This is a genomic window from Polaromonas sp. OV174 (assembly GCF_900112285.1).
Lineage (GTDB): Bacteria > Pseudomonadota > Gammaproteobacteria > Burkholderiales > Burkholderiaceae_C > Polaromonas.
Genome location: NZ_FOKZ01000015.1, coordinates 57,672 through 113,876, shown reverse-complemented (window position 1 = coordinate 113,876; position 56,205 = coordinate 57,672). Strand labels below are relative to the sequence as shown.

Annotated in this window: 55 protein-coding genes and 1 tRNA gene (1 of these 56 cut by a window edge); 26 read left to right on the top strand and 30 right to left on the bottom strand. The window is 59.4% G+C overall.

The genetic code is table 11. The features are described from left to right. Positions 1 to 128 precede the first annotated feature (128 nt). From BM160_RS14510 to BM160_RS14475, 8 genes are all read right to left on the bottom strand, one after another. Positions 129 to 204, bottom strand: a tRNA-Lys gene (locus tag BM160_RS14510). Positions 205 to 281: 77 nt separating this feature from the next. After that, on the bottom strand, positions 282 to 1,127 hold the full coding sequence (locus BM160_RS14505) for a tRNA threonylcarbamoyladenosine dehydratase (protein WP_092006841.1): 846 nt from the start codon (positions 1,125 to 1,127) through the stop codon (positions 282 to 284). A gap of 20 nt (positions 1,128 to 1,147) precedes the next feature. Beyond that, on the bottom strand, positions 1,148 to 2,263 hold the full coding sequence (locus tag BM160_RS14500; RefSeq protein ID WP_092006839.1) for a YeeE/YedE family protein: 1,116 nt from the start codon (positions 2,261 to 2,263) through the stop codon (positions 1,148 to 1,150). 39 nt (positions 2,264 to 2,302) lie between these two features. After that, entirely contained in the window at positions 2,303 to 3,064 is a 762-nt protein-coding gene (gene ybgF / locus BM160_RS14495) for a tol-pal system protein YbgF (RefSeq protein WP_092006837.1), read from the bottom strand. Between the two features lie 15 nt (positions 3,065 to 3,079). Next, positions 3,080 to 3,616: a peptidoglycan-associated lipoprotein Pal gene (pal, locus tag BM160_RS14490; protein ID WP_092006835.1), complete on the bottom strand. Its 537-nt coding sequence runs from the start codon at positions 3,614 to 3,616 to the stop codon at positions 3,080 to 3,082. 51 nt (positions 3,617 to 3,667) lie between these two features. Continuing rightward, a complete protein-coding gene (tolB, locus tag BM160_RS14485; protein WP_092006833.1) occupies positions 3,668 to 4,948 on the bottom strand; it encodes a Tol-Pal system beta propeller repeat protein TolB in 1,281 nt (426 codons plus the stop codon). Positions 4,949 to 4,959: 11 nt separating this feature from the next. Further along, positions 4,960 to 5,802: a glycosyltransferase family 2 protein gene (locus BM160_RS14480; protein ID WP_092006831.1), complete on the bottom strand. Its 843-nt coding sequence runs from the start codon at positions 5,800 to 5,802 to the stop codon at positions 4,960 to 4,962. Continuing rightward, positions 5,799 to 6,569: a glycosyltransferase family 2 protein gene (locus tag BM160_RS14475; RefSeq protein WP_092006829.1), complete on the bottom strand. Its 771-nt coding sequence runs from the start codon at positions 6,567 to 6,569 to the stop codon at positions 5,799 to 5,801. The genes BM160_RS14480 and BM160_RS14475 overlap by 4 nt, the downstream gene beginning before the upstream one ends. A 123-nt stretch (positions 6,570 to 6,692) precedes the next feature. Here BM160_RS14475 and BM160_RS14470 point away from each other — a divergent pair, with 123 nt between their 5' ends. From BM160_RS14470 to BM160_RS14460, 3 genes are all read left to right on the top strand, one after another. Continuing rightward, positions 6,693 to 7,988: an O-antigen ligase family protein gene (locus BM160_RS14470; protein WP_255368907.1), complete on the top strand. Its 1,296-nt coding sequence runs from the start codon at positions 6,693 to 6,695 to the stop codon at positions 7,986 to 7,988. Next, complete coding sequence (gene msbA, locus BM160_RS14465; RefSeq protein WP_092006827.1) at positions 7,985 to 9,754, top strand: lipid A export permease/ATP-binding protein MsbA; 1,770 nt, start codon at positions 7,985 to 7,987, stop codon at positions 9,752 to 9,754. The genes BM160_RS14470 and msbA overlap by 4 nt, the downstream gene beginning before the upstream one ends. A 77-nt stretch (positions 9,755 to 9,831) precedes the next feature. Further along, entirely contained in the window at positions 9,832 to 10,704 is an 873-nt protein-coding gene (locus tag BM160_RS14460; protein WP_092006825.1) for a glycosyltransferase family protein, read from the top strand. A 12-nt stretch (positions 10,705 to 10,716) separates the two neighbouring features. Here BM160_RS14460 and BM160_RS14455 read toward each other — a convergent pair whose 3' ends face one another. The 11 genes from BM160_RS14455 to BM160_RS14405 all read right to left on the bottom strand — a co-directional run bounded on the left by BM160_RS14455 (position 10,717) and on the right by BM160_RS14405 (position 20,402). Continuing rightward, positions 10,717 to 11,928 (bottom strand): glycosyltransferase family 4 protein, encoded by a 1,212-nt coding sequence (locus tag BM160_RS14455; RefSeq protein ID WP_092006823.1) that lies wholly within the window; start codon positions 11,926 to 11,928, stop codon positions 10,717 to 10,719. Beyond that, positions 11,925 to 12,572: a polysaccharide deacetylase family protein gene (locus tag BM160_RS14450; protein ID WP_255368904.1), complete on the bottom strand. Its 648-nt coding sequence runs from the start codon at positions 12,570 to 12,572 to the stop codon at positions 11,925 to 11,927. The genes BM160_RS14455 and BM160_RS14450 overlap by 4 nt, the downstream gene beginning before the upstream one ends. 130 nt (positions 12,573 to 12,702) lie before the next feature. Continuing rightward, positions 12,703 to 14,202, bottom strand: a complete 1,500-nt coding sequence (gene rng, locus BM160_RS14445; protein ID WP_092006819.1) for a ribonuclease G — start codon at positions 14,200 to 14,202, stop codon at positions 12,703 to 12,705. Positions 14,203 to 14,223: 21 nt separating this feature from the next. Beyond that, positions 14,224 to 14,826 (bottom strand): Maf family protein, encoded by a 603-nt coding sequence (locus BM160_RS14440; protein WP_092006817.1) that lies wholly within the window; start codon positions 14,824 to 14,826, stop codon positions 14,224 to 14,226. 41 nt (positions 14,827 to 14,867) lie between these two features. Beyond that, on the bottom strand, positions 14,868 to 15,335 hold the full coding sequence (gene rlmH / locus BM160_RS14435; RefSeq protein WP_092006816.1) for a 23S rRNA (pseudouridine(1915)-N(3))-methyltransferase RlmH: 468 nt from the start codon (positions 15,333 to 15,335) through the stop codon (positions 14,868 to 14,870). After that, on the bottom strand, positions 15,332 to 16,132 hold the full coding sequence (gene rsfS, locus BM160_RS14430) for a ribosome silencing factor (RefSeq protein ID WP_092006814.1): 801 nt from the start codon (positions 16,130 to 16,132) through the stop codon (positions 15,332 to 15,334). The genes rlmH and rsfS overlap by 4 nt, the downstream gene beginning before the upstream one ends. A 27-nt stretch (positions 16,133 to 16,159) precedes the next feature. Next, positions 16,160 to 16,792, bottom strand: coding sequence for a nicotinate (nicotinamide) nucleotide adenylyltransferase (nadD, locus tag BM160_RS14425; protein ID WP_255368903.1), 633 nt, complete (start codon positions 16,790 to 16,792; stop codon positions 16,160 to 16,162). After that, the gene (gene hemF / locus BM160_RS14420) at positions 16,789 to 17,709 is read right to left on the bottom strand and encodes an oxygen-dependent coproporphyrinogen oxidase (protein WP_092006812.1); all 921 of its coding nucleotides are present in this window, start codon (positions 17,707 to 17,709) and stop codon (positions 16,789 to 16,791) included. Before hemF ends, nadD begins: the two co-directional genes overlap by 4 nt. Next, positions 17,709 to 18,350 carry a 1-acyl-sn-glycerol-3-phosphate acyltransferase gene (locus BM160_RS14415; protein ID WP_092006810.1) on the bottom strand — a complete coding sequence of 214 codons (642 nt, stop codon included), beginning with the start codon at positions 18,348 to 18,350 and terminating at the stop codon, positions 17,709 to 17,711. Before BM160_RS14415 ends, hemF begins: the two co-directional genes overlap by 1 nt. A 7-nt stretch (positions 18,351 to 18,357) precedes the next feature. Further along, positions 18,358 to 19,650 (bottom strand): phosphoribosylamine--glycine ligase, encoded by a 1,293-nt coding sequence (purD, locus tag BM160_RS14410; RefSeq protein WP_092006808.1) that lies wholly within the window; start codon positions 19,648 to 19,650, stop codon positions 18,358 to 18,360. Positions 19,651 to 19,676: 26 nt separating this feature from the next. Then, positions 19,677 to 20,402 carry a YebC/PmpR family DNA-binding transcriptional regulator gene (locus BM160_RS14405; RefSeq protein ID WP_092006806.1) on the bottom strand — a complete coding sequence of 242 codons (726 nt, stop codon included), beginning with the start codon at positions 20,400 to 20,402 and terminating at the stop codon, positions 19,677 to 19,679. 90 nt (positions 20,403 to 20,492) lie between these two features. Between BM160_RS14405 and BM160_RS14400 the strand changes: the two genes are divergently transcribed. The 5 genes from BM160_RS14400 (at position 20,493) to BM160_RS14380 (ending at position 25,150) form a co-directional block, all read left to right on the top strand. Further along, positions 20,493 to 22,010, top strand: coding sequence for a helicase HerA-like C-terminal domain-containing protein (locus tag BM160_RS14400; RefSeq protein ID WP_092006804.1), 1,518 nt, complete (start codon positions 20,493 to 20,495; stop codon positions 22,008 to 22,010). A gap of 36 nt (positions 22,011 to 22,046) precedes the next feature. After that, the gene (gene upp / locus BM160_RS14395; protein WP_092006802.1) at positions 22,047 to 22,676 is read left to right on the top strand and encodes a uracil phosphoribosyltransferase; all 630 of its coding nucleotides are present in this window, start codon (positions 22,047 to 22,049) and stop codon (positions 22,674 to 22,676) included. Between the two features lie 104 nt (positions 22,677 to 22,780). Further along, positions 22,781 to 23,563: a leucyl/phenylalanyl-tRNA--protein transferase gene (gene aat, locus BM160_RS14390; protein ID WP_092006800.1), complete on the top strand. Its 783-nt coding sequence runs from the start codon at positions 22,781 to 22,783 to the stop codon at positions 23,561 to 23,563. Then, positions 23,560 to 24,342 (top strand): arginyltransferase, encoded by a 783-nt coding sequence (locus BM160_RS14385; protein WP_092006799.1) that lies wholly within the window; start codon positions 23,560 to 23,562, stop codon positions 24,340 to 24,342. Before aat ends, BM160_RS14385 begins: the two co-directional genes overlap by 4 nt. 16 nt (positions 24,343 to 24,358) lie before the next feature. Next, positions 24,359 to 25,150 (top strand): IclR family transcriptional regulator, encoded by a 792-nt coding sequence (locus BM160_RS14380; protein ID WP_092006798.1) that lies wholly within the window; start codon positions 24,359 to 24,361, stop codon positions 25,148 to 25,150. 108 nt (positions 25,151 to 25,258) lie between these two features. Here the strand turns inward: BM160_RS14380 and pbpG are convergent, their stop codons facing one another. The 7 genes from pbpG to BM160_RS14345 form a co-directional block, all read right to left on the bottom strand. Next, positions 25,259 to 26,320 (bottom strand): D-alanyl-D-alanine endopeptidase, encoded by a 1,062-nt coding sequence (gene pbpG, locus BM160_RS14375; RefSeq protein ID WP_092006796.1) that lies wholly within the window; start codon positions 26,318 to 26,320, stop codon positions 25,259 to 25,261. Positions 26,321 to 26,524: 204 nt separating this feature from the next. Then, positions 26,525 to 28,063 (bottom strand): 2-isopropylmalate synthase, encoded by a 1,539-nt coding sequence (locus BM160_RS14370; protein ID WP_092006794.1) that lies wholly within the window; start codon positions 28,061 to 28,063, stop codon positions 26,525 to 26,527. Between the two features lie 27 nt (positions 28,064 to 28,090). Next, complete coding sequence (leuA, locus tag BM160_RS14365; RefSeq protein ID WP_092006792.1) at positions 28,091 to 29,782, bottom strand: 2-isopropylmalate synthase; 1,692 nt, start codon at positions 29,780 to 29,782, stop codon at positions 28,091 to 28,093. A gap of 170 nt (positions 29,783 to 29,952) precedes the next feature. Then, entirely contained in the window at positions 29,953 to 30,765 is an 813-nt protein-coding gene (gene pssA, locus BM160_RS14360) for a CDP-diacylglycerol--serine O-phosphatidyltransferase (protein ID WP_092006789.1), read from the bottom strand. Between the two features lie 218 nt (positions 30,766 to 30,983). Further along, positions 30,984 to 32,000: a ketol-acid reductoisomerase gene (gene ilvC / locus BM160_RS14355; protein WP_092006787.1), complete on the bottom strand. Its 1,017-nt coding sequence runs from the start codon at positions 31,998 to 32,000 to the stop codon at positions 30,984 to 30,986. A 77-nt stretch (positions 32,001 to 32,077) separates the two neighbouring features. Further along, on the bottom strand, positions 32,078 to 32,569 hold the full coding sequence (gene ilvN / locus BM160_RS14350; protein ID WP_092006785.1) for an acetolactate synthase small subunit: 492 nt from the start codon (positions 32,567 to 32,569) through the stop codon (positions 32,078 to 32,080). Between the two features lie 102 nt (positions 32,570 to 32,671). After that, a complete protein-coding gene (locus tag BM160_RS14345) occupies positions 32,672 to 34,450 on the bottom strand; it encodes an acetolactate synthase 3 catalytic subunit (RefSeq protein WP_092006782.1) in 1,779 nt (592 codons plus the stop codon). Between the two features lie 325 nt (positions 34,451 to 34,775). Between BM160_RS14345 and BM160_RS14340 the strand changes: the two genes are divergently transcribed. The 6 genes from BM160_RS14340 to BM160_RS14315 all read left to right on the top strand — a co-directional run bounded on the left by BM160_RS14340 (position 34,776) and on the right by BM160_RS14315 (position 38,246). After that, positions 34,776 to 35,342 carry an RNA polymerase sigma factor gene (locus BM160_RS14340; protein ID WP_092006779.1) on the top strand — a complete coding sequence of 189 codons (567 nt, stop codon included), beginning with the start codon at positions 34,776 to 34,778 and terminating at the stop codon, positions 35,340 to 35,342. Continuing rightward, positions 35,339 to 35,785 (top strand): DUF3619 family protein, encoded by a 447-nt coding sequence (locus tag BM160_RS14335; RefSeq protein WP_092006776.1) that lies wholly within the window; start codon positions 35,339 to 35,341, stop codon positions 35,783 to 35,785. Before BM160_RS14340 ends, BM160_RS14335 begins: the two co-directional genes overlap by 4 nt. Before the next feature lie 95 nt (positions 35,786 to 35,880). Beyond that, complete coding sequence (locus BM160_RS14330) at positions 35,881 to 36,543, top strand: DUF3106 domain-containing protein (protein WP_255368901.1); 663 nt, start codon at positions 35,881 to 35,883, stop codon at positions 36,541 to 36,543. Positions 36,544 to 36,660: 117 nt separating this feature from the next. Continuing rightward, positions 36,661 to 37,134: an RDD family protein gene (locus BM160_RS14325; RefSeq protein ID WP_092006857.1), complete on the top strand. Its 474-nt coding sequence runs from the start codon at positions 36,661 to 36,663 to the stop codon at positions 37,132 to 37,134. Between the two features lie 60 nt (positions 37,135 to 37,194). Beyond that, positions 37,195 to 37,632, top strand: coding sequence for a diacylglycerol kinase (locus tag BM160_RS14320; protein ID WP_092006770.1), 438 nt, complete (start codon positions 37,195 to 37,197; stop codon positions 37,630 to 37,632). After that, the gene (locus tag BM160_RS14315) at positions 37,629 to 38,246 is read left to right on the top strand and encodes an LOG family protein (protein ID WP_092006767.1); all 618 of its coding nucleotides are present in this window, start codon (positions 37,629 to 37,631) and stop codon (positions 38,244 to 38,246) included. The genes BM160_RS14320 and BM160_RS14315 overlap by 4 nt, the downstream gene beginning before the upstream one ends. Positions 38,247 to 38,412: 166 nt before the next feature. Here the strand turns inward: BM160_RS14315 and BM160_RS14310 are convergent, their stop codons facing one another. Then, positions 38,413 to 38,751: a P-II family nitrogen regulator gene (locus BM160_RS14310; RefSeq protein ID WP_092006764.1), complete on the bottom strand. Its 339-nt coding sequence runs from the start codon at positions 38,749 to 38,751 to the stop codon at positions 38,413 to 38,415. A gap of 78 nt (positions 38,752 to 38,829) precedes the next feature. Beyond that, the gene (locus BM160_RS14305; RefSeq protein WP_092006761.1) at positions 38,830 to 40,536 is read right to left on the bottom strand and encodes an NAD+ synthase; all 1,707 of its coding nucleotides are present in this window, start codon (positions 40,534 to 40,536) and stop codon (positions 38,830 to 38,832) included. A 44-nt stretch (positions 40,537 to 40,580) separates the two neighbouring features. Here BM160_RS14305 and BM160_RS14300 point away from each other — a divergent pair, with 44 nt between their 5' ends. Continuing rightward, positions 40,581 to 41,945 carry a GNAT family N-acetyltransferase gene (locus BM160_RS14300; protein ID WP_092006758.1) on the top strand — a complete coding sequence of 455 codons (1,365 nt, stop codon included), beginning with the start codon at positions 40,581 to 40,583 and terminating at the stop codon, positions 41,943 to 41,945. Then, on the top strand, positions 41,938 to 42,267 hold the full coding sequence (locus BM160_RS14295; RefSeq protein WP_092006755.1) for a hypothetical protein: 330 nt from the start codon (positions 41,938 to 41,940) through the stop codon (positions 42,265 to 42,267). Before BM160_RS14300 ends, BM160_RS14295 begins: the two co-directional genes overlap by 8 nt. A gap of 265 nt (positions 42,268 to 42,532) precedes the next feature. On the opposite strand, the gene BM160_RS14290 is transcribed toward BM160_RS14295, so the two are convergent. Beyond that, a complete protein-coding gene (locus tag BM160_RS14290; protein WP_092006752.1) occupies positions 42,533 to 42,937 on the bottom strand; it encodes a hypothetical protein in 405 nt (134 codons plus the stop codon). Between the two features lie 223 nt (positions 42,938 to 43,160). Here BM160_RS14290 and BM160_RS14285 point away from each other — a divergent pair, with 223 nt between their 5' ends. The 4 genes from BM160_RS14285 (at position 43,161) to BM160_RS14270 (ending at position 47,333) form a co-directional block, all read left to right on the top strand. Next, complete coding sequence (locus BM160_RS14285; protein WP_092006748.1) at positions 43,161 to 44,963, top strand: wax ester/triacylglycerol synthase family O-acyltransferase; 1,803 nt, start codon at positions 43,161 to 43,163, stop codon at positions 44,961 to 44,963. Beyond that, positions 44,869 to 45,717: a lipase family protein gene (locus BM160_RS14280; protein WP_177219032.1), complete on the top strand. Its 849-nt coding sequence runs from the start codon at positions 44,869 to 44,871 to the stop codon at positions 45,715 to 45,717. The genes BM160_RS14285 and BM160_RS14280 overlap by 95 nt, the downstream gene beginning before the upstream one ends. A gap of 128 nt (positions 45,718 to 45,845) precedes the next feature. Further along, entirely contained in the window at positions 45,846 to 46,181 is a 336-nt protein-coding gene (locus BM160_RS14275) for a four-helix bundle copper-binding protein (protein WP_092006745.1), read from the top strand. 69 nt (positions 46,182 to 46,250) lie between these two features. Then, the gene (locus BM160_RS14270; RefSeq protein ID WP_092006743.1) at positions 46,251 to 47,333 is read left to right on the top strand and encodes a DmpA family aminopeptidase; all 1,083 of its coding nucleotides are present in this window, start codon (positions 46,251 to 46,253) and stop codon (positions 47,331 to 47,333) included. A 122-nt stretch (positions 47,334 to 47,455) separates the two neighbouring features. On the opposite strand, the gene ppa is transcribed toward BM160_RS14270, so the two are convergent. Then, complete coding sequence (gene ppa, locus BM160_RS14265; protein WP_092006740.1) at positions 47,456 to 47,995, bottom strand: inorganic diphosphatase; 540 nt, start codon at positions 47,993 to 47,995, stop codon at positions 47,456 to 47,458. Positions 47,996 to 48,265: 270 nt separating this feature from the next. Between ppa and BM160_RS14260 the strand changes: the two genes are divergently transcribed. From BM160_RS14260 to glp, 6 genes are all read left to right on the top strand, one after another. Beyond that, positions 48,266 to 50,752: a sodium-translocating pyrophosphatase gene (locus BM160_RS14260; protein ID WP_092006737.1), complete on the top strand. Its 2,487-nt coding sequence runs from the start codon at positions 48,266 to 48,268 to the stop codon at positions 50,750 to 50,752. Positions 50,753 to 51,026: 274 nt separating this feature from the next. Next, positions 51,027 to 52,460 carry an aldehyde dehydrogenase family protein gene (locus BM160_RS14255; protein ID WP_092006734.1) on the top strand — a complete coding sequence of 478 codons (1,434 nt, stop codon included), beginning with the start codon at positions 51,027 to 51,029 and terminating at the stop codon, positions 52,458 to 52,460. Positions 52,461 to 52,528: 68 nt separating this feature from the next. Next, the gene (locus tag BM160_RS14250) at positions 52,529 to 53,290 is read left to right on the top strand and encodes an SDR family oxidoreductase (protein ID WP_092006731.1); all 762 of its coding nucleotides are present in this window, start codon (positions 52,529 to 52,531) and stop codon (positions 53,288 to 53,290) included. Positions 53,291 to 53,509: 219 nt separating this feature from the next. After that, positions 53,510 to 54,634, top strand: coding sequence for a GTP 3',8-cyclase MoaA (gene moaA / locus BM160_RS14245; protein WP_092006728.1), 1,125 nt, complete (start codon positions 53,510 to 53,512; stop codon positions 54,632 to 54,634). Between the two features lie 150 nt (positions 54,635 to 54,784). Beyond that, positions 54,785 to 55,420 (top strand): molybdenum cofactor guanylyltransferase MobA, encoded by a 636-nt coding sequence (gene mobA / locus BM160_RS14240; protein WP_092006725.1) that lies wholly within the window; start codon positions 54,785 to 54,787, stop codon positions 55,418 to 55,420. A gap of 8 nt (positions 55,421 to 55,428) precedes the next feature. Beyond that, a protein-coding gene (gene glp / locus BM160_RS14235) for a molybdopterin molybdotransferase MoeA (protein WP_092006722.1) crosses the window boundary here: on the top strand, positions 55,429 to 56,205 show its 5' portion. It continues 582 nt past the right edge of the window; only the first 777 of its 1,359 coding nucleotides appear in the window; the start codon lies at positions 55,429 to 55,431; its stop codon lies beyond the right edge, outside the window.

Sequence of the window (56,205 nt, the reverse complement as noted above, 5' to 3'; positions counted from 1 at the left end):
CACGCAGTTGCGCTTCACTTCATTCACTGTGACCAGCTCCTGGCGGGACTTGCACCCGCAGGTGTGCGCCCATGCTGGGCGCACCAAAGAAAAAGCGCCTGCAATTTCTTGCAGGCGCTTTCAATATCTGGTGGGACGTGCGGGGGTCGAACCCACGACAAACGGATTAAAAGTCCGCTGCTCTACCAACTGAGCTAACGTCCCAGGATTTCTCCTAGTCTGCACTACATTGTCTGCAACACAGCCTCAAATTATAGCGTCACTTTTTGGCGCTTTTGAAATTAAGCTGCAATTTTATTTAATATCCAACCGGTAGCGCACAAACCAAAGGTCGATGTGACGCTGACAACCGATCCATAACCATGGCAATTGAGGCTGCCATCAGTTTGTGCCACGACAGGCGAGGCCGGGTCCGCAATAGCTTCTTCAGTGCTGCTCACCGACTCTTCCAGAGCACATACGGCGGACGGCTGCTGCACAGGCTCCCGACTGAATACGCAAGCCACACCAATCTTCCCCTGGCGGGCCGCCCCTTGTTCTTTTCGCAGGCGGTAGCGCAACTGCGCCAACAAGGGGTCGTGGGTAACCAGTGACAGATCATCGATATCAACGCGATGAGCGAGTCGCTTGCCGCCTGCAGCGCCCACGCTGATCAGCATGGCCTTGTTCTTGATGGCCCAGGCAGCCATGGCTGTTTTGGCCCTCACCTGATCACAAGCGTCTATCACGGCCAACTGCTTGCGATCAAAGTCACGCGGGAGCGAGAGAACATGCGGCCAGTTGGCCGCATCGACAAACTCTTCGATGCAGTCCACCCGGCAATCCGGATTGATATGGGCAATGCGTTCACGCATGGCTTGCACCTTGGCTTGTCCCAGGGTGTTGTCGAGCGCGTGAACCTGCCGATTGATATTGGACTCGGCAATGTGGTCGAGGTCGATCAAGGTCAGGCGGGCCACGCCACTGCGCGCGGCGGCCTCCGCAGCCCATGAGCCGACGCCGCCCAAACCAACAACGACAATGTGCGCGGCGCGAATCCGCTGCGCGCCTGCAGCACCGTAAAGCCGCGCAAGGCCGCCGAAACGTCGCTCCAGATCCGCAGGCATCAACTCTGTATCAACTGTCATGTCTTGCTCGGGCAAAGGCCTCAGAGAGAGCTCTCAAGCCGCCACACCTGGTATTTCAGACCAGCGACACAGCCGGCCAGGATCGCAGCAAGCGCAACAAAGCTGGTCACGCTCAGGGTCGAGATGCCAGACAAGCCTTGCCCCACGGTACAGCCCATGGCGCATACACCACCCACGCCCATCAAGGCCGCACCTATCAGATGATTGGCGGTATCCTGGGCATCACGAAAACCTTCCCAGCGAAAGCTGCGCGAGCACAGCGAATAGACAGCCGAGCCCGCGACCACGCCGAAGACCGAAACGATGCCCAGCGTCAGGACCTTGCTCTTGTCGCTAAAAAACATGAGCCAGTCCAGGGTGTAAGCCACGGGAGACACAAAACTCAAAGCCTCGGAACGGCCGGAGTTGGTGGCAACGAAGGCCTCCTGCAAGGTTTCCGGATGCTCGAGCACATAACCCATGCGGCCGCTTACCCACCACATGGCAGCAACCACAGCACCCACACCCAAGCCGGCCAGCAGGTTGTCAATGCGGCGAAAATCCTGGCCGCACAGGGCCCACACGATCAAGCCCAAGCCAATCAACAAGGCCAGCCCTAGTCCAGCAGTAGCAGGCGCAATGCCCAACGCACCGGCGAGCCAGTTCGGCAGCGTGGCGTTGGTGGTGAAGTCAATGGCGACCTTGTCCACCGTGGCCACACGAACCACCGCAGTGATGCCTTTCAGCGTGGCAAATGCTGCAATACCCATGACCGCAAAGACGACCAGGGACTTGAGACTGCCCCCGCCTATGCGTACCAAGGTCTTGCTGCCGCAACCCGACGCCAGCACCATGCCGAAACCAAACATGGCGCCGCCAACCAGCGCAGAGAGCCAGATAAAACGGCTGGAGGCATACAGGGTTTTGGACGGATCAATCAGGCCCGCAGCGGCCATGCCGAAAAAACCAATCATGGCGACACCAATCGCCATGCCCCACATGCGCATGCGGGTCCAGTCGCCCATGTTCACGATATCGCTGACCGCCCCCATGGTACAAAAATGGGTGCGTTGCGTAATCGCGCCAAAAATCATTGAAAGAATGAAGCCGACCCAGAGAACCTGGGTGGTGAGAGTGTTGAGTCCGGAGATTTCCATTCCCCAATTTTAGGTGGGAATGCAAGCCTCCGAATCCGGCTACTTCAGTTTGCTGAGTCGCTCTTTGGCGACGGAGGCCGCTTCGGACTGCGGATAGGCCTTCACTAGCTCCTCAAGCGTTTTACGAGCCGCCTTGACGTCTTTGAGCTCTATCTGGCAATTGGCCGTCGACAAGAGCGCTTCGGGTGCGCGCAAATGATCGGGCTCGGCTGCCACCAGGGCACGGAAATTCGTCACCGCAGACTTGTAGTCACGCAAGGCGTACTGGGCATTGGCCAGCCAGAACAGCGCGGAAGACTTGTAGCCGCTTTGCGGATAGCGCTTCATGAAGCCCAGAAAGCTGGTTTGCGCTGCCGCAAAATCTCCTTTGCGCAGCGTGGCAAGTGCTCCTTCGAAGTCCTGCTTTTCTGCCGGCTCCGCCGCAAACTCCTTGCCATCAACCGCAACCTTGCTAGGTTCGAACTTTCTCAAACGCTCATCAACACCTTGCGCCAAGTCTTTCTGGACGCGCTGGGTGTCGGCAACGCTCTTGGCGAACTGCTCGTTTTGCCCGCGTATGGTCGCCATTTCGCGACGAAGCACCTCAATTTGATTGGACAAATCCAGTAGACTGCGGCGCAACTGCGCGTTGTCGTCATTGGCTTTTCTCAAGTCGTCTGTCATACGCTGCTGCGAAGCGTCAACCTTTTGCCTCAAGTCGATGATGGCTCTGCGAGCCTCATCGTCTTCAAACAGCGCAGCATTTGCATTGAACGCCAACAGGCAGGCCACAACCGTGGCGGCAACTCTGAACGTCTTCACAGTTCCAGCCTCAACTTAACGGTAGCTGATTTCAGCGCGACGATTTTTCGCCATAGAGGCTTCGTCCGAACCTTGAACGGCGGGCTTTTCCTTGCCAAAGCTCACAGCCTCGACCTGAGCATCAGCGACGCCCAACAACCCCAGTGCGCGACGCACTGCTTCAGAACGCTTTTGTCCCAAAGCCAGGTTGTACTCACGACCGCCGCGCTCATCGGTATGTCCTTCGATCGCCATCTTGCGGGATTTGTTGGCAGCCAGATATTTGGCATGAGCGTCGATGACACTCTGAAATTCCGGCTTGACCACATAGCTGTCAAAGTCAAAGTAAATGATCTTGGCCGTATTGGCCGGCCCCGCGGTCGATGCATCCGCACCGCTGATCTGCACCGGAGCCACACCTCGGCTCGCGGCTCCTGCCGCATCGTCCGCCTGCTTTGTACTGGCCGTCCGGTCTTCTACGGGGGCATCATCAAGTTTGACGTTGGATCCGCAGGCTGCCAGCGTGGCAGCAAGAAACAAGGAAGCAAAGATGGAAGAAAAAATGCGTTTCATTAAAGTACCTCAGATAAATCAAAAAAAGATAACGAATTCAAGAAAAAATGATTAGCGCTGGAATGGCCCCCAATCAGGCTCGCGTATATCCCCATTGGCGCCCGACAATCTGGCCTTGATCTTGCCATCCAGCGTCGTGGTCATCAGGGCTTCTCTCCCCTGCTGCTGAGTGGCATACACAATCAGACGACTATTTGGCGCAAAGCTCGGGCTTTCATCGGCCGAAGTGTCGGTGATGGAAGTAACCGTGCCACTGGCAAGCTCCATGATCTGCAGCTTGAATGCACCGCCCACTCTTGAAACATAAGCCAGCCAACGTCCATCCGGGCTCACGGCCGGAGAGATGTTGTAACTCCCGGTAAACGTCACCCGCTCGGCATTCCCGCCTGTGGGGCTCATGCGATAGATCTGCGGCGCACCGCCGCGATCGCTCACGAAATAAATAGCTCTTCCATCCGATGAATAGGCCGGTTCGGTATCAATGCTGGAGGATTGCGTCAGCCTCTTGGGCTCACCGCCATTCAGACCTATGGCGTAAATTTGCGAACCGCCATCACGGCTCAATGTTGCGACCAACTGCTTGCCATCGGGTGACCAGGCAGGCGCGCTGTTGGAGCCCTTGAAATTGGCCAGCAACCGGCGCTTGCCAGTGGCGACATCATGCGAATAAATCACCGGCTTGCGGGACTCAAAAGAGACATAAGCCAACTGGTTGCCATTGGGCGACCATGCTGGTGAAATGATGGGCTCCGGGCTTGCCAGGGCAGACTGGGCGCCCTCTCCATCCGAGTCAGCCACCCAAAGGGTATAACGCTGGGCAGCCTTGGTCACATAAGCAATGCGGGTGGAGAAAATACCTTTTTCACCGGTCAGCTTTTCGTAGACAAAATCGGAAATCCGGTGCGCAGACAAGCGCAAATCGGCCTGTGACACGGTATAGCTCTGACCGCCCAGATCCTGCCCTCGCACGATATCCCACAAGCGAAGTCGGACATCAAAGCGTCCATCAGCAAGAGGCGAAACACTTCCCGTCACCAGCGAATCCGCGCCTTTTTGCCGCCAGATTGCCAGATCTGGCCGGCTGTTTTCATCTGCCACGAGGCCAGCAGCATCAACGGAGCGAAACATGCCGCTGCGCTCAAGATCTGCCTTGACGATGCTGCCAATTTTTTGCGGTGCCTGTGCCTCACCCCGAAATGCAGCGATGGCGATAGGCAATTGCGTCAGCCCCACGCCAGACACCTCTACGCGAAATTGCGCAAAAGCTGGCGATGCGCCAACGGCCAGCAGACTGATAAGAGTACGACGATTCAAATGTGATGTGATGCTCATAAAAATTTTGATCAATGCAACTGGGTTAGTTTGACGGGCGATCCCGGGTCAATCTCTCGAAGCCCTTTATCCGCCAGGATTAAATCCGTTTCCATGCGCTGCAGTACCTTGCTCTTGTTCACCGACTCTTGATCGCGCTTGTGTTCCCGGTGCCAAAGGTGAAAAACCTCGGTCGCCATAAACCCGTTTTTCCGCAGCACGCCCAGATGACTGAGTCGCAGAACCAGGTCGGCATCTTCGTGCCCCCATCCCTGGAAGGTTTCATCGAACCCATTGACTTTGAAAAAATCAAGCTGCCAGACAGCGAAATTGCAACTTCGAATCCCATGCCACTGGAAACCCTGTTTTACCCTGAATAGCCGCCACGGCCAGGTCAGCAGATGCAACAGCTTGTTGCAATCGCCTCGCAGGCGGGCACCTAACCAGAACGACACCGGTCGAGTAGGCAAATCTATTGTGCCATCGAGCACTTGAGTGGTAAGTCTCTCGCTCAATAAAACCCGGCTTCCATTGACAAAACAACCTGTCTCGGCAAGACCGCTGTGCTGAGCCACAAAATTTTTCCCGGGGACGCAATCACCATCAAGAAAAACCAGATAGTCACCGCTGGCCAGGCTGGCCGCCAAATTGCGAGCCTGGGCCGCGGTGAAGCCGACATCGGGGTGCCAGATATGGCGCACCGGGCATTTAAATACAGGGCATCGCTCAAAAAGCATTTGTACCTGATCGGCCCGCGAGCCGTCATCGGCGATCAACACCTCATGCCGCTCATCACATTGTTGTGACAAGGAACGCAGCACCGCCAACAAGGCGTCGGTCCGGTTGTAGGTAAGGACAATAAAACTGATCTTCATGACTCAGGTGACAGCCGGCGGGCATCCCGCTGTAACAGCCATAACTTCAAATACCTGTAATAAGTACCCTCGGCATTAGATATGGCCAAAACAAGGCCCATACGGCCATCGAGAAATCCAAGCCGCAAAAAATAGGTTCGAATAAAGGCCCAAAAACCGTGGCCAAGCGCCTTGCCCAGCGATGCTTTTTTGCCTTTTTTCAGCAGACCCTGAGCCCCTGCACTTGAGTAACGATTGACCTTATCGAGGACTGCCTCAAAGCTTTTAAAACTTTCATGCAGCAACTGCGAACCAAGCAACCCGACCTGGCAGGAAGTCAGAACTTTTTCATGCACCAGATCATCTGAAAACTGTGCCGATTGGCGGCGAAAAAGACGCGTCACCCGGTCGGGGTACCAGCCCGAATGGCGCATGTATTGCCCGCAGTAACTTGAAAGCCGAGGAAAGGCGTACACATCGAAGGCCGGAGCCTCGAGGACGGCCAGAATTTCAGCCTGCAATTCAGGGGTGACCCGCTCATCGGCATCAAGTGACAGTACCCAGTCAGAACTGGCTAGCGCAAGCGCCCGGTTTTTTTGTTTACCAAACCCTAGCCAATCCGAGCTGACACTGACTTCGGCACCCAGAGAACGGGCTATTTCAACCGTCTCATCGGTGCTACCGGAGTCAAGAACCACGAGCTGGTTCGCAAACATCACCGAGCGAAGACAGGCTTCAATGTTATGAGCCTCATTTTTGGTGATTACCGTAACGGACAAGCTTGCCAACGAATGCCTTTGCAATTATTTCTGGTCAGATTTTTCAGCAAATTTACCTTGCCTGAAGCGTGCACAGCATAGCAGAGCGCCCTCTGCGCCTTGACGCCTGGCAAGGGATGGGAATCACCGATAATGCCAACAATTCATCAGCAGCTCCTTGCCTCTACTTTGCAAAACAAGACGATCAATTTCCGGCTCATCATTATCTGCATGGCAGGAGCGGCTGTGGGGCTGTCAATGGCGATCGTCAGCATTACCAAACTCTTGCTGCTGATGTGCGGCTTGGCTACCTTGCTATTGACCCGGCGAGCGCCTGGAGAAAAAAACCTTCTCGCGGGAACCTTCACACCGATTGCCGTGCTGCTCGCCCTTTCTGCGTTTGCACTCAGCCTGCTATGGACAGTGGCACCACAAGCCGACGCCTTGGGCTCTTTGGCGAAGTACGGCAAGCTCATCGTGATTGTCTTGATGATGCAGCTGATTCGCGATAGGCGCGAAGCCATGTATGCACTGGGGGCGTTTATTCTGGCGCAACTATTTCTTATGACCAGCTCCTGGATGCTGTTTGTTCAGCTGCCCGTTCCCTGGGCGACGTCCAATATGGCCTTGACAAAATACGCAGTATTTTCCAGCTACCTGGACCAGGGCATCATGAGCGCTGTACTGGCAGCGGTTTGCTGGCATCTGCGGGAACTGGCGCCAGGCAGATTTGGCAAGCCACTTGCGCTATTGGTGGCCACTGCGTCCTTGTGCAATGTGTTCTTTGTCCTGAGTGGACGCAGTGGCCACGTCGTTGCCATTGCACTGTTGTCCATGGCCATCATGTGGGAACTGCCAAAGCGATACCGCCCGGTCGTCATCTTGCTCCCCTTTTTGCTCACTTTAGCCTTGTTTTTCAGCTCCACTAAGGTGCGGGATCGTTTGTCTCAAGTTCAGTCCGAGGTGCAGTCCTACTCAAGCACGGTACAGCCAGATACTTCATCAGGCATCCGGCTTAATCTTTGGAGCCGGGCGGTCCAGGCCATCAGCCAACACCCTCTTGTCGGGTCAGGCGTGGGCAGCTGGAGTACCGAATACAACCGCCTGCAACGCGAACAAAATCCGGCGCATCAAGATATAGCCGGCAATGGCAACCCACATCAGGAATATCTGATGTGGGGCGTACAACTCGGCCTGCCAGGTCTCGTCATGATTTGCGCCCTCATGCTTGCGATACTGCGGGACACACTGAAAATGGAACAACCCTATGCGCGAGCCGCTCAGTCCGTATTGCTGGCATTGGCTGTTGCCTGCCTGTTTAATACGAGCCTCTATGACGCGCTCATCGGTGATTTCTTCTGCATACTCATCGGTTTGCTGCTCGCCCTGGGCCTAAGAACAGCGCCAGACCACGCCTTGGCCACGCGCCAATCCGAGCCGTCAGCATGACCCAGCCCTCCGAAGCTGGTGCCACTGGCTCAGCTGAAAAACTGACGATGTTGCGCAGAATTGCGCGAGTCTGGCCTTATTTCAGTGGCTCCAGGGCTGGCTGGGCCTTAGCCATAGGCGCGACTATCGTGGCTTCGGCCACCGAGCCCTTTGTCCCCGCCCTGCTCAAGCCTTTGCTGGACCGCGGCTTCCAGAGGGACGCCTTCAACCTCTGGTTGGTCCCTCTCACGCTGATGCTGCTCTTCACCATTCGGGGGTTGTCCGGATTTCTGGCTCAATTTGCCCTGGCCAAAGTCACCAATGATGGACTGCTGCGACTGCGAAAAGCCATGTTCGGCAAGCTATTGACAGCACGCCTTACGCTATTTGCGGACCAAAGCTCCAGCGCCATCGCCAATACCGTGGTCTACGAGGTGTTCAACGGCTCGTCCTTGCTGATGAATGCCATCATCAAGCTGGCCCGCGATGTGCTGACGCTGCTGGCATTGATCGGCTATCTGGTTTATCTGAACTGGAAACTTACGCTGATCGTCGCGCTGTTGTTTCCAGCCGTGGCGTTTGTAATTCAGGTTCTGTCAAAGCGCCTTTACCGGCTGACCAAAGAAAGCCAAACGGCCACCGACGACCTGGCTTATGTGGTGGAAGAAAATGTCATGGCCCATCGCGATGTACGACTGCATGGCGCACAAGCCAGCCAGGCCAGTCGCTTTGACATTTTGAGCCATTCGCTGCGCAGCCTCTCCATGAAGTCCACCGCAGCCTATGCCGGCATGAGCGCGATCACACAAGTGCTGGCGGCCGTGGCTCTGTCAGCCGTCATCTCGATTGCGCTGCTGCAAAGTGCCGAGAACACGACCACCGTGGGCGGTTTTGTGGCTTTTGTTACGGCCATGCTGCTGCTGATTTCTCCCGTCAAAAGCCTGTCGGATGCCGCCACACCGGTGACCCGGGGCTTGGCTGCACTAGAGCGTGGCTTGGACCTCATGGGCCTGATCGATGACGAAAGCGGCGGCTCTTTTGTCAAAACCAGAGCGCATGGCGATATTGAATTCTCCGGCGTCAGCGTAGCCTACAAAACCGATGGTGCGCCAGCACTCAATCAGTTCACGCTTTCCATCAAAGCCGGAGAAACGCTGGCAATTGTGGGGGCCTCGGGTTCGGGAAAAACAACGCTGGTGAATTTGCTACCCCGATTTGTTGAGATGACCTCAGGCACTATTTGCCTGGATGCTCAGGATATCCGCACATGGGACCTGGCCTGCCTGCGCTCGCAATTTGCATTTGTAAGCCAGCATGTCGTCATGCTCAATGACAGCATCGCCGAGAACGTGGCACTGGGCCAGCCCGTCGATCGCGCCCGGGTCAAGGAGTGTCTTGCTGCAGCCAATCTGACGGCATTGCTGGCCGATCTGCCAGGAGGCCTGGACACTGTCCTGGGTCACAACGCCATGCAACTGTCGGGCGGTCAACGCCAGCGACTTGCCATTGCACGAGCCTTGTACAAGGACGCTCCGATTCTGGTTCTGGATGAAGCCACATCGGCGCTCGATACAGAATCGGAGCTGGCTGTGCAAGAGGCCATCAAACGGCTCACCTCGAACCGCACCTCGCTGGTGATCGCCCACCGACTGTCTACCGTGCAGCATGCAGACCGAATCATCATGATGGATGCCGGCCGGATTGTGGAATCAGGTTCGCACGCTGAATTGCTGGCAAAAAATGGTGCTTACGCCCACCTTTACCGTCTTGGTTTCCAGTCTGCCTGAGGCTTGGTATTCTGGCTCGCTTCGCTTTTTCGCATGATTTCCGTTATCAAACCAAATACCTGAAGGCCTAAATTCAGATGAGTGTTTCAATCAGTGGCTTTACCTTCATCCGCAATGGCGTAGACCTTGGCTTCCCGTTTGAAGCCTCCATACGCTCTCTGTTGCCGCTGGTCGATGAATTCGTGGTGGCCGTCGGCCAAGGTTCAGACGAGACGCTTGAGCGGGTTCGTGCCATCGCCGACCCAAAGATCAAGATCATTGAGACCAAGTGGAATGAGCGCATGGCCGATCGTGGCTTTGTCTATGCGCAGCAAAAAATGATTGCCCAGTACTCCTGTACGGGTGACTGGGCCTTTTATCTGGAAGGCGATGAGGTCGTGCATGAGGCCGAGCTTGCAGCCATACGCGCCAGTGTCGATCGTCATCATGCCAACCCTGCTGTCGAAGCGCTGGTCTTTGACTACTTGCATTTTTATGGCTCACCGCAATGGATTTCCATCAGCCCGGGTTGGTACCGCCGCGAATGCCGCCTGATCCGCAACACCATTCGCAGCTACGCGCCAGATGGACAGTACTGGCTGGTCACCAGCGAACACAAACGAGGACGTAACCCAAAAGCCGCGCTGGCCAATGCGCGCATCTACCACTATGGATGGATACGCCGCAACGAAGAGATGCAAAAAAAACTGGACCAGGTCAGCAAATACTGGGGCGAGGCATCTGCGGCACAAATCACCTACAGCCAGTTCGATCGCCGGGCTCTCGCACCTTTTACGGGCACCCATCCGCAGGCTGTACAAGAATGGCTAGCCCTGGAGGCAGAGCAGGTTCTGAACCTAGATCCGGCCTACCGGCCAACGCCCAAAGAAAACAAATACCACTTCATGCGGCAAGTGGAAACACTGACCGGGCTGGATTTCAGTCGCAAGCACTTCAAGCTCGTGGCCTGAGCCCGCCCGAACTCATCGCCCGCTGGCGGCCAGCTTCTCCGCTAGCGCGCAGAAGTACACAGCCTCCTGCTGCAAGGCAATTTCACGCCACTGGTAGTGCCGAGCAAAATCCGCCGCTCCCCGCGCCAACCGCTGTTGAAGCTCGGGCTGCCCCAGCAGCGCCTGAAGAAGCTGCGCCAAGTTGGAGGCATTTCTGGGATCGTCCAGAATAATGGCATTGGTATCCGGCTGCAGCAACGCTGAAATTCCGCAGTATTTCGGCCCGCTGACCAGCACCGGCAAGCCATGCGCCATCGCCTCCAGCACCACCATGGCAAAGGTGTCCTCCAGCGTGGGGTGAACCAGGCAGTCGGCGGCCTCGTAGGCTATTGCAACACTCTTGAGCGAGCCCAGGAAATAGACTCGCGATCCCAGTTTCAAAGCCTCGGCCTGCTCGCGAAACACCGGAATATGTGCCGGATTCCCCACCACCGCCAACACCACATCGGCCGGCAATTGCACCAGGGCCTCCAGCAGGGTTGACAGACCTTTCTTGCGGTAATCGTTACCGACAAACAGCAGGCAGCGCCCCGTAGCCGGCAAACCCAATAGCGCTCTGGCCTCGCTCTTGCGCGCTGGCGTCACCGGCAATTCCGGGAGCACAATTCCGGGCGTAATGACCGAGACACGGTCACGACAAGACGGATAGCTGAGCGCCATGATGGACTGCAAGCTAGCAGAGGTCACCACGACCTGGCGCCCGGTGCGCCCGGCATAGCGCAGACGCTCCAGTCCCAGGTAGGTCAATAAGCGCGGGCTGCTCACCACCTTGAGCCAACGCAAAGCCCGGCGCCAACCTGTGCGTGCATGAAACAGGTTGTATTTGACCGGCAAAACATGAACCGTCTGCACCTCTCCATGCCAGGTGTTTTCGTGGGAGTGAACCACATCAAATCCCTGACGAGTTGCCCACCAAGTGGCGGCGGAAAACCACAGCTGATTGACCCAGCGCGGCTTGCGCAAAGGGGCCGAAACCTGGTGGTAAATCACGCCCGGCCAGGAATGGTCGACTTCCTGTGCAAACACATGAATTTCATGCCGTGCAGCCAACTGCTCTACCAACGCGATTGAGTAGCGCTCTGCTCCGCCACCTGTCGGCGAGAACGTTCGATTGAGAACTGCGACGCGAAGTTTTTTAGCTACAGATACGGCATGCTCATCCGAGCCTGAAGAGGGCATGCTCATTTTTTCCGTCTATCCTCGTAAGCGGTGGCAATCTTGAGCCAGAAAACCGGCAGACTGGTGGATCTAAGCACGGGAACTCGCGGAATCTGCAGCAGATCGGTATGCGCATGACAGCGGCTGCGTTGGGTGGTGGTGGCGGTGACAAACCCCAATTCAGCCGCCATCGTCACATGCTTGGGCTCGTAATGCCCATAGGGGTAACAAAAATGCTGAACAGGCTGACCAACAACAGACTCCAACTCAGTTTTTCCCGTCATCATTTCCTGATGGCTGATGCGGTCTGCCGACGTGGGCAGGTTCACATGCTGATGCGTATGAGAGCCAATTTCCTGGCCGCCCGAGACCCACTGACGAAGCTCTTCCCCGGTCATCAAGGGCGTCTGCGCGATGCCCAACGGCTTATCCCACACATTAGTCTGGCCAAGCAATCCACTGACTGCATAACAGGTGGACGAAAACCCATGCTTGATCAACACAGGCAAAGCGTGGGTCAGGTTGTTTTGGTAACCATCGTCAAAGGTGATCCCAACCACCTTGCCCGATCGCTCACCGCGCAGATAAGGCGCCAGCTCACTCATGGACAGCCCCTGGTAGCCCAGCAGCTTGAGCCAGGCTATCTGCCGCGCGAAGGTTTTCGGTGCCACATACAGGCTGCGAAAAGGGCTGCCCTTGGCCGGGGCCTCAGATATCTGGTGATACACCAGAACGGGAATGGGCCGACGGTTGGCGCTGAAAGTGCTCACCTTACGCTCGATTGCACTGAAAGTCATGACGTCAAAGGAGAACGATGTCGTATTGCTCCTGCGCCATGGCGGCTTCTGCCTGCAGGGAAATCGGCTTGCCGATAAAGTCACTCAGGCTTGCCAGGTGCTGGCTTTCCTCATCCAGGAAAAGCTCCACCACTTTGGGCGAGGCGACAACACGAAACTCGCGCGGATTGAACTGCCGGGCTTCGCGCAAAATTTCACGCAGGATGTCATAGCTCACGCTTCGCGCGGTCTTGACCACCCCTTTGCCCGTGCAGGCGCTACAGGGCTCGCACAACTGGTGGGACAAAGACTCACGGGTTCTCTTGCGCGTCATTTCCAACAAGCCCAGCGCAGAAAATCCATTGACCGAGGTCTTGATACGATCACGCGCCAACTGTTTCTGAAACTCAGCCAGCACCGAGTCGCGGTGGTTTTCCTTGATCATGTCGATGAAGTCGACAATCACAATGCCACCGAGATTACGCAAACGAAGCTGCCGGGCAATGGCCTGTGCGGCCTCCAGATTGGTTTTGAAGATGGTGTCGTCAAAATTACGGGCACCGACAAAGCCGCCGGTGTTCACATCAATGACCGTCAGGGCTTCCGCCTGGTCAATCACCAAATAACCACCTGATTTGAGCTCCACCCTACGGCCCAGAGCCTTGGCAATATCTTCGTCAATATTGAACAGGTCAAAAATCGGTCGCTCGCCGCTGTAATGCTGAAGCTTTGGCAGCATCGCAGGCATGAACTCCAGCGCAAAGACTTTGAGCTTTTCAAATTGCTCACGGGAGTCTATGCGTATGGTTTGCGTGCCCTCCACTACCATGTCGCGCAACACGCGCTGCAGCAGGCTCAGATCCTGATGCAGCACAGAGGCTGGAGGCAGGCGCAGTGCAGCCTCTTTGATGCGCGACCAGGTTTTGCGCAGATAAGCGATATCTTCGCCCAGCTCAGCATCGGTGGCATCTTCTCCATTGGTGCGCAAAATGAAGCCACCACCCATGTCGCCGGTCAGCGCCTGCACACGCTGTCGCAAATCCTCGCGCTGCCGTGGCGGTATTTTTTGCGACACGCCGATGTGATTGTCCTGGGGCAAAAAAACCAGCAAGCGACCAGCAATGCTGATTTGTGCTGTCAGCCGCGCGCCCTTGCTGCCAATCGGGTCCTTGAGCACCTGCACCATCAGGGCCTGGCCCTCGAACAACTGCTTTTCGATGGGCTGAAGCGATGCCATTGCCGGCGCTGTCAAAGCCCCGGACACTTGTGCCTCGGGCTCGGCGTGCCGGCTGTTGATGCTGCTCATCAAATCGGCAACATGTAGAAAAGCGGCCCTGTCCAGGCCAATATCTATAAAAGCCGACTGCATGCCTGGCAACACCCGTGCCACCTTGCCCAAATACACATTGCCAACCAGGCCACGTTCCAGCGTGCGCTCAACCTGCAACTCCTGCACTGCACCGTGCTCAACCACGGCCACCCGGGTTTCCTGTGGCGACCAATTAATCAGGATATCTTGTTGCATTGTTTGTCAGAAAGTTAGGCTTTAGAGCTTGAGACCGGCAGCTTGCAGCAGCAAGGCCGTTTCCCGCAGGGGCAGCCCCATGATGCCACTGTAGCTGCCACTGATGCGGGTGATATGCATGGCCACCTTGCCCTGAATGGCGTAGGAGCCAGCCTTGCCCATGGGCTCGCCAGTGGCCACATAGGCGCGGATTTGCGCCGGAGTCAAGGTGTCAAAGCTCACGCGTGAGGCACTGAGCGCCTCAAAGCGCCGCCGACCTCGCTGTATCGCCACGGCAGTCAGGACGCGGTGCGTTCCGGCCGACAACTCGCTCAACATACGCGCGGCATCCTTGGCATCATCAGGCTTGCCATAAATCGTGCGCCCCAGCGCCACGGTGGTGTCAGAGCACAGGACCGGCGCCGGCGGCAGCTTACGGCGCTTCAACCGCGCCGCGGCCGCATCCAGTTTGAGCCCCGTAACCCGCTGGACGTAGGTGCTGGGGGCCTCATTTTTGAGCACAGCCTCCAGCGCTTCAGCGTCTTCATCCGAGTCAGGCAGCAGCAACTCATAGCGCACGCCGAGCTGCTCAAGCAATTGCCGGCGCCTGGGGCTTTGTGAGGCGAGGTAGATGAAGTCAGTCATGCGTGCTCGAACAACGGCTTGGCCACAAGCAGGGAGCGCTATTACTCACGGTGGTAGGGATGGTTGATGGTGATGCTCCAGGCGCGGTAGAGCTGCTCAATCAGCAGCACGCGCACCATGGCATGGGGCAAGGTCAGGTCAGAAAGGCGCAGCCGCTCATGCGCAGCTTGCTTGAAGCCGGGATCCAAACCGTCCGGCCCGCCGATCACGATCGCCACATCGTCACCCGATAGCTGCCAGCCCTTGAGCCGCTCAGCCAGCGCCACCGTAGTTACCGCCGTGCCGCGTTCATCCAGCGCCACCACACGGCAACCCTTGCCGATGCAGCCTTCAATGCGCGTGCGTTCGGCGGCCAGCAGGTTTTCAAGCGTTTTCGAGGCACGTGGCTCGGTCTTGACTGCCTTGAGCTCCACCTTCAGCTCGGGAGGGAAGCGCTTGGCGTAATCGTCATAAGCCGTCTGGGCCCAGTCGGGCACCTTCTGGCCGACGGCGACTATCGTCAGCCTCATTGGCTCCGGGTCGTGGTTTTCTTGGCCGCGGGTTTCTTGACAGCCGTTTTTGCGGCCGTCTTGGCAGCGGTTTTCTTTGCCGCCACTTTTTTGGCGACCGGAATTTTCACGATCGGTGTTTTGGCAGGCGCCTTTTTCGCGGCTACTTTAGCTGCTGCACGGACGGGTTTGGCTGCTGGCTCCTCGACAGGTGCCACAGCATTGCGTTTGGCGGTCCAGTCCGTAGCTTTGCCAACCCGGCCCACATAAGTGCCGTCATCGGTGGTTTGGGCGACTTTTTTGGCAGCGGGCTTGGCCCCTTCTGCAGCCGATTTACCTGGCTTGGCGGCAGACTTGGCGCCAGCGCGTGCCTTGACTGGTTTTGCTGGAGCCTTGGGTTCGGGCTTGGCCGCTTTCACCACTGGTGCTGGCGCACCCAATTTGAGTTTGACCGGCTTCTCGCCCCAGAGCTCTTCCAGGTTGTAGTACTGGCGAAAGGTCGGCTGCATGATGTGCGCAACGACAGGGCCGCAGTCGACGATGATCCACTCTCCGTTGCTCTCGCCTTCAATCCGGGGTTTGGCAAAGCCGGCATCGCGCACCGCATCACGCACACTGGATGAAAGGGCTTTGGTCTGGCGATTGGAGGTTCCCGAGGCAATGATCACGCGCTCAAAGAGCGAGGTGATGTGCTCGGTATCAAAGACCTGAATGTTTTGCGCTTTAACGTCCTCAAGACCATCAATGATGGCGCGCTGCAGTTTCTGGACATCTTTCTTGCCTTCGGTGCTGGGGGTTTTGACAGTAGTAGAGGTCATGCAGTGCTTTGCTTCAATGAGGTGAAATTAATGAGAACGGTACAGCGAGTGAAGTGAAATATAACGCGCAACCGGCTCGGGGACCAGTGAGGTGAGTCCTTCGGCTGCCGCAGCACCCGATGCCGTCAACTGGCGAATATGGGTGGCGCTGACAGGCATCAGGGGCAGTTTGAGCGTGAAAAAGCGGTGTTCATGACCCACATAAGCATCAAACTGGGTCTGAGTCAGCGTGGATTGTGCGCGATCAGCTATACAAATTATAGCAAGTTCAAGAACCTCCTGCCACCGGTGCCATTGCCGGAAGGCGGCAAACTGGTCGGCTCCGATGAACAGGTAGAGCTGAGCCTGCGGATTTTCGGTTTGCAGGGCCTGTAGTGTATCCACCGTGAAGGACGGCCCCGCACGCTGCAACTCACGGTCATCCACCACCACACCAGGCAGCGCTTCAAACGCCAGCCGGGTCATGGCCAAGCGATGTTCAGGGGCGCTAAGTTCCCTGACCTTATGCCAGGCCTGCCCGGTCGGAATGATGTAAAGCGCATCCAGCTTCAACTGCTCCAGAGCAGCCTTGGCCAGCTCGACGTGGGCGTTGTGCGGCGGGTCAAACGCACCGCCAAACACGCCTATGCGCTGCTTCCCCGTGATTACTGAAGCTTTCAAACCCAGTCCCGCCTGACCAGAAACGTTTGCTGCAGTTGCTCTTCGGGTGATCCGGCCTCCACCTGGCGCTGGTAGGACCAGCTAACCAGCGGCGGCATGGACATCAGGATCGACTCCGTGCGGCCACCCGACTGCAAGCCAAAGTGCGTGCCGCGATCCCACACCAGATTGAACTCCACGTAGCGGCCACGCCGATAGAGCTGGAAATCGCGCTCGCGCTCGCCATAAGGCATATCCTTGCGGCGCGCCACAATCGGCAGGTAGGCCTGCAAAAAAGAGTCGGCAACGCTTTGCATCATGGCAAAACTCTGCTCCAGGCCCAACTCCTGGAAGTCGTCAAAAAAAACTCCGCCTATGCCGCGCTGCTCCTGGCGGTGCTTGAGATAGAAATACTCGTCGCACCACTGCTTAAAGCGTGGATATTTGTCGCTGCCGAACGGGTCAAGCGCATCCTTGCAGGACTGGTGAAAGTGCACGGCATCTTCATCGAAGCCGTAATAAGGCGTCAGGTCCATGCCGCCGCCAAACCAGCAAACCGGCTCGCCCGAGCCCCCGAGCGGCGTTGCGGCCAGCATGCGCACATTCATATGCACGGTAGGCACATAGGGATTGCGCGGATGAAACACCAGCGAAACCCCCATGGCCTCAAAGGGAGCACCGGCCAGCTCTGGCCTATGCTGGGTTGCGGAGGGCGGCAGCCTAGGGCCGCGCACATGCGAAAAGCCGCAGCCGGCCCGCTCAAAAACCTGGCCCTGCTCCAGAATCATGGTGACGCCATTGCCCTGCAGCGTTTCCCCTGGCTCTTTTTGCCAGCGGTCTGCCACAAAAGACTGGCCGTCAATCTCGGCAACGGCAGTGGTAATGCGCTCTTGCAATCCCAACAAAAAAGTACGAACGGTAGAAAGATCGATGGTCATTAATCAACGGTATCTGCTCGACGAGCATCAGTATTGAGCAAGCCAACGGGTGCAGCGCCGACTGGCCTCAGGCCTTGGCAGTCACCCAAAGCCAGCGCCATGCGCGCCATGTCCTGCGATTCCTGCCCCGTCAGACGTAAAAAATCACGAAACACCAGCCGCTTGCGTGAGTAATCAAGGGCAGCGAGTCCTATCGGCACATCGGCCTCAAGCGCCAGCCGGTAAAAACCGCTGCGCCAGCCCGGGGTGTATTTGCGGGTCCCTTCGGGCGACAAGGCCAGCCAGAAATACTGCCCGCTGCACTTCTTCGCCCTCATCAGGGCCGCCATCTGGCCGACCACGCCCTTGGGCGAGCTGCGATCCACCGGAACGCCGCCCAGCCAGCGCAACCACGCGCCCAATCCGGGGATACGAAACAAGGTGTCTTTGCCCCAAAACTGCACAGGTATGCCTAGCGACCACTTGAAAAGAACGGCGATCACGAAATCCCAATTGGAGGTGTGCGGATAGACCACGATCACGCCTTGCAGCGCGGGCAAGCCCTCAAATTCCGCCTGCCAGCCCAAACAACGCAACACCGCCTTGGCCACCCGACTCCCCCGCAACTGAACCGGGTAAGGCGGCTGAAAATCCATGCTCATTGAGCCGTCAGGACTTGACGGCCCGATAACCAATGTCCTTGCGGTATTGCGCACCGTCAAAATCAATGCCCTGGGCGAGTTCGTAGGCGCGTTGCTGCGCGGCCTTGACCGTATCGCCCAGCGCCGTCACGCACAGCACACGGCCACCGGAAGTGAGCGTGGCAGCGTCTTGCTGCTGCGTGCCGGCATGAAATACCACGGCATCCTCTGCCGCAGATGGCAAGCCACGAATGACATCGCCTTTGCGCGGATGGAGCGGATAACCATGGGCCGCCATGACCACACCCAAGGCCGGACGACGATCCCACTCCAGCTCGACCTGATCCAGCCCACCCGAGGTGGCCGCCATCATCACTTCATACAAATCGGTTTTCAGCCGCATCATGATGGGCTGGGTTTCCGGATCACCCATGCGGCAGTTGAACTCCAGTGTCTTGGGCCTGCCCTGCGCGTCAATCATGAGGCCGGCGTACAAGAAACCGGTGAAAGGAATGCCGTCTTTCTCCATGCCCTTGATGGTCGGCAAGATGATTTCACGCATGGCCCGCGCATGGACTTCCGGCGTCACCACCGGCGCCGGTGAATACGCCCCCATGCCGCCCGTGTTCGGACCCTGATCGCCGTCGAGCAAGCGCTTGTGGTCCTGGCTGGTGGCCATGGCCGCCACATTCTTGCCGTCACACATCACGATGAAACTGGCTTCCTCGCCCTGCAGGAACTCCTCGATCACGACGCGCGCGCCGCCTTCGTTGTGGGTCACGCCCAGCACATTGTGGTCGGGGCCGGTGGCCAGCATGAACTCGATGGCCTCGTGCGCCTCGCGCAGCGTCATGGCTACCACCACGCCCTTGCCGGCGGCCAGGCCATCAGCCTTGACCACGATGGGCGCACCCTTTTCGTCGACATAGGCGTGTGCCGCCACGGCATCGGTAAAGGTTTCGTATTCCGCGGTCGGAATGTTGTGGCGCTTCATGAAGGCCTTGGAAAAGGCCTTGGAGCTTTCCAATTGCGCCGCGGCCTTGGTCGGACCAAACACCCGCAGGCCATGGGCACGGAACTCATCAACAATACCGGCCGCCAGCGGCTGCTCCGGCCCAACCACCGTCAACGCTATATTTTCAGTAGCAGCCCAGGCACGCAGCGCCTGAACATCCGTGATGTTTATATTCTTCAACTGCCTATCCAAGGCAGTGCCACCATTGCCCGGCGCCACATACACCGCCTGCACTTTGGGAGACTGGGCCAATTTCCAGGCCAGGGCATGTTCACGGCCACCGCCGCCCACGACTAAAACTTTCATGCTGCTGCTTTCAAGGTATTTTTTAATTAATGCGACAAGGCTGCGTTGTGAAAAACGTCCTGCGTATCGTCTAGGTCTTCCAGCACATCCAGCAGCTTTTGCATCTTCTGGGCATCATCGCCCGTCAGCTCAATGGTGTTATCAGCGCGCATGGTGACTTCGGCCAGTTCGGCCGTCAGTCCGGCGGCCTCAAGTGCATGTTTGACGGCTTCAAAGCCGGTGTAAGGCGTCAGCACCTCAATGGCGCCGTCATCGTGGGTAATCACGTCGTCGGCACCCGCCTCCAGCGCGACTTCCATGATTTTGTCTTCACTCGTTCCGGGCGCAAAAATCAGCTGGCCACAATGTTTGAACTGAAAAGCCACCGAGCCTTCAGTGCCCATGTTGCCGCCATGCTTGGAAAACGCATGGCGGACTTCCGCCACGGTACGAACGCGGTTATCGGTCATGCAGTCCACGATGATGGCCGCTCCGCCAATGCCGTAACCCTCGTAACGAACTTCTTCGTAGTGAACGCCTTCCAGGCTACCGGTGGCTTTGGCGATGCCGTACTTGACGTTTTCATTGGGCATGTTGGCCGCCTTGGCCTTGTCAACTGCCAGGCGCAAGCGCGGATTGGTACTGAGGTCACCGCCGCCCATGCGGGCCGCCACCATGATCTCGCGCATCACGCGCGTCCAGATGCGCTGGCGTTTTTCGTCCTGGCGACCCTTGCGGTGCTGAATATTCGCCCATTTACTATGACCAGCCACGGGAAATCCTTTTGCAATTGATTTAATCTACTCCTTGCATTTTACTTTTCACCCGCACCCCAGTCAGATTTCATAAGGAATACACAAACTATGGCCGATCCGCTACTGATTGCAAAAAATGCCTCCACGCTTTGCGAGCTGCTGCCGGCGCTGGCCAATCGCCATGGCCTGATCACGGGCGCGACCGGTACCGGCAAGACGGTGACCTTGCAAACCCTGGCGGAAAACTTCTCGAAAATCGGCGTTCCGGTGTTCATGGCTGACGTGAAGGGCGACCTGACCGGCATCAGCCAGTCCGGCAGCATCGGCGAAAAAATGGCCGCCATCCTGAAAGAGCGCGATATTGACATTCCCGAGCCCCTGGCCTGCCCCGCCACGCTGTGGGATGTGTTCGGCGAGCAGGGGCACCCGGTGCGCGCCACCATTTCCGACATGGGCCCGCTGCTGCTGGGCCGCATGCTCAACCTCAACGAAACCCAGGCCGGCGTACTCAATCTGGTGTTCAAGATTGCCGACGACAACGGTTTGCTGCTGCTGGATCTGAAAGACCTGCGCGCCATGCTGCAGTACGTGGGCGACAACGCCAGCGAATTCACCACCAAATATGGCAACGTCAGCGCCGCCAGTGTGGGCGCCATCCAGCGCGGCTTGCTGCAGATCGAGACCCAGGGCGCAGACAAGTTCTTCGGCGAGCCCATGCTCAACATCAGCGACTTCATGCAGACCGACAGCACGGGCCACGGCGTCGTGAACATCCTGACGGCCGACAAACTGATGAACTCGCCCCGCCTCTACGCGACCTTTTTGCTGTGGATGCTGTCCGAGCTGTTTGAGCAGTTGCCCGAAATTGGCGACCCCGAGAAACCCAAACTGGTGTTCTTCTTTGACGAGGCGCACCTGCTGTTCAACGAGGCGCCCAAGGTGCTGGTGGAGCGCATCGAGCTGGTGGTGCGCCTGGTGCGCTCCAAGGGCGTGGGCGTTTATTTCGTCACGCAGAACCCGCTGGACATTCCCGATTCGGTGCTGGCCCAGCTCGGCAACCGGGTGCAGCATGCGCTGCGCGCCTACACCCCGCGCGACCAGAAGGCCGTCAAGGCCACGGCCACCACCATGCGGCAAAAGCCTGGCCTGGACATCGAGACCGCCATCACCGAGCTGGCTGTGGGCGAGGCGCTGGTGAGCTTTCTGGACGCCAAGGGTAGGCCCAACATCACCGAACGCGTCTACGTGCTGCCACCGGGCAGCCAGATTGGCCCCATCACGCCAGAGCAGCGCCAGGCGCTGCTGCAAAACTCGCTGGTGGCCGGCGTCTACGAGAAAGAAATCGACCGCGAATCGGCTTATGAAAGGCTTCAGGGCCGCGCCGAGGCGGCGGCGTCCGAAGCCGGCAAAAGCGCCAATGGCGGCGCGCTGGGTCAATCAGCATCCGGCGGCCTTCTCGGTGGGCTGAACGATATGCTGTTTGGCAGCACCGGCCCGCGCGGCGGCAAGCACGATGGCCTGGCGCAAAGCATGGCGAAATCCGCCGTGCGCACCATGGGCTCCACCGTGGGACGAGAAATCATACGCGGCGTGCTGGGCAGCATTTTTGGCGGGAAAAGCCGCTGAGCACTGAATTCGCCATAACAAGAAAGACCTTTAATCATGAGCAATGTTCACCTGATCAACCATCCCTTGGTGCAGCACAAGCTGACCCTGATGCGCCGCAAGGATGCCTCCACCAACACCTTTCGCACCTTGCTTAATGAGTTAAGCAGCCTGATGGCCTATGAAGTGACGCGCGACATGCCGCTGCAGGACATCGAGGTCGAAACCCCGCTGGAAACCATGACCAGCAAGATTATTGACGGCAAAAAACTGGTGCTGGTGTCCATACTGCGTGCCGGCAATGGCTTTCTGGACGGTTTCCTGAATGTGGTGCCAGGCGCGCGCGTGGGCCATATTGGTTTGTACCGGGACCCGAACACCCTGCAACCGGTTGAGTACTACTTCAAGATGCCGCAGGAAATGGCCGAGCGCGACATCATCGTGATTGACCCCATGCTGGCCACCGGCAACTCCGCCGCCGCCGCCGTAACTCGCCTCAAGCAGCTGCAGCCCCGCTCACTGAAATTTGTTTGCCTGCTGGCCGCCCCTGAAGGCATTGCCACGCTGCAAAAAGCCCATCCCGACGTTCCGATCTTTACGGCTGCCATCGATCGTGAGCTGAACGAGCATGGCTACATCCTGCCCGGACTGGGCGATGCTGGTGACCGAATTTTTGGAACAAAATAGGACTACAGCCCATATGTATCGGTCACAAACAGCTATTAAAACAATAGCAATTCCAAAAAAACCGACACCCAAACCCCAGCCTTCGTAGCAATGCCTTTCTATCTATGACCCACGGCTCCGCAGAGAAACAGCCGCGCCCCGTGCCCTGGCTGGCTGACGGCCAGGCCTTTCCCCCTCTGGAAAGCGCCTGGGGCCTGGCAGACCCGGCGCCCGGCCTGCTGGCAGCAGGCGAGACACTGGATCTGCCCACGCTGATTCAGGCTTACTCGCAGGGGATTTTCCCGTGGTACAGCCTGGACCAGCCGGTGCTGTGGTGGAGCCCAGACCCGCGCATGGTGTTGCAAACCCGGCACTTCAAGCTGCACCGCTCCCTGCGTAAAAGCCTGCGGCGCTTCCAGCTTGACGCCAGCTGCGAGATTCGCTTTGACAACGCCTTCGAGCGGGTCATCAGCGCCTGTTCCGAGAAACCTCGCGCCGGCCAATCCGGCACCTGGATTGTTCCCGACATGGTGCAGGCCTACCGCGCCCTGCATGAGGCCGGCCACGCCCACAGCGTGGAAACCTGGATCAACGGAGAACTGGCCGGCGGCCTGTACTGCGTCAATCTGGGGCGAATGGTGTTTGGCGAATCCATGTTCGCGCACCAGACCGACGCCTCAAAAATCGCCTTGGCGGCGCTGGTGGCGTTTTGCCGTGCCAGCGGCATCGCGATGATTGACTGCCAGCAAAACACACCGCACCTGGCCTCGCTGGGAGCAGCGGAAATCAGTCGTTCAGAGTTCGCCGCCCACCTGGGCCGGCAGGTGTACCAAGCCGCACCCAAGTGGCAATTCCAGCCCCTATACTGGAATCAGATTTTGTCGACCGACATGCCCACACCATCGTGACGCACCTCAAAGACCTGCCCCTGCAAACCGTGCAGTTTTATGCCACGGCGACCTATCCCTGCAGCTATCTGCCGGGCAAGCAGGCCCGCTCGCAGGTGGCCACGCCCAGCCACCTGATTCATAACGATGCCTATTCGGAACTGGTCACCCAGGGCTTTCGGCGTAGCGGCATGTTTACTTACCGGCCTTACTGCGACGGCTGCCAGGCTTGCTTGCCGCTGCGCGTGCCGGTCAAGCAATTCAAGGCCGACCGCAGCCAGCGCCGCGCCTGGCGCCAACACCAGACACTGCAGGTGCGCATTCTCAAGCTGTGCTTCATGCCCGAGCACTACCAGCTCTACCTGCGCTACCAGAACAGTCGCCACGCCGGCGGCGGCATGGACCACGACAGCATTGACCAGTACACCCAGTTCTTGCTGCAAAGCCGGGTCAATTCGCGTCTGGTGGAATTTCGCGAAAACCTCCCCAATGGCGAGGCCGGCACGCTCAAGATGGTGTCCATTCTGGACGTGCTGGAAGATGGCATTTCTGCCGTTTACACCTTTTATGAGCCCGAGATGCGCTCGGGTTACGGCAACTACAGCGTGCTCTGGCAAATTGAGCAGGCCAAACGCCTAGATCTGCCTTATGTCTACCTGGGCTATTGGATCGCCAACAGCCAGAAGATGAATTACAAGGCGGGCTTCAAACCCAGTGAAATACTGCAGGGCGAACAGTGGGTGCCCTTGGAAGCCGCATCAGTCAACCAGCAAGGTTACATTTCACAGGGTAAAATTTGACGCAGAAAGTCTGCACATGAAAAAGCCCGACAACGCCCTGCCCGCCACCCCGACCGTTCAGGTCATTGAACGCATGTTCAACCTGCTCGAAATCCTGGCAAGCCGCGAAGAGGCGGTATCGCTCAAGGAGATCAGTGAAAAATCTGGCTTACATCCCTCGACCGCACACCGCATCCTGAACGACCTGGCGACCGGGCGTTTTGTTGACCGCCCTGCTGCCGGCAACTACCGGCTAGGCATGCGCTTGCTGGAGTTGGGCAATCTGGTCAAGGCGCGGCTCAATGTGCGCGATGCCGCCCTCACCCCCATGCGCGAACTGCACAAGCTGACCCAACAACCGGTCAACCTGAGCATGCGCCAGGGCGATGAAATCGTCTATGTAGAACGCGCGTACAGCGAGCGATCCGGCATGCAGGTGGTGCGCGCCATAGGCGGGCGAGCACCGCTGCACCTGACGTCCGTCGGCAAGCTGTTCCTGGCGTTTGACGATCCGCAGCGCTTGCGCAGCTATGCCACACGCACCGGTCTGCCAGGGCAGACCCGCAACAGCATCACTCAGCTCCCCATCCTGGAGCGGGAACTCTCCAAAGCGCGGCAATACGGCATCGCGCGCGACAACGAGGAACTGGAACTGGGGGTGCGCTGCATGGCCGCCGGCATCTACGACGATCAGAACAAGCTGGTGGCAGGCCTGTCGATTTCAGCGCCTGCAGACCGTCTTGAGGAACACTGGCTACCCAAGCTGCAGGCGACGGCCAATGAAATTTCAACGGCCTTGGGCTATCGGCCGGTTCAAGCCAAAAACTAGCCGCCAGCCCTTATGCTAAGGGCAGGTTTAGCTATAAAAACTATAGTCTTCCCAGCCATGGCGGCGGTGCCGCAAGCTGGATTGATCAGCCCCTAGAAAGTGCGGGAATTAACCGCTGATCTGCTTGGCAGAAGCGCTGACCTTCATGACAGGATTCGATTCGACCCAGCGACGCACACGCTCGGCGTCTCCCAGGCGGCTCAGCTTGCCGGCAGAATCCAAAAACACCATGATCAGTTTGCGGCCAGCAATTTTGGTCTGCATCACCAGGCATTGACCGGCTTCCGAGATGTAGCCGGTTTTTTGCAAGCCGATATCCCAATCCGGGTTCTTCACCAGACGGTTGGTGTTGTTGTACTGCAGCATATGCTTACCGACTTCAACCTGGTAACCGGTGGAGGTGGTCAATTCGCGCAGCATGGGATCGCCATGGGCGGCGTTGACCAGCGTAGCCAAATCCTGAGCGCTCGACTGGTTGCGACTGGAAAGGCCGGTCGGCTCAACATAGCTGGTGTCATTCATGCCCAGCATCTTGGCCTTGGCATTCATCAAGTTGACAAAAGTTGCCAGGCCACCAGGATAAGTACGGCCCAGCGCATGAGCGGCGCGATTTTCACTGGACATCAAGGCCAAGTGCAACAACTCGCCGCGTGACAATGTGGTGCCGACCCTAAGGCGTGAACGGCTACCTTTTTCAGTGTCAACATCGTCCTGCGCCACGGTGATCATTTCATCCATGGGCAATTTGGCTCCACTGATGATGACCCCTGTCATCAACTTAGTCAGCGAGGCAATTGGCAACACCGCGTGATCATTTTTGCTGAACAGCACCTCACGGGTGTCTTGATCAATCACCAAAGCAACGCTGGACTTCAAGTCCAGTGGATCCTGGGCGCCATGCAAACCGGCGATCTGGCCGAACGACGGTTTGGCAGGCACAACCACCGCTGCACGCACTATTGATTTGCGCTTGCTGCTCGTACCAGCCACGAAACGGGCACTCTTGCGAGTTGCGACCACTTTTTTCGATGCCACAGCTTTCGTGACATGCGGTTTTTTTACAATCGCGCGTTTTGCCGTTGCCGCATTGACCGTCGGCACGGCAAGGGCCGCCAACATGGTCAGAAGTCCAGCGATTTTTAATGCACGATTGAAAATCTGATTAGACATGGCGGGTATTTTCTGATTTGAATTGCACTGGCGGGGATGGCTGAAGTGTATAGAAATAGAAAAAGTCACGCAATATCAAAACCTTGCGTGACTTTCTTAACGATACACTTATTTTTTGACTATTCTAAGGAGTTTAGTCACCCATGCAGCAACTTATCGCGCTAAGTCATTGAATAAAAACAACTTTTCAATGACCCTCACACACTAGCCCTGTGCGGCAACGCGGTCAGCTTTACTTTGCAGTTTGTTCAAGGCGCTCAGGTAAGCCTTCGCAGAAGCGACCACGATATCGGGATCGGCGCCCACGCCATTCACCACGCGACCGCTGTTTTGCAGTCGCACCGTCACTTCCCCCTGGCTCTCCGTGGAGCCGCTAATAGCATTCACCGAATAGAGCACCATCTCCGCACCGCTTTGCACATGTGATTCGATAGCCTTAAGGGAGGCATCGACCGGGCCGTTGCCGTCCGATTCGCCTTTGACTTCCTGTCCATTGACCGTGAAAACGACGCTAGCCTGGGGGCGCTCGCCGGTTTCACTGTGCTGCGACAGGGACACGAAGGCGTATTGCTCCTTTTCGTGGGTATGGCTTTCCTCGCTGACCAAGGCCAGGATGTCTTCGTCGAAAATTTCGCTCTTGCCGTCGGCCAGTTCCTTGAAACGCGCAAAAGCAGCATTGGTATCAGCTTCGCTTTCCATCTGGATGCCGAGATCCTGCAAGCGCTGCTTGAACGCATTGCGGCCACTGAGCTTGCCCAACACCATCTTGTTGGAGCTCCAGCCCACGTCTTCGGCACGCATGATTTCATAGGTCTCGCGCGCCTTCAACATGCCATCCTGGTGAATGCCGGAAGCGTGGGCAAAAGCATTGGCACCAACCACGGCCTTGTTCGGCTGCACCACAAAACCAGTGGTCTGGCTGACCATGCGACTGGCCGCCACGATGTGCAGCGGGTCGATGTTCATATCCAGGCCGAAATAATCCTTGCGTGTTTTCACCGCCATGACGATTTCTTCCAGCGAGCAGTTACCGGCGCGCTCGCCCAGGCCGTTGATCGTGCATTCGACCTGGCGCGCGCCGCCGATTTTCACGCCGGCCAGAGAATTGGCCACAGCCATGCCCAGGTCGTTGTGGCAATGCACAGACCAGATGGCCTTGTCACTATTGGGCACCCGTTCGCGCAGGGTCTTGATGAAATTGCCATACAACTCGGGAACGGCATAACCGACGGTGTCGGGCACGTTGATGGTGGTCGCACCTTCGGCGATCACGGCTTCGATCACGCGGCACAAAAAGTCCACGTCGCTGCGGTAGCCGTCTTCCGGGCTGAACTCGACGTCGGCCACGAGATTGCGGGCAAAACGCACAGAAAGCTTGGCCTGCTCCAACACCTGCTCCGGGCTCATGCGCAGCTTTTTCTCCATGTGCAAGGCGCTGGTTGCAATGAAAGTATGGATGCGGGCATTCGCCGCCCCTTTGAGGGCTTCGGCAGCGCGGGAAATATCCCTGTCATTAGCGCGCGAAAGCGAGCAGATGGTGGAGTCCCTGATGGTGTTGGCAATCGCCTGCACCGCTTCAAAGTCCCCGTTCGAGCTGGCGGCAAAACCGGCTTCAATCACATCAACCTTCAGACGCTCCAGTTGACGGGCAATGCGCAGTTTTTCATCGCGCGTCATGGAAGCACCTGGCGACTGCTCGCCGTCGCGCAAGGTGGTGTCGAAAATAATGAGTTTGTCAGCCATGGAAGTTCTCCTGTAAATTGTTTTGGTTCAGACGGCCATGCCGCTTGTCTGTTTGGGGGATATTGTAATTTTTGCGCGCTGCAGTCCGGACAGGACAGCCTTGAGCGAAGCTGAAACTATGTTGGCATCCCTGCCCACGCCAAACAGCGTCTGCGTTTCATTGACGCGCAGCTCCAGATAAGCCACGGCCTGCGCATCGGCGCCCGAGCCCACCGCATGTTCGTGGTAATCCAGCACCCGCACCGTGTGGCCCAAGGCCTCGTTCAAGCCGTTGACGAAGGCATCGATAGGACCAGTGCCCTGCCCTTCCACGGAGAAATGCTGCCCCTGAAGACTCGCCTCGGCGCGCATCTGCACGACTTTGCTTCCAGCGTCCTCCTGCACCTGATGGCGCGGCGCCATCACCGACTGAACGCCATATTCACGATCAAACAAGCCCCACAAATCCTGAGCGGTCAACTCCTTGCCGGTGGCGTCCATCACGCCTTGAACCACCTGGCTGAATTCGATCTGCAGGCGGCGCGGCAATTCCAGCCCATACTCGCTCTCGAGCAAGTAGGAAATCCCGCCCTTGCCCGACTGACTGTTGACACGAATCACGGCCTCGTAACTGCGGCCCAAGTCCTTCGGATCAATGGGCAAGTAAGGCATATCCCAGACATCGCCGTCCTTGCGTGCAGCAAATGCTTTCTTGATGGCATCCTGATGCGAGCCGGAAAACGAGGTGTACACCAGGTCGCCGGCATAAGGGTGGCGCGGATGAACCGGCAACTGGTTGCAGTGCTCCACGGTGCTGCGGATCGTGTCGATATCGGAAAAATCGAGGCCCGGCGAAACGCCCTGCGTGTAGAGATTGAGCGCGACGTTGACCAGGTCGAGGTTGCCGGTGCGCTCGCCATTTCCAAACAAACAGCCTTCAACACGATCGGCTCCGGCCATCAGAGCCAGCTCGGCCGCGGCGGTTCCGGTGCCCCTGTCATTGTGGGGATGCACGGAGAGAATCACACCGTCGCGCCGCTCGATATTGCGATGCATCCACTCAATCATGTCCGCAAAAATGTTGGGCGTGCAGTGCTCAACCGTCGTTGGAAGATTGATGATGCATTTTTTTTCGGGACTGGCCTGCCACACCGCAGTCACCGCATCAACGACGCGTTTTGAAAAACTCAATTCGGTGTCGGAAAACATCTCGGGCGAGTACTCGAAAGTCCATTGCGTTTCAGGTTGTGTTGCCGTCAGATCGCAGAAAAGCTGTGCATTGCGCTGCACCAGCTCAATGATTCCATCCTCGCTGAGGCCCAGTACGACCCGCCGCATGATGGGAGCGACCGGATTGACCATGTGCATGATGGCTCGGCGTGCCCCCTTGAGGGATTCAAACGTACGCTCAATCAAAGGCTCCCGAGCATGCGTCAGAACCTGAATACTGACATCATCAGGAATCAGATCTTCTTCGATCAGCTGACGCACGAAGTCAAACTCAACCTGGGAGGCCGAAGGAAAGCCAACCTCGATTTCCTTAAAACCGATTTTCACCAGCATCTGGAACATACGGTGCTTACGTGCCAGGTCCATGGGCTCTATCAGCGCCTGGTTGCCGTCACGAAGATCCGTACTCAGCCAGATCGGCGCTTCGGTCAAAACGGCGTCAGGCCAGCTGCGGTCACGCAAACCGATAGCCTTGAACGCGGGGTACTTGCTGGCAGGTTGTTTCAACATCGGAGTTTTTCCTGTGATCTTAAAAAACCAGCAACCCCAAGAAAAACGGCCCGTTGCTGGTGCAAACGGGCCGTTGAATTGGGTGTACGCGTGCGCGCTACCGTCTCCGCCCGTTGGCAGATAGCAGTAGTGCTAGCGAAATCATTTTCATGACATCAATATACCATGATTTATTTGTGCAAGCCGCGCTCATCCGGGTCATCGGTCGAGGTTGAAATGACGCTGGTTTGCAGGCCCTTGGCCTTGCGCCAACCATACAACGCATAACCAGATATGCCATACAGCACAAACAGGCCAAATATCACAACTGGAGGATGGATGTTGATCACCGCGATACCCAGCGCAATCAGGACGATCACCACAAAGGGCACGCTACGCTTCATCTGCACATCCTTGAAGCTGTAAAACGGCACATTGGTCACCATCGTCAGGCCGGCATAAAGCATTAAGCCAAAAGTGATCCAACGCACCTCCACACCACTGATGCCGGCGTCGGTCATCAACCAGATGAAGCCGGCCACAAGGGCAGCAGCTGCAGGCGAAGGCAAGCCTTGAAAAAATCGCTTGTCCACCACCGTGGTATTGACGTTGAAACGCGCTAGGCGTAAAGCTGCGCATGCACAGTAGACGAAAGCACCAATCCAGCCCCAGCGTCCCAAGCTGGTCAATGCCCAGACGTAAGCAATCAGTGCCGGGGCCGCGCCGAAAGACACCATATCCGAAAGAGAGTCCATCTGCTCACCAAACGCGCTCTGCGTATTGGTCATGCGGGCCACCCGACCATCCAGGCTATCAAGCACCATGGCGCAAAACACACCGATGGCAGCCTGATCAAACCGCCCATTCATGGCCATGACGATGGCGTAAAACCCGCCAAACAAAGCAGCCAACGTAAACAGGTTGGGCAATATATAAATCCCCTTGCGACGCTTGCGTGTCACGACCTCTTCGACCATGGGACCCGAGTCCTCGCCATCATGCATAAAAATTACTCCTCAAGTACATCTGGCGGACGCAAACAGCTATTTAATTCATAGCAAGTCAAAGCCTATGAATACCACCAAGCGACGAATTTACCATTGCTACAAAAAGAAAGCCGCGCAAGAAATTTGCGCGGCGTCTTGTAGTCAGATTGTCACCGAGTTCCTGCTCACGCTGGAGCCGATAGGCGCTTCAGCGTGTATCGGCTCTCGCAGCAAGATCAGTTACGGGTTTGATCAACCAGTTTGTTTTTAGCGATCCACGGCATCATAGCGCGCAGCTTCGCACCCACAACCTCGATCTGATGCTCGGCATTCAGGCGTCGACGGCTAATCAGCGCAGGCTGGCCGGCAGCGGCCTCCAGCACGAAGCTCTTCGCATATTCGCCGGTCTGGATGTCCTTCAACACGGCGCGCATGGCGTTTTTGGTATCTTCCGTCACGATGCGCGGTCCGGTCACGTACTCACCATACTCGGCATTGTTCGAGATGGAATAGTTCATGTTGGCGATGCCGCCTTCGTAGATCAAGTCCACGATCAATTTCAGCTCGTGCAGGCACTCGAAATAGGCCATTTCTGGCGCGTAGCCAGCCTCCACCAGCGTTTCAAAGCCAGCCTTGATCAGCTCAACCGTACCGCCGCACAAAACGGCTTGCTCGCCGAACAGGTCGGTTTCGGTTTCTTCACGGAAGTTGGTTTCGATGATGCCGGCCTTGCCGCCGCCGTTGGCCATGGCGTATGACAATGCCAGGTCGCGAGCCTTGCCGGACTTGTCCTGATGCACTGCAACCAGGTGAGGCACGCCGCCGCCTTGTGCGTAGGTACCACGAACCGTGTGACCCGGCGCCTTGGGAGCCACCATCCACACGTCGAGGTCAGCGCGAGGCTGAACAAAACCGTAATGAACATTGAAGCCGTGCGCGAACACCAAGGAAGCACCCTGCTTGATGTGGGGAGCCACGTCGTTCTTGTAAACCGCAGCGATTTGCTCGTCGGGCAACAAGATCATGACGACATCGGCCGCCTTGACGGCGTCGGCGACTTCCGCCACTTGCAAGCCGGCTTTTTCCACCTTGGGCCAGGAAGCGCCACCCTTGCGCAGACCAACCACGACCTTCACGCCGCTATCGTTCAAATTCTGAGCGTGGGCATGTCCCTGGCTGCCGTAACCAATGATGGCAACCGTCTTGCCCTTGATCAAGCTCAAATCACAATCTTTGTCGTAAAAAACTTTCATCTCTTGCTCCTAAGTAATCATCAATAAACTAAACAATCCCGGCAAAAGCGCCGCAAGCGAAGCCTTCGCCGGCAACTTCAAACTCGCAGAATTCGCTCGCCGCGGCCAATGCCACTCGAACCCGTTCGCACGGTTTCCAAAATTGCACTGCGGTCAATGGCTTCCAAAAACGCATCGTTCTTGGATTGGTCACCCGTCAGCTCAATCGTGTAACTTTTCTCGGTCACGTCAATAATGCGCCCGCGAAATATATCAGCCATTCGCTTCATCTCTTCACGCTCCTTGCCGACCGCGCGCACCTTGACCATCATGAGCTCGCGCTCCGTGTAAGAGCCTTCGGTCAGGTCGACCACCTTCACCACCTCTATCAGGCGATTCAAATGCTTGGTGATCTGCTCGATCACGTCATCCGAACCCGAAGTCTGTATGGTCATGCGGGACAAAGTGGCGTCTTCAGTCGGTGCGACCGTCAGACTTTCAATGTTGTAGCCACGCGCCGAAAACAGGCCGACGACGCGGGACAGGGCGCCCGGTTCGTTCTCCAGCAAAACTGCAATGATATGTTTCATAAGAAGATTCCTCTTTTCGCTGCCCTCCCCTGGCGCCGGTAAGCGCCAAGCTCGGCAGACAATAGATTCGTCAGTTGACGGAGTTGATTGGGATGGTGCGCTTCAAAGGTCTTCCGACCCGAGCAGCATTTCGGTAATGCCCTTGCCGGCCTTGACCATGGGGAAGACGTTCTCCGTGGGGTCGGTGCGGAAATCCATGAACACGGTGCGATCCTTGAGCTTGCGCGCTTCGCGCAGCGCTGGCTCAACGTCCTGCGGCTTTTCGATCAGCATGCCGACATGGCCATAGGCTTCGGCCAGCTTCACGAAATTGGGCAAGGCGTCCATATAGCTGCTGCTATAGCGGCCTTCGTAATCGATTTCCTGCCATTGGCGCACCATGCCCAGGTAACGATTGTTCAACGAGCAGATCTTGATCGGCGTGTTGTACTGCAGGCAGGTGGACAGCTCCTGGATATTCATCTGCACCGAGCCTTCGCCCGTGATGCAAAACACTTCGGAGTCGGGCTTGGCCAGCTTGATGCCCATGGCGTAGGGAATGCCCACACCCATGGTTCCCAGGCCACCCGAATTGATCCAGCGCCGCGGTTCGTCAAACTTGTAGTATTGCGCCGCCCACATCTGGTGCTGCCCCACGTCGGAGGTAATGTAGGTATCCACCCCCTTGGTCATGTTGCAGAGCGTTTCAACCACATACTGCGGCTTGATCACGTCGCCGTTGCCCAGGCTGTATTTCATGCAGTCGCGCTTGCGCCAACCTTCAATGGTGTCCCACCAGCCACCCAGTGCATTGGCGTCGGGCTTGAGACCGGACTCCTTGATCATGGCGATCAACTCGGTCAGCACATCCTTGACATCGCCAACGATGGGCACATCGACCTTCACGCGCTTGGAAATGCTGGACGGATCAATGTCGATATGGATGATCTTGCGTTCGTTCTGCGCAAAATGCTTGGTATTTCCAATCACGCGATCATCAAAACGGGCGCCGACAGCCAGCAGCACGTCGCAGTGCTGCATTGCATTGTTGGCTTCAATCGTGCCATGCATGCCCAGCATGCCGAGAAACTTCTTGTCGCTGGCCGGGTAAGAACCCAGACCCATCAAGGTGTTGGTGCAGGGATAGCCCAGCATATCCACCAGCGTGCGCAGTTCTTGCGAAGCATTGCTAAGCACCACGCCGCCGCCGGTATAGATGTAAGGCCGTTTGGCTGCCAGCAGGAGCTGCAGCGCCTTGCGAATCTGCCCGGCGTGGCCTTTGCGCACCGGGTTGTAAGAGCGCATTTCAACGCTTTGCGGATAGCCGGTGTAAAGCGCCTTGTTGAAGGACACGTCCTTCGGAATATCCACCACAACCGGGCCTGGCCGGCCGGTACGGGCGATGTGAAAAGCCTTCTTCATGACCTCGGCCATCTGGCGCGCGTCCTTGACCAGGAAGTTGTGCTTGACGATGGGCCGTGTGATGCCCACGGTGTCGCACTCCTGGAAGGCATCGAGGCCGATCGCCGCCGTTGGCACTTGGCCACTGATGATGACCATCGGGATGCTGTCCATATAGGCCGTGGCGATGCCAGTCACGGCATTGGTCAGGCCGGGTCCCGAAGTCACCAGCGCCACGCCCACATTACCGGTGGCGCGCGCATAGCCATCGGCGGCATGCACGGCGGCCTGCTCGTGGCGCACCAGCACATGCTGAATCGTGTCCTGCTTGTAAAAAGCGTCGTAAATATGAAGAACTGCGCCGCCCGGATAACCCCAGATGTGCTTGACACCTTCGGCCTGAAGCGACTTCACGAGGATTTCGGCACCCCGGAGTTCCTGAGAATTTGTTGAAGCAGATGCGGCTGCTGCGGATGCGATTTCCGCCTTGGAGATTTCCATGATGAACCTTTGTGAATTTCTCTAACGAAATACCTTGGGTGCCTCTTAGCCCGCTCTTTTGAAGCAGCCTTGAGACTTGAGGTCAAAACCATAAGCGAAAACATAATTCGCCGAGCCATGACCCGTTTGCCTTTTGAATTGCAGTCTTATTATGACATTTCGCGTTGCACAATGGCCGCACAAGCAGAAAAACGCCAGCCTGCGAGAGGCTTAATGTGATAATTTTGCAGCTGCATCCTGCGACCGACGGTCAGACTCGCCTCGAACCGCGGCGTCAGAACCACCGTAAGAACAACAGCGCTTGACGAACAGGAAACCCACACCGTTGGCAACTGAACAAGAACTTTCCGACTTCCTGAAAAGCGTTGAAAAACGGGCTTTCAAACGCAGTATTTATCACGTCCGGGACGAAGAGGCCGCACTTGATATCGTTCAGGACAGCATGATGAAGCTGGCCCAGCACTACGGCGACAAACCCGCCTCGGAACTGCCCATGCTGTTTCAGCGAATTTTGTCCAACGCCACGCTGGACTGGTTTCGCCGCCGCAAGACCCGAAACGCCCTTTTTTCCAACATGAGCGAGTTCGCCTCGTCGGGAGAAGACGGGGATTTTGATCTGCTGGAAACTTTAGAGACCCTGACCAACTCTGAAGGAACTGAAAGCGCTCAGGATGCCACTGAGCGGGCGCAAATATTGCGCGAAATCGAGGTAGAGGTAAAAGGTCTGCCCGGTCGTCAACGCGAAGCGTTTCTGATGCGTTACTGGGAAGAGATGGATGTGGCTGAAACGGCTGCCGCCATGGGTTGCTCGGAGGGCAGCGTCAAAACACACTGCTCCCGTGCAGTTCATGCCCTCAGCAAAGCCCTGAGCGCCAAAGGGATAAAACTATGACCAATTCAATACAACAAAGAGCCGAGATTCTTGAAAACCGTTTCGGTCTAAAAACCGCGTCTTACCTGTCCGCCGGTGCCGCTGATCTGCCCTATGACATTTCTGAGCGCTTGCGGGCCGCGCGTGCGCAGGCCGTTTCAAAACGTAAAGTCGCCAAGCTCGAAACCGCGACTCAGGTCGTCAACACGGGCGGCAGCGCAGCGCTCACCTGGGGCTCCGACGATCGCCTGGGCTGGTGGGGCCGTCTTGGCTCTGTGTTGCCGCTGGTGGCACTGGTGGTCGGCTTGCTGCTCATCAACTCCATTCAAAACGACAACCGCGCCCAGGAAGTGGCCGAGGTTGACGTGGCACTGCTCACCGATGAGTTGCCGCCAGCCGCGTTTGCTGATCCGGGCTTCGTGCAGTTTCTCAAGGCCACACGCCAGGCGTCAAACGTCCAATGATCGTGCCAACAGCTCCCCTTCTTGCCCCTTCGCCTCACCGCCCATCCCAATGGATGGCGCTACTGCCTGGCTCTCTTACTTCGAAGCCAAAGCGCTTGTCTCTGGCCCTGGTGCTGCTGACTGGCCTGCTGGCTTGGCCCTTGGGCAGCTTTGCGCAAGCACCCAAGCCGCCCGTCGGCACCACAGCAACGGGCAAGGCAGCCACCGCGGCGCCGACCAAGACAGCCAGCTCCCGGCCCGCCTGGGCTGAACTCAGCCCCATGCAACAGCAGGCGCTGGCGCCTTTGGCATCCAACTGGAATACCACGCTCAGCGAAGCCCAAAAACGCAAATGGCTGGAAATCTCCAAGAACTACCCCTCGCTACCGCCAGAGGGTCAGGCCACCATGCACAGCCGCATGAATGAATGGGTCGCCCTCAGCCATCAGCAACGCGCCCAGGCGCGGCTGAACTTTGCCAAAACCAAGGAGCTGTCCAGGCAACTGACGCCCGAAGAAAAAAAGGCCAAGTGGCAGACCTACCAGGCCCTGAGCCCCGAGGAAAAGCAGAAGCTGGCAGCCAAGGCCAGCCCCAAGCCTGCCGGCGCGGCCACGGCGATCAAACCCGTGGCGCCGCAGAAGCTGGCGGCCGTCCCGCCCCACGCCAGCAAACCTGCGCCTAAAATCACGCCTTCATCACCGGCGGCAGCCGCCACGCCCGCAGCGCCGCCTGCGGCTGACGCCGCCACCGGCGGAGCCGGCATCGCCCCCCAGCGCTGAACCCCCGCCAGTGTCCAGCTGGCCCCGCCTCATCCATTAATCAGTGCTGCAGCCCGCTGCAGGCAACCCTTTACAGCTACAAAATTGATAGTTTCAAATACGAAAACGCCATCACTGATCAGGCGCATGGCCTGCTGGATGTACGAAGGCATGCTGATGTTCGGCGTGGTCTTTATTGCCGGCTATCTCTTTGGCACCCTGAGCCAGACCCGCAACGCCCTGGATAACCGCCACGCCCTGCAGGCCTTTGTGTTTGTGGTTTTCGGAATTTACTTTGTCTGGTTCTGGGCCAAGGGCCAAACACTGGCCATGAAAACCTGGAACATCCGCGTGGTCGATATTCATGGCGCCCCCATCAGTCAGCGGCGCGCTCTGCTGCGCTATCTGCTGAGCTGGCTGTGGTTTTTGCCACCGCTGGGCCTGAGCTGGCTGTTTGATTTGTCGGGCAGCGAGGGCGCTGTCCTGACCTTGGGTTGGGTCGCCATTTGGGCGATTCTGGCCCGCTTTCACCCGCAGCAGCAGTTCTGGCACGATGTCTGGGCCGGCACCCGCCTGATCACCTGGGTCACGCCGCCCAAGAAAAAATCCTGAGCCGCTCACAACGCCCAGGCACGATCTGGCCCCAACATCCAGCTGCGCCACAATCTCACCATGTCCAAACCCGTCCCGCTTTCAGCGTCTACGTCAGCATCGCCCCGACCCGGCGATGCGCCGGTGAATCCTCAGAAAGCCCGTAAAGGCCTGAGCCGTATCTGGCATGCCGGCGGTTACTCCGTCGCCGGCTTGCGCGCCGGCTGGCATGAAACGGCGTTTCGCCAGGAAGCGATTGCCGCCGTACTCTTGATTCCTGCCGCCTTCTGGCTCGGCCAGAATTGGGTGGAAACCGTGTTACTGGCCGGCACCGTCGTTCTCGTCATGATTGTCGAGCTGCTCAACACGGGCATAGAAGCCGCCATAGACCGCATAGGCCCAGAATGGCATGAACTCTCCAAGCGAGCCAAGGATATGGGCAGCGCCGCCGTGCTGCTCAGCCTGCTGCTCTGTGCGGGTACCTGGGCATTGGCCCTTTTTCACCGATTTGCCACATGAACGACCAAGCATCACCCTTTCCCCCCCAAAAACCCACCTTTTCCCTCTGCGTGTATTGCGGCTCACGGCCTGGCCATCAGCCCGAGTTCGCGGCCATGGCCCAAGCGATTGGCAGCTGGATAGGACGTCACGGCGGCCAGTTGGTCTATGGCGGCGGCCACAACGGCCTGATGGGCATATTGGCCGACGCGGCGCTGGCTGCCGGCGCCCGGGTGGTAGGCGTGATTCCCAAGGCGCTGGTGGAAAAGGAATGGGCCCACACCGGCTGCACCGAACTGCACATCGTGGAGAACATGCACGATCGCAAGCGCATCATGGCCGAGCATGCTGACGCTTTCCTGGCACTGCCGGGCGGCATAGGCACGTTGGAGGAATTTTTTGAAGTCTGGACCTGGCGCCAGCTGGGCTACCACGACAAGCCGGTCGGCCTGCTCAATCTGAACGGCTTTTACGACGGCCTGCTGAGCTTTCTGAACTCGGCCGTCAGCAACGGCTTCATGAGTGAGTGGCAGATGACCTTGATTCGCAGCGGCGACGAGGCGGAGCCACTGCTGCAAGCGCTGGTGCAAGCGGCCGGCATGACGTCCGCCAATGCCAGGCTTGACCAGATTTAACTAACCGGACCGGCCTGAGGTTCCGCAGCGAACCAAGCGCCAGCCGCCCTATCGCCCCATCTCTTCACTAGCAGGGGCCGCGGGACTGGCTCCGCCAGACCGCAGGCGCAGCGGCCCCCTCGGGGGGCAGGGAGCCACACGCTAGTAGAGCGACCGTGGGGGCTACCTAAACAGCCGCTTCGTCCTCTTCTCCAGTGCGTATGCGCACCACGCGCTCCACACTGGTGATGAAAATCTTGCCGTCACCGATCTTGCCGGTGCGTGCCGCACGCACAATGGCCTCGACGCAGCGATCCACATCGTCGCTTTTCACGACCACTTCCACCTTGACCTTGGGCAAAAAGTCGACCACATACTCGGCGCCGCGATAGAGCTCGGTGTGGCCCTTCTGACGGCCAAAGCCTTTGACTTCCGTCACGGTCAGGCCGGTGACGCCGCATTCGGCCAGGGCCTCGCGGACTTCTTCCAGCTTGAAGGGCTTTAGAACGGCGGTAATTTGTTTCACTGAAAGTTCTCCGTAGGGCTATGGTATGAATTCTAAGAATGCTTGGAATGTAACGCGGACGAAACAGCTTGCCCCGGCTTACAGGCCTGTGACGCTTTCAGCGCGAAACTTGCTGGTGATCGGGTAGCGCCAGTCCTTGCCAAAGCTGCGGTGCGTCACCCTTATGCCGACCGGCGCCTGGCGGCGCTTGTATTCATTCAGGCGAATCAGCCTGGCAACACGCTCGACCACCGCCCGCTCAAAGCCGGCGGCCACGATGCTGTCGACGCTTTCATCGTTTTCCATGTAGCGCCGCAAAATGGCATCCAGCACCTCGTAGGGCGGCAGGCTGTCTTGGTCGGTCTGATCGGGACGCAGTTCGGCGCTGGGCGGGCGGGTGATGATGCGCTCTGGAATCGGATTGCTGCCGGTGCCGTAGGGGTCGTTTTCATTGCGCCAGCGCGCCAGCTTGAACACCGTGGTTTTCAGCAAGTCCTTGATGACGGCAAAGCCTCCCGCCATGTCGCCGTAAAGCGTGCAGTAGCCGGTGGCCATTTCGCTCTTGTTGCCGGTGGTCAGCACAATCGAGCCAAACTTGTTGGACAGCGCCATCAAGAACACACCGCGAATGCGCGCCTGGATGTTTTCCTCGGTGGTGTCTTCCTTCAGGCCCTTGAACTCGCCGGCCAGTGAAGCCTTGAAGGCTTCAAACTCCGGCACGATGGACAACTCGTCGTAACGCACCTTCATGCGCTCGGCCATTTCGCGGGCATCTATCCAAGAAATATCGGCCGTATAGGGTGAGGGCATCATCACCGTGCGCACCTTGTCGGCACCCAGCGCATCGACCGCAATCGCCAGCACCAAAGCCGAGTCAATGCCGCCCGACAAGCCCAGAATCGCACCCGGAAAGCCATTCTTCCCCAGGTAGTCACGCACGCCCAGCACCAACGCGTCCCACAGGTCGGCCTCGTTGCTGCGATCCGGCACCGCATCCGCTACCAAATGAATAGCTGGCTGCGCCCGTGTTGCCTGCACGTAGAACAGATTTTCCTTGAAACTCTCGGCCCGGCCGGCAAGCGCGCCGTCGGCCTGCAAGGCAAACGAATGGCCCTCAAAGACGATCTCGTCCTGCCCGCCCACCAGGTGTGCATACAGCAGCGGCAGGCCGGTGGCCAGGCAGCGCTCACGCATCATTTTTTCGCGCTCGCCACCCTTGCCAACGTGAAAGGGCGAGGCGTTGATCACCAGCAGCAGCTCGGCGCCAGCCTCCTTGCTAAGGCGCGCCGGTTCTTCAAACCAGGCGTCCTCGCAGATCAACAGCCCGACGCTGATGCTGTCATCCCCCTCACCGGCCTGAAACACGCAAGTGCCCTGGCCCGGCGTGAAATAGCGGCGCTCGTCAAACACCTGGTAATTCGGCAGCTCGCGCTTGGCGTAGCTTTCAATGACGCGGCCACCCTGCAGCACCTTGGCGGCATTGTGGCGCTGCTGCACTTCCACGCTCTTGGTGCGCAGGCCCTGGCCGCTATCGCCGTGCGTGGGCGTGCCCACCACCACCGTCAGGCCTTTTAACCCGGCCAGCTCACGGGCCACCTGATTCACGGCATCATCGCAGGCTTGAATGAATGAGGGGCGCAAAAACAGGTCTTCGGCCGCATAGCCGCAAATCGCCAGCTCTGGCGTCAGCAGCAGCCGCGCGCCCTCGGCGTAAGCCGTGCGGGCCGCATCAATAATCTTTTGCGCATTGCCCGGCATGTCGCCCACGCAGTAGTTCAGTTGGGCAACGCAAATTTTGAGTGGCATGTAGAAATCAACCCCGGAACGACACAAATAGCACAATAAGACACGTGAAAAATAGCTCAAACGATTATGTCATCCGCGTGCTGGATTCGCCGCTGCAAGTCCATGCAGCCCAATGGAATGCACTGCTGGCCGCGCAAAGCCCGGACGGCGTCCTCAACCCCTTCATACGCCACGAATACCTGGCCGCCCTGCACGAAAGCGGCTGCGCCACGCCGGCCACCGGCTGGACGCCGCGCTTCATCACGCTCTGGGAGGGCGACACCCTGGCCGGCGCCTGTGCCCTTTACCTCAAGGAACACTCCTACGGCGAATACGTGTTTGACCATGCCTGGGCCAATGCCTACGCGCAGCACGGCCTGACCTACTACCCCAAGGCCGTGGTCGCCGTGCCCTTCACCCCCGTGCCCGGCGCCCGCCTGCTGGCGCGCCATGCGGCCGAGCGCCTGCTGCTGGTGCAGGCCTTGCTGGCTTGGTGCGAGCAGGAAAAACTCTCCTCGCTACATCTGCTCTTCACCGCCGATGAAGACATCGCCGCTTGCGAAGAGGCCGGGCTCATGCTGCGCCACACCATTCAATTCCATTGGACGAATACGGCCCCCACACTCCCCACTTTGGCTGATTCGCTGCCCCCCGAGAGGGCTGTTCCGCCCAAGGGAGGCCTGTCGGCGGAACCCTACCTATCTGCCCAGGGATTCCGCGACTTCGACAACTTCCTGATGTCGCTGAGTCAGGAAAAACGCAAAAAAATTCGCCAGGAACGGCGCAAGGTGCGTGAGGCCGGCATCACCTTCCGCTGGTCTCTGGGCAAAGACATCAGCAACGCCGACTGGGACTTTTTCTACCGCTGCTATGAACGCACCTACCTGGAACACGGCAACGCGCCCTACCTGAGCCGCGACTTCTTTCGCCGCATGCAGCACACCATGGCCGACAACTGGCTGCTGTTTGTGGCCGAGCACACGGATGCCAACGGCGCACGCCAGGCCATCGCTAGCAGTTTGATAGCTATCAGCGCCCAGCCAGCGGGGGCTAGCGGCACAAATGATGCTAAAAACCCGGCCACAAACCTAGTCGCTTACGGCCGCTACTGGGGCGCACTGGCCCGCGTCGACTGCCTGCACTTTGAAGCCTGCTACTACCAGCCGCTGCAGTGGTGCATAGAGCACGGCTTCCAGCGCTTTGAGGGTGGCGCCCAGGGCGAGCACAAAATGGCCCGCGCCCTGCTACCCGTCAAAACCACCAGCGCCCACTGGCTGGCGCATCCGGCCTTTGCCGACGCGGTTGAGCGCTTCCTCGAGCGCGAAGGCGCGGGCATAGACAACTACATGGACGAGCTGGAAAGCCGCAGCCCCTTCAAGGCCGCAGCCGCAGACTCACACAAACAACTGACGCAAACACCCCATGACTGAAAAAACCCCAAGCTACACCATCCAGATGGTTGAGGCCCCCGACTTGAGCGCCGACGAGCGCGCCGCCGCCGAACTGCGCTTTCGCATGGCACTGGAATTTGCCGTGGGCGGCCCAGACTATGTGCTGCCCACGCTGCAGGCCTGCCTGCTGGCGCGCTCGCTGCTGGAAGACTTGACGCCCGAGGAACTCGCCGAAGACGATTACAGCGCCGAGCGCGAAGTGATTGCCCTGTGGGAAAAGGCCGAAGACAAGGCCATCATGACGGCCCTCAAGCCCTTCAACCGCGACATGGGCGATGCCCGGTTCGAGATCAGGGTTTAGGCGACAAGCGAATTACTACTTTTTCGATAGCTGCCTGCGCCCGTCCTGATTGGGCTGGAGGCCTATTTCGCTTAAAAATTTCTTACCAGACTGGCCGCGGCAACCGAGAGCCAAAAGTCCGGATTGAACGCCCCTTCAAGGGTGACACGTCATAAGCCTTGAGGTCTGGATTGGCTACAACGCTGATCGTGCCCGGCGTCAACATTGACATCGACGGCCATCATCTCATCGCGCGCTGTCGTGGCGGGCGATATTGGTTGAGGCTTTAGCACGTAAAAAGCAGCGCCAGACTGCCCGCCACAACCAGTCCGCCAAGCACGAACAAACTGCCCAGCCACCACAGACGCCGGCGCATGACTTCAACGCGAATAATCAGCTGGGTGTTCTGCTCGGCCAGCGCCTGAATCAATTCGGACGACGCGACCATCTGGTTTTGCAAATCAGCCGAAGCCGCCTCCAGCGCCAGGATGCGCGCCTCCAGCGCGGCAATGGCCTGGGCCTCGGGCGAAAGCGCCGCCTGCGCTTGCGGCGCAGAGTCCGCCAGGACGGGTGGGGTTTTCTTGGCCACGGCATTCCACAATTTCTTTGCCCCGGCAGCGACCTTGGGCGCATTACTGACCACCTCAGCCCACGGAACACTCTGCAAAACTGTCAGCCATGCGATTGCCATGTAGAAAACCTTTTCAAGAAAATCGTGTTGCTCAAGACTGGGCGGCCACCTGGCGCCGCAGCAAGGCCATTGTCTCCCAGGCGGGATGGGGCGACGCCGGTCGTGCGCCCGGGTGGGCGCCGCTTCAATCTTGAGCTAGGCAGGGCACAGCCTTTGCCTCGGCAAACCCTAGTGCCACAAACCCAGCGGCTCGGTTAATGTCATCCCACGGAGAGACATCACCATGAAACCCTTGAGCGGCCTGGATGCGACCTTTCTTTACCTGGAAACCCCCGAAATGCCCATGCATGTGGGCTCACTCAATCTCTGCGAGTTGCCGGCTGGCTTCAAGGGCAGCTTTCACAAGGCTGTGACCCAGCACATCGCCAAACGCATGCACCTGGCGCCGGTTTTCAGCCGCAAGCTGGTGTTCATGCCGCTGGACCTGGGCCACCCGCTGTGGGTGGAGGCGGATGCCGTGGACATAGGCTTTCATATCCGCCGCGCCGACCCGGCAAAAAAAGGCAGCGCACCGATGTCGCTGGCCGAGGTGCACAAGCTGTGCGCGCAGCTGCACGGCGAGCTGATAGACCGCAACTTCCCGCTCTGGGAGTTCTATATCTTTGACCGCATCCAACTGCCTCAATCCCAGGGAGGCAAGATCGTGGCCGGTTTTTTCTCCAAAATCCACCACGCCGCACTGGACGGCAAGGGCGGCGTGATGCTGGCCAACGCCCTGCTGGATCTGAGTCCGCAGCCGCGCGAGGTGGCGCCGCCCGATCCAGGGCGGCGCCGCACACTTGAATCCGACCTCAAGCTGGGCAAGATGATTGGGGCGGTGTTTTCCAGCTCGCTGGGCCAGCTGGCCAAACTGGCCAAGACGCTGCCCTCGGCAGCCAGCACCTTTGGCAGCACGCTGGCCCGGCAGTCCACCAGCGCTTCGGCCAAGGGCGTGCGGCCCAAGATGCCTATGAAGCTGGCACCGGCAACGCCTTTCAACACCGGAATCGGTGCCGGCCGCGTGTTCGTCACGGCCAGCCTGCCGCTGGCCGAGTGCAAGGCCATGGGCAAGGCGGTGGGCGGCACCTTTAACGACATGGTGCTCTGGCTCTGCTCGACCGCCCTGCGCGACTACCTGACGCAGCATCACAGCCTGCCGAAAAAATCGCTGGTGGCGGCCATGCCGGTGTCGCTGCGCGAAGCTGAGGCTGGCGGCGCCGCCGATGCCAGCAATCTGGGCAACCAGGTGAGCCTGAGCCTGGTCGAGCTGGGCACGCATCTGGCGCACCCGCTCAAGCGCATGAACGCCATCATGGCGTCCACCACCAAGGTGAAAAGCTCCATGCAAAGCCTCAAGGGCCTGCTGCCGACCGACTACCCGTCCCTGCTGGCGCCCTGGCTGGTGGGCGGCGCGGGCAAGCTGGCGCTGAACACCTACGGCAAAAGCGGCCTCGCCAGCCGCCTGCCCAGCATGGCCAACCTGGCGATCTCCAACGTGCCTGGCCCGGCCGTGCCGCTCTATCTGGCGGGCGCGCGCTTTTTGACCTTTCATCCGCTGTCCATCATCCTGCACGGGCTGGCGCTCAACATCACCATACAGACCTATGCCGGCCAGGTCGATTTCGGCATCATTGCCGACAAGAAAGCGCTGCCGCAGGCACAGGACCTGGCCAAGGCGATTGAGGCCGCCTTCGAGCTGGCGCAGACGCTGATGGGCAGCGCAGCGCCTGCCAAGACGGCAGTGGCGCCAGCAACACCGAAAAAAGCGCCGCAAAGGCTCGCGGCCAAGCCCCCCGTTACGGAAAACCCGGTAAAAACCCGAAAATCGGCAATCAAACAGGTGACCAAAGCGTCAAAGTTAGAGAGGGCTCCCTCGATCAGGCGCAGCAAGCGCCTCGATACTGATGGCGCTTCCCATAAAACCAAGACTCCCCCATCCAATGCTTCAAGCCATGGCAAGACCGTCGCCTCAACCACCCCAAGCGCCCCGCGCAAAACAAGCACCGCCAAGTCCCGACGGGGCATCGCTGCACGAGTTCCCGCCTAGCCCCTGGCTGCTGGCGCTGGAACTGCGCGCCTTCTGGGAGTTTGGCGCGCTGCTGCCGGCCTGGCCGCTGCTGGCACGCGCCCCCAAAGGCGATGGCCATGCGGTGCTGGTGTTTCCCGGCCTGTCGGCCAATGACATGACGACGCTGCCGCTGCGCCGATACCTGCAGTCCCTCAATTACCAGCCCTGGGGCTGGGAACAGGGCTTTAACCTGGGCCCACGCGCTGGCGTGCTGGAAGACGCCAGAAAGCAGCTGATAGACACCTACGAAAGTAGCGGCCGCAAGGTCAGCCTGATCGGCTGGAGCCTGGGCGGCGTCTATGCCCGCGAACTGGCCAAGGACTTGCCCCACATGGTGCGACATGTGATCACGCTGGGGTCGCCGTTTGCCGGCTCGCACAAATCCACCAATGTCTGGCGTCTTTACGAGCTGGCCAGTGGCCGCAGCGTAGAGCGCGAGGCGCAAAGCTATGAGCTGCCCATCGCGCCCCCCGTTCCCACCACCAGCATTTACTCGCGCAGCGACGGCGTGGTGGCCTGGCAAGGCAGCATACAAGCGCCCAGCCCGGCCAACCCGCACACCGAAAACATCGAGGTGCTGGCCAGCCACATCGGTCTGGGCGTCAACCCCAGCGCCTGGTGGGCCGTGGCCGACCGGCTGGCGCAGGCCGAAGGCAGCTGGAAACCTTTTGCACGCGAGGATAAAGGACGGCTGCACGGCCTGATCTACCCCGACGCTACGCGCAAGTCTTGAGCGGCTATTCGGGCCAGCGCTAAAGCATAGGCCCGCGCCTACAGCGCTTGTCGCCGCAGTCTGCCAGACAGCCGGCCGCGCAAGGATCACACTCATTGATGTCTTGACTTCAGTCGAGGAGCATCGCCATGGACCACGCCATTACCAGCATGCAGCCCTGCATAGAGGCCTGCACCCAGTGCCATCACGCCTGCCTACAGACGGCCATGACCCATTGCCTGCAAATCGGCGGCCAGCATACCGATCCCGAGCACTTTGCCCTGATCCTGAACTGCGCGGAAGTCTGCCAGGCCTCGGCCAACCTGCAGCTCAGCGGCTCAGAATTCGTGCCCAAGTTCTGCGCGCTGTGCGCGGAAGTCTGCGAAGCCTGTGCCACCAGCTGCGAGGCCATAGGCGGCATGGATGACTGCGCGGCCGCTTGCCGCAAATGCGCCGAAAGCTGCGCCAGCATGGCCGCCATCTAAAGTTGTAGCTCCAGGCCCGGCAGAGCCTGCGGTAAGGTAGCGGTTTTTCCGCCCACCCGAGGACTAGCCATGCCCAACAAACCCCGCGCCCGCGATCTGGGCATTCCTTTTGACGGCGTCCCCGGCCCGCTCAACGCCATCACCGATGTGCCCGGCGTGGCCGTTGGTCACACCACGCTGATTGAAGGTAGCGCCGTTCGCACCGGCGTCACGGCCATACTGCCGGCCGGCCAGCAAGGCGCGCATGCCAGTTTGCCCGGCGCTTTCTTCTCGCTCAACGGCAACGGCGAAATGACCGGCACGCACTGGCTGGAAGAAGCCGGCTTGCTGCAAGGCCCGGTGATGCTGACCAACACCCACAGCGTGGGCGTGGTGCGCGATGCCACGGTTGCCTGGCTGCACCAGCGGGCTCAGCCGGACAGCCCGTCCCACTTTTATCTGCCGGTGGTGGCCGAAACCTATGACGGCGTGCTCAGCGACATCAACGGCCACCATGTGCGCGCCGAACATGCCCATGCCGCGCTGGAGCAGGCCAGCACCGGCCCGGTGGCCGAAGGCTGTGTGGGCGGCGGCACCGGCATGATCACGCACAAGTGGAAGGCCGGTATAGGCACGTCCAGCCGCGTGGTGACGGTGCTGGGCCACAGCTACACCGTGGGCGTGCTGGTGCAAAGCAACTATGGCCAGCGCGACCAACTCACCATTGCCGGCGTCCCGGTGGGCCGCGAAATCACGCATTCCCTGCCAGACGTTCAGGCCAACAAGGACGGCTCCATCATTGCCTGCATCGCCACCGATGCGCCGCTGCTGCCGCACCAGTGCAAACGGCTGGCGCGCCGCGCAGCCATGGGCCTGGCGCGCGTGGGCAGTGTGGCCATGCACTCCAGCGGCGACATTTTTCTGGCCTTTTCAACGCAGCAGGTAGCCAACACGGACGATGGCCTATCGGCCTGGCAGGCCCTGCCGCATGGCGCAGCCATAGACCCGCTGTTCCAGGCCACGGTGCAGGCCGTGGAAGAGGCCATCGTCAACGCCATGATTGCGGCCCACACCATGAGCGGACTCAATGGCACGGTGGTTCACGCCCTGCCGCACGACGAGTTGTGCGCCGTGCTGACGCGCTATGGCCGGCTGCAGCGCCAGGCCGCCTAGCCGCGCCAATAAAAAGACGCCTGCTGTTTCCAGCAGGCGTTTTTTTGCTTGACGCTTCGTTTTTAATAGCTGCTTACGCCCGACGAGTATGGGCTAGAGGCCTAAGAAGCTTAAAAACAGGCTCAGGCCTTGTTTTCCGCGGCGTAATTGGCGATGCCGTCGGAGATCTCTTTCTGGGCCGCTTCCGGGCCTTCCCAGCCCTGCACCTTGACCCACTTGCCCTCTTCCAGGTCTTTGTAATGCTCAAAGAAATGGGAGATGGTTTTCAGGCGCAGCGGGTTCAGGTCTTCGGGTTTTTGCCACTGGGTGTAGAGCGAGCATTTCTTGTCGATGGGCACGGCCAGCACCTTGCCGTCTTCGCCGGCTTCGTCGGTCATCTTCAGGATGCCGATGGCGCGGCAGGTCACCACCACACCAGGAATCAGGGGCACGGGCGTGATCACCAGCACATCCACCGGGTCGCCGTCACCGCTGAGGGTTTGCGGCACATAACCGTAGTTGGTCGGGTAGTGCATGGCCGTGCTCATGAAACGGTCAACAAAAATCGCGCCGGATTCCTTGTCCACTTCGTATTTCACCGGGTCGGCGTTCATCGGAATTTCGATGATCACGTTGAAGGACTCAGGGGCATTTTTACCGGGGGTAACTTTAGCTAGGGACATGGTCGCTTTGCGTTGATAAAAGAATGGGTAAGGGGAAAAGGGAGGAAAGGCTTGCTAGTTACCGGGAGGTTGACTAGCGCAGCCAAGCTGCTCGGGATTTACCCGCATTTTACTGATTCAGGCCTTACGTTTCGTCAACTTGTCATGTTTTGGCGTTAAATTTCGCGAGTTGGCCAATCGTCTCCACGTGAGCAGCGAGGAAGCAACGCAGCGGAGGCTCCGCTAGCGTGGCGCCTTCTCCAAGCGAAAAACAACGTAGGAGATCCCTCTATGACAGGCAACTCAGCGCTGATTCTTGCGCTCGTCTGCGGGCTTATTGCCGTGGCTTATGGCATCTGGGCGCGCAGCTGGATTCTTTCCCAGGACCCCGGCAACGCCCGCATGCAGGAAATTGCGGCGGCCATACAGACCGGCGCCGCCGCCTACCTGGCTCGGCAGTACAAGACCATCGCCATCGTCGGCGTCATCCTGGCCATACTGATCGGGTTTTTCCTTGACGGCAAAACCGCCACCGGCTTCATCATCGGTGCGCTGCTGTCGGGTGCCTGCGGCTTTATCGGCATGAACGTCTCGGTGCGTGCCAATGTGCGCACGGCACAGGCGGCCACGCGGGGCATTGGCCCGGCGCTTGACGTCGCCTTTCGCGGCGGCGCCATCACCGGCATGCTGGTGGTGGGTCTGGGCCTGTTGGGCGTCACCGGCTTTTTCTGGTTTCTGGTCGGCAATGGCAACTTGACTCCAGACCGCAAACTGGCCGACCTGCTGAACCCGCTGATCGGCTTTGCCTTTGGCTCCTCGCTGATTTCCATTTTTGCCAGACTGGGCGGCGGCATTTTCACCAAGGGCGCCGACGTGGGCGCCGACCTGGTGGGCAAGGTCGAAGCCGGCATCCCGGAAGACGACCCGCGCAACCCGGCCGTGATTGCCGACAACGTCGGTGACAACGTCGGCGACTGCGCCGGCATGGCCGCCGACCTGTTTGAAACCTATGCGGTCACGCTGATTGCCACCATGGTGCTGGGCGCCCTGCTGGTGGCCAGCGCGCCGGTCAATGCGGTGCTGTATCCGTTGGCCCTGGGCGCGGTCTCCATCGTCGCCTCCATCATCGGCTGCTTCTTTGTCAAGGCTTCGCCCGGCATGAAGAACGTGATGCCCGCGCTCTACCGGGGCCTGGCCGTGGCCGGGGTGCTGTCGCTGATTGCCTTCTATTTCGTCACGATGTGGCTGATGCCCGACAACGCCGTGACCGCCAGCGGCAGTCAGATGAGGCTGTTCGGCGCCTGCGCCGTTGGCCTGGTGTTGACCGCCGTGCTGGTCCTGGTGACCGAGTACTACACCGGCACGCAATACGCACCGGTCAAGCACATCGCCCAGGCTTCGACCACCGGCCACGGCACCAACATCATTGCCGGTCTGGGCGTGTCCATGCGATCCACCGCCTGGCCCGTGGTGTTCGTCTGCATCGCCATTCTGGTGTCTTACAAACTCGCCGGCCTGTTCGGCATTGCGATTGCCGCCACCGCCATGCTCAGCATGGCCGGCATTGTGGTGGCGCTGGACGCCTACGGCCCCATCACCGACAACGCCGGCGGCATTGCCGAAATGGCCGACATGCCGCCCGAGGTGCGCGCCGTCACCGACCCACTGGACGCCGTGGGCAACACCACCAAGGCCGTGACCAAAGGCTACGCGATTGGCTCGGCCGGCCTGGCCGCGCTGGTGCTGTTTGCCGACTACACCCACAAGCTGGAAAGCTATGGCCGCGCCATCAGCTTTGATTTGAGCGACCCCATGGTCATCGTGGGCCTGTTTATCGGCGGGCTGATCCCCTACCTGTTTGGCGCCATGGCCATGGAGGCCGTGGGCCGCGCCGCCGGCGCCGTGGTGGTCGAGGTGCGCCGCCAGTTTGCCGAGATCAAGGGCATCATGGAAGGCACGGCCAAGCCCGAATACGGCCGCGCCGTGGACATGCTGACGACCGCCGCCATCAAGGAAATGATCATCCCGTCGCTGCTGCCTGTGGTGGTACCGATTCTGGTCGGCCTGCTGCTGGGCCCCAAGGCGCTCGGTGGCTTGCTGATGGGCACCATAGTCACCGGCCTGTTCGTGGCGATTTCCATGTGCACCGGCGGCGGCGCCTGGGACAACGCCAAGAAATACATTGAAGACGGCAACCACGGCGGCAAGGGCTCAGAGGCGCACAAGGCCGCCGTGACCGGCGATACCGTGGGCGATCCCTACAAAGACACCGCCGGTCCCGCCATCAACCCGCTCATCAAAATCATCAACATCGTGGCACTGCTGATCGTGCCGCTGGTCGTCAAGTTCCACCCAGGCGAGGTGGTCGCCATGACCGTGCCAGTGCAAGTCAGCGAAACAGTGGTGGTACTGGCAGCCCCGCCGGTGGCCCTGCCGGTTCCGGTAGTGGTCGATGCCGCCTCGGTCAAGGTCGAAGGCGGCGTGGTGAAGTTTTTCTTTGCCACCGGCAAGGCCGAGGTGGCGCCCGACGGCGCCAAGGCGCTGGCCGACATCATTGCCGGCGTCCAGGCCGGCAAGAAAGCCTCTATCAGCGGATTTGTGGACGCCACTGGCAACGCCGCCACGAACGCCGAAATCTCCAAGCAACGCGCTTTCGCCGTGCGCGACCTGCTCAAGAGCGCGGGTGTGGCCGAGGACAAGATTGAGCTCAAAAAGCCCGAAGACATCAAGGCAGGTACCGGCCCCGAGGCGCGCCGGGTTGAGGTCACGCTCATGTAAGTCGGCGCAATCTGCCGCCTAAAAGCCCGCTTATGCGTCATGCCAGTCAGTTAAGAGCTGACTGGCATTTTTCTTGGGTACATGTAGGCCCTTTGCCTGACGCCCCTGGGGTCGGGCTGCTTTGGCGCATCGCCAGGCCACGTAAACCCTAGGATCATGCCCAATACGCTACCAAATCAATAGCTAGCTGCGACCGCCTGGATTGGGCAAGAGCCACTTTTCATCATTATTTCCGTGCCCCAGGCCGTTCGGCGGTTTGAAGCAAAATGAGACCATGCAGTTCAATTACATCGCCAACGCCTCCGTGCCCTCTTTGACCGGCAAAACCATTCCCGTCCTCGATCCGTCCGACGGCCAGGTTTTTGACGAGATTCAGCGCAGCAACGCGCACGATATCGACGTCGCGGTGCGCAGCGCCCGCGATTGCCTGGAGCTGGTCTGGAGCCGCCTCAGCGCCGCCGAGCGTGGCCGCCTGCTGATGCGTCTGTCGGCCAAGGTGGCCGAGCATCTCGACGAGCTGGCCCTGCTGGAGCAGCGCGATTGCGGCAAGCCCGTCAAGCAAGCCAGGGCCGACGCCGCCGCCCTGGTGCGCTACTTCGAGTTTTACGCCGGCGCCTGCGACAAGCTGCACGGCGACACCATTCCCTATCTGGACGGCTACAGCGTGATGACTTGGCGCGAGCCGCACGGCGTGACCGGCCACGTCATTCCCTGGAACTACCCGATGCAGATTTTTGGCCGCAGCGTGGGCGGCGCGCTGGCCGCCGGCAATGTCTGCGTCGTCAAGCCGGCCGAAGACGCCTGCCTGTCGCTGCTGCGCGTGGCGCAACTGGCGACCGAAGTCGGCTTTCCGGCCGGCGCCCTCAACATCGTCACCGGCTACGGCCATGAAATCGGCGATGCCTTGGCGCGCCACCCCGGCATAGATCACATCAGCTTTACCGGCAGCCCCAGGGTGGGCACGCTGATCCAGCAGGTCGCTGCCGAGCGCCACTGCCCGGTGACGCTGGAGCTGGGCGGCAAAAGCCCGCAAATCGTCTTTGCCGATGCCGACCTGGACGCGGCTATCCCGGCCATCGTCAACGCCATCGTGCAAAACGCCGGCCAGACCTGCTCGGCCGGCTCCCGCCTGCTGGTCGAGCAGTCGATTTACGAGCCCTTGCTGGAGCGCCTTGGCCAGGCTTTTGAAAAGCTGCGCGTCGGCCCGGCCGCCATGGACCTGGACGTCGGCCCGCTGATCCGGCAAAACCAGCAGCAGCGTGTCTGGGACTTTTTAAGCGACGCCCATGTCGCCGGCATTCCCATGGTGGCGCAAGGCCAGATCGTCGACGAGGCCCCGGACACCGGTTTTTACCAGGCCCCTACCCTGCTGCGCGACGTGCCGGTCAACCACCGGCTGGCGCAGGAAGAGGTGTTTGGCCCGGTGCTTTGCGCCATGAGCTTCAAGGACGAAAACCACGCGGTGGAACTGGCCAATGCCACCCAATTCGGCCTGGCCGCCGGTGTCTGGACCCGCGACGGCGCGCGCCAGTTCCGCATGGCCAAGCGCATCAAGAGCGGCCAGGTCTTCATCAACAACTATGGCGCCGGCGGCGGCGTGGAGCTGCCCTTTGGCGGCGTCAAGTCCTCCGGTTATGGCCGCGAGAAAGGCTTTGAGGCGCTATACGGCTTCACCACCCTGAAGACGGTCGCCCTGCGCCACGGTTAATGTCTGCCCCGGAGCACATCCGGGCGCGCCAATAGCAACGATTCAACTATCAAGCGGGAGATCAACCCATGCGGGTCAAGAACAAAACCATCATCGTCACCGGTTCTGGCGGCGGCATTGGCGAGGGCATTGCCAGGCGCCTGGCCGCCGAAGGCGCCCAAGTCATCGTGAACGACATCAATGTGGCGCTGGGTGAAAAAGTGGTGGCGGCCATCATCAAGGCCGGTGGCACCGCGTCTTTCTTCGCCGCCGATGTCACCCAATCGGCCGAGGTCAAGGCGCTGGTGGCTGCTGCCGTTCAGCGCTACGGCAAGCTCGATGTGATGATCAACAACGCCGGCTGGACGCACCGCAACCAGCCGGCGCTGGAAACCAGCGAAGAAGACTTTGACAAATGCTATGCCATCAATGTCAAAAGCATTTACCTGGCCACCATCCACGCCACGCCGGTGTTTCGCGCCCAGGGCGGCGGCAGCTTCATCAACATTGCCTCGACGGCAGGCGTGCGGCCACGCCCCGGCCTGACCTGGTACAACGGCTCCAAGGGCGCGGTCATCACCACCTCCAAGTCGCTGGCGGCCGAGCTGGGGCCTGACAACATCCGGGTCAACTGCATCAACCCGGTGTTCAACCCGGACACCGGCCTGTCCGCCGAATTTGCCGGCGGCCCGCTGGACGAGGAGCGCAAGGCCAAATTCCGGGCCAGCATTCCGCTAGGACGCTTTTCCACGGCACTGGACGTGGCCAATGCGGCCTTGTACCTGGCCAGCGACGAGGCCGATTTCATCAGCGGCGTGTGCCTAGAGGTGGACGGGGCACGCTGTGTCTAGATGACCCCCACGTTCGCTCGCTGCGCGTAGCTCTCTGCCCCCCGAGGGGGCGCTGCGCCTGCGGTCTGGCAAAGCCAGTCCCGCGGCCCCTGCTGGCTTGAAGAAGTCACCGCCTGACCATTGCGGCCTTGCGCAATAACGCGCGGCGGCTGGGGATAAGCCAGCACCTTTGCCGCCCGGCCAAGCCTATGGAGTAAATTCTCCCTATTGAACCCCACCATGACAGACAAAGTAATCCCCCTTGCGGACATACGCTATGCAAGCCGTGTTCCGCCCATCCCCTCCCAGCTGACGGCGCCCACCGGCCTGCTCAGCGACACCCTGGGCCGGCCGTTGCACGATTTGCGCATCAGCGTGACGGACCGTTGCAATTTCCGCTGCAGCTACTGCATGCCTAGCGAGGTGTTTGACAAAAACTACGCCTTCTTGCCGCAAAGCTCGCTCCTGAGCTTTGAGGAAATCACCCGACTGGCAAAAATTTTCGTCGCTCATGGCGTGGAAAAAATCCGCCTGACCGGCGGCGAGCCCCTGCTGCGCAAGCACCTGGAAGTGCTAATCGAGATGCTGGCGAAAATCCAGACGCCGGCCGGCAAGCCGCTGGACATCACGCTGACCACCAATGCTTCCTTGCTGGCCAAAAAGGCCCAGTCGCTCAAAGACGCCGGCCTGCAGCGCGTCACCGTGAGTCTGGATGGCCTGGACGACACCATCTTTCGGCGCATGAACGATGTGGACTTTCCGGTGGCCGAGGTGCTCAAGGGCATAGAGGTGGCGCAGCAAGTCGGCCTGTCGCCCATCAAGGTCAACATGGTGGTCAAGCGCGGTACCAATGACCACGAAATCCTGCCCATGGCCAGGCATTTCCGCCATTCCGGCGTGGTGTTGCGCTTTATCGAATACATGGACGTGGGAGCCACCAACGGTTGGCGCATGGACGAGGTGCTGCCCTCGGCGCAGGTGATTGAGCGCCTGAGCAGCGAGTTTCCGCTCACGGCCATCAACCCCAACCACAGTGGCGAAACCGCCCAGCGCTGGCGCTATGCCGATGGCGGCGGCGAAGTCGGCGTCATCAGCAGCGTGACCCAGGCCTTTTGCAGCGACTGCAACCGGGCCCGCCTGTCCACCGAGGGCAAGCTGTTTTTATGCCTGTTTGCCAATCAAGGCCATGACTTGCGCGCGCTGCTGCGCAGCGGTCACAGCGACGAAGAAATCGCTGCTGCCGTGGCGCCTATCTGGCAGACGCGCGGCGACCGCTATTCGGAACTGCGCGCCGCCCTGCCGCCTGACGCCAGCCCGGCCGAGGGTGGCTTGAAACGTGTCGAGATGAGTTACATCGGAGGCTAGAGGGTATGGCCCCCACGCTCCCCACTTCGTGTGGTTCGCTGCCCCCCGAGGGGGTGCTGCGCCTGCGGCCCGGCAGAGCCGATTCCGCAGCCCCGGCTGGTGGATACGGGAACGGCCCGGTGCTGCACCGCGCAAATTCTGGGACATTGAATGACTATGAATAATCTCATTGCCTTGCACGCAGAAGCCATCACCGGCGTTATTTTGGCCGGCGGCCGCGGCTCCCGCATGGGCGGTGTTGACAAGGGCCTGCAAAGCTTCAACGGCATCCCGCTGGCCTTGCACTCCTTGCTGCGCCTGTCGCCGCAGGTGGGCTCGATCATGGTCAATGCCAACCGCAACCTGGCCGCTTACGAGGCCTTTGGCGCGCCGGTCTGGCCCGACAGCACCGGTCTGGGCGAATACGCCGGGCCGCTGGCCGGTTTCCTCACCGGACTGGAGCGTTGCGAAACGCCCTATCTGCTCACCGTGCCTTGCGACACCCCGCTGTTTCCGCCTGACCTGGTAGCGCGCATGGCTCAGGCCCTGGCACGCGAGGATGCCGACTTCGCCGTCGCCGCCGCGCGCGAGGAAGACGGCCAGCTCAGGGCCCAGCCGGTGTTTTGCCTGATGGCCACCCACATGCTGGAAAGCCTGGTGCGTTTCACCCAGGGCGGCGGCCGCAAGATTGATGCCTGGACGGCCCAGCACAAGACCGTGCTGGTGCCCTTCGACCAGCCCGGCGACGATGCGCGCGGCTTTTTCAATGCCAACACGCTGGCCGAGCTGCACCAGCTGGAATCCTGAAACTACCCATGCCCGCCGTAAAAACACTCCAGCAAATCGCCGCCGAACTGCAAGGCTACGACCCGCAGGCCATGTCGGCCGCGCAAGTGCAGGATTTCCTGTCCAGGCTGGTGAGCCCGGTGCAAGATGCCGTCGAGCTGCCCCTGTTCGAAGCCTTTGGCCGGGTGCTGGCCGCAGACGTCATTTCGCCCTTCGATGTGCCGCCACACGACAACTCGGCCATGGACGGCTATGCCTTTGACGGCGGCCAATTGAGCGCCGACAACCCGCTGGACTTGGTGGTGCTGGCTGGAACCGCGCTGGCCGGCAAGGCCTGGCAAGGCAGCAACAGCCTAGTCAAGCCCGGCCAGTGCGTCAAGATCATGACGGGCGCCATCATGCCGCAGGGATTGGACACGGTGGTGCCGCAGGAGTTTGTCACTGTGATCGAAGACGGTCGCATCTGCATTCCCGCCGGCCTGCTCAATCCCGGCGACAACCGTCGCCTGCGTGGCGAGGACCTCATGCAAGACCGGCCGGCACTACAAAAAGGTGAGCTGCTTACGCCCGCTCGTCTTGGGCTAGCAGCCTCTTTGGGCCTTAAAACCTTGACATGCTGGCGGCCGCTGCGGGTGGCCTATTTCTCCACCGGCGACGAAATTTTGTCGCTGGGCGAAGCGCCGCGCGAGGGCGCAGTCTATGACAGCAACCGCTACACCGTCTTCGGTCTGCTCAGCAGCTTGGGCTGCCAGATCATTGACATGGGTGTGGTGGCGGACGACCCGGCGCTGCTGGAAGCGGCATTT

Excerpts from the sequence above, each read along its gene's own strand:
- BM160_RS14455 (WP_092006823.1), bottom strand. The coding sequence starts at position 11,928 with ATGAGCATGCCCTCTTCAGGCTCGGATGAGCATGCCGTATCTGTAGCT.
- BM160_RS14480 (WP_092006831.1), bottom strand. The coding sequence starts at position 5,802 with ATGAAGATCAGTTTTATTGTCCTTACCTACAACCGGACCGACGCCTTG.
- BM160_RS14380 (WP_092006798.1), top strand. The coding sequence starts at position 24,359 with ATGAAAAAGCCCGACAACGCCCTGCCCGCCACCCCGACCGTTCAGGTC.
- tolB (WP_092006833.1), bottom strand. The coding sequence starts at position 4,948 with ATGAGCATCACATCACATTTGAATCGTCGTACTCTTATCAGTCTGCTG.
- BM160_RS14250 (WP_092006731.1), top strand. The coding sequence starts at position 52,529 with ATGCGGGTCAAGAACAAAACCATCATCGTCACCGGTTCTGGCGGCGGC.
- aat (WP_092006800.1), top strand. The coding sequence starts at position 22,781 with ATGACCCACGGCTCCGCAGAGAAACAGCCGCGCCCCGTGCCCTGGCTG.
- BM160_RS14305 (WP_092006761.1), bottom strand. The coding sequence starts at position 40,536 with ATGCCACTCAAAATTTGCGTTGCCCAACTGAACTACTGCGTGGGCGAC.
- BM160_RS14370 (WP_092006794.1), bottom strand. The coding sequence starts at position 28,063 with ATGGCTGACAAACTCATTATTTTCGACACCACCTTGCGCGACGGCGAG.
- BM160_RS14320 (WP_092006770.1), top strand. The coding sequence starts at position 37,195 with ATGTCCAAACCCGTCCCGCTTTCAGCGTCTACGTCAGCATCGCCCCGA.
- purD (WP_092006808.1), bottom strand. The coding sequence starts at position 19,650 with ATGAAAGTTTTAGTCGTGGGCGGCGGTGGCCGTGAACATGCCCTGGCC.
- msbA (WP_092006827.1), top strand. The coding sequence starts at position 7,985 with ATGACCCAGCCCTCCGAAGCTGGTGCCACTGGCTCAGCTGAAAAACTG.
- BM160_RS14500 (WP_092006839.1), bottom strand. The coding sequence starts at position 2,263 with ATGGAAATCTCCGGACTCAACACTCTCACCACCCAGGTTCTCTGGGTC.
- mobA (WP_092006725.1), top strand. The coding sequence starts at position 54,785 with ATGACTATGAATAATCTCATTGCCTTGCACGCAGAAGCCATCACCGGC.
- BM160_RS14505 (WP_092006841.1), bottom strand. The coding sequence starts at position 1,127 with ATGACAGTTGATACAGAGTTGATGCCTGCGGATCTGGAGCGACGTTTC.
- BM160_RS14345 (WP_092006782.1), bottom strand. The coding sequence starts at position 34,450 with ATGGAAATCTCCAAGGCGGAAATCGCATCCGCAGCAGCCGCATCTGCT.
- BM160_RS14255 (WP_092006734.1), top strand. The coding sequence starts at position 51,027 with ATGCAGTTCAATTACATCGCCAACGCCTCCGTGCCCTCTTTGACCGGC.
- BM160_RS14285 (WP_092006748.1), top strand. The coding sequence starts at position 43,161 with ATGAAACCCTTGAGCGGCCTGGATGCGACCTTTCTTTACCTGGAAACC.
- moaA (WP_092006728.1), top strand. The coding sequence starts at position 53,510 with ATGACAGACAAAGTAATCCCCCTTGCGGACATACGCTATGCAAGCCGT.
- BM160_RS14335 (WP_092006776.1), top strand. The coding sequence starts at position 35,339 with ATGACCAATTCAATACAACAAAGAGCCGAGATTCTTGAAAACCGTTTC.
- rng (WP_092006819.1), bottom strand. The coding sequence starts at position 14,202 with ATGCAACAAGATATCCTGATTAATTGGTCGCCACAGGAAACCCGGGTG.
- ilvN (WP_092006785.1), bottom strand. The coding sequence starts at position 32,569 with ATGAAACATATCATTGCAGTTTTGCTGGAGAACGAACCGGGCGCCCTG.
- BM160_RS14470 (WP_255368907.1), top strand. The coding sequence starts at position 6,693 with ATGCCAACAATTCATCAGCAGCTCCTTGCCTCTACTTTGCAAAACAAG.
- pbpG (WP_092006796.1), bottom strand. The coding sequence starts at position 26,320 with ATGTCTAATCAGATTTTCAATCGTGCATTAAAAATCGCTGGACTTCTG.
- leuA (WP_092006792.1), bottom strand. The coding sequence starts at position 29,782 with ATGTTGAAACAACCTGCCAGCAAGTACCCCGCGTTCAAGGCTATCGGT.
- ppa (WP_092006740.1), bottom strand. The coding sequence starts at position 47,995 with ATGTCCCTAGCTAAAGTTACCCCCGGTAAAAATGCCCCTGAGTCCTTC.
- BM160_RS14275 (WP_092006745.1), top strand. The coding sequence starts at position 45,846 with ATGGACCACGCCATTACCAGCATGCAGCCCTGCATAGAGGCCTGCACC.
- BM160_RS14315 (WP_092006767.1), top strand. The coding sequence starts at position 37,629 with ATGAACGACCAAGCATCACCCTTTCCCCCCCAAAAACCCACCTTTTCC.
- BM160_RS14280 (WP_177219032.1), top strand. The coding sequence starts at position 44,869 with ATGGCAAGACCGTCGCCTCAACCACCCCAAGCGCCCCGCGCAAAACAA.
- rlmH (WP_092006816.1), bottom strand. The coding sequence starts at position 15,335 with ATGAGGCTGACGATAGTCGCCGTCGGCCAGAAGGTGCCCGACTGGGCC.
- BM160_RS14295 (WP_092006755.1), top strand. The coding sequence starts at position 41,938 with ATGACTGAAAAAACCCCAAGCTACACCATCCAGATGGTTGAGGCCCCC.
- pal (WP_092006835.1), bottom strand. The coding sequence starts at position 3,616 with ATGAAACGCATTTTTTCTTCCATCTTTGCTTCCTTGTTTCTTGCTGCC.
- BM160_RS14440 (WP_092006817.1), bottom strand. The coding sequence starts at position 14,826 with ATGACTGACTTCATCTACCTCGCCTCACAAAGCCCCAGGCGCCGGCAA.
- upp (WP_092006802.1), top strand. The coding sequence starts at position 22,047 with ATGAGCAATGTTCACCTGATCAACCATCCCTTGGTGCAGCACAAGCTG.
- rsfS (WP_092006814.1), bottom strand. The coding sequence starts at position 16,132 with ATGACCTCTACTACTGTCAAAACCCCCAGCACCGAAGGCAAGAAAGAT.
- BM160_RS14460 (WP_092006825.1), top strand. The coding sequence starts at position 9,832 with ATGAGTGTTTCAATCAGTGGCTTTACCTTCATCCGCAATGGCGTAGAC.
- BM160_RS14290 (WP_092006752.1), bottom strand. The coding sequence starts at position 42,937 with ATGGCAATCGCATGGCTGACAGTTTTGCAGAGTGTTCCGTGGGCTGAG.
- BM160_RS14415 (WP_092006810.1), bottom strand. The coding sequence starts at position 18,350 with ATGAGCATGGATTTTCAGCCGCCTTACCCGGTTCAGTTGCGGGGGAGT.
- BM160_RS14260 (WP_092006737.1), top strand. The coding sequence starts at position 48,266 with ATGACAGGCAACTCAGCGCTGATTCTTGCGCTCGTCTGCGGGCTTATT.
- hemF (WP_092006812.1), bottom strand. The coding sequence starts at position 17,709 with ATGACCATCGATCTTTCTACCGTTCGTACTTTTTTGTTGGGATTGCAA.
- pssA (WP_092006789.1), bottom strand. The coding sequence starts at position 30,765 with ATGCATGATGGCGAGGACTCGGGTCCCATGGTCGAAGAGGTCGTGACA.
- BM160_RS14400 (WP_092006804.1), top strand. The coding sequence starts at position 20,493 with ATGGCCGATCCGCTACTGATTGCAAAAAATGCCTCCACGCTTTGCGAG.
- BM160_RS14270 (WP_092006743.1), top strand. The coding sequence starts at position 46,251 with ATGCCCAACAAACCCCGCGCCCGCGATCTGGGCATTCCTTTTGACGGC.
- ilvC (WP_092006787.1), bottom strand. The coding sequence starts at position 32,000 with ATGAAAGTTTTTTACGACAAAGATTGTGATTTGAGCTTGATCAAGGGC.